Source organism: Agrococcus versicolor (assembly GCF_039531815.1).
Classification (GTDB): domain Bacteria; phylum Actinomycetota; class Actinomycetes; order Actinomycetales; family Microbacteriaceae; genus Agrococcus; species Agrococcus versicolor.
Genome location: NZ_BAAAQT010000005.1, coordinates 796,693 through 850,211, shown reverse-complemented (window position 1 = coordinate 850,211; position 53,519 = coordinate 796,693). Strand labels below are relative to the sequence as shown.

The window sequence follows — 53,519 nt, the reverse complement described above, 5'->3', positions numbered from 1 at the left end:
GACTCGGCACCGCCGATGAACGGCACGAACGGGGCCATGAGCAGCGACGCCGACTCGTAGAGCGCGAGGTAGCCGACCGCGAGGATGAGCGCCTTCCACCACCTCCCGCGATCCCAGAACTCCACCCACGACTTCCGCACGCTCGCCACCTGGACTCCACTCGATCGCATCGTTCCGCGCCACCGTATCGCGATGCCTGTACATCTGAGGCGTCAGTACCTCGCAGCCGCGGGCGGGCGCGTGAGGCCGCCGTTCCAGGCGCTGGGATCCGATGGTGGGGCGCGGTCCGTGAAGGTACGCGCGCTCGGATCGCCCACCACACTGGGCCAGAAGCACAGGATCCGGCTTGGTTCCCCGGCCGAGCGCCGTTGAGACCTCAGCAGCTCGGCGCCGCGGGAGTCAAGAGCCCGCTCCTCGCGCACCTCCCGGTATTGGCTGGCTCGAGCTTGCGGAACGCTGAGCGTGCTGCGCCAGGAACGGCAACTGTGGTCAGGTCGATCCCCTGCCTCGTCGGGCGGCACTCACGACCTACGTTGACATCCCAGATATCCAGTCGAAGTGCGTAGTACCCCTCTCTCGCTCGTTCGGTAACGGCTGAGCCGTCCGCCGTACGTCAGCCACAAGCGCGCGCTGACCGGTTCTTCTTCACGTCGACGAGCTCAACCTGCGCCGCAGTAAATGTCCTCGACGGTCACACGGGTTCGCACGCCTCGCAGTCGACGCACGCGTCGGGTCGATGTGCAGCATCCGCTCGCCGTCGGAGATGCAGTCGACGGGGCATTCGTCGATGCACGTGCGGTCTTTCACGTCGAAGCATGGGAGCGCGATCACGGAGGTCATGCCCGCGAGACTAGACATTGCACTCGACTTCAAGGTCTAGCCTTCGACCGTGCGGATCTCCGAGGTGTCACGGCTGAGCGGGGTGCCCGCGAGCACGTTGCGGTACTACGAACGGATCGGCCTGATCGCATCCGATCGCGAGCTCAACGGATACCGCGACTACGACGCCGAGGTCATCGATCGCCTCGCGCTCGTCGACGGCGCCAAGCAGCTGGATCTGTCGCTGCCGGAGATCGCAGAGCTGCTGCGCGCGGTCGACGGCGACACCTGCACGCAGGTGCGCGAGTCGCTCCGTCCTCGTCTGGCGAAGCGACTGAGCGAGGTCGACGATCGACTCGCGATCCTCCAACGTCTCCGAGACCGACTCCTCGCAGCCTCCCGCCGAGTCGATGCCTGCCCTGACAGTGGGGACCAGTGCCGAACGGAATGCATGCTGATGCGCGAACGACCGTGCGAACCGCGCCCCAGCCGGTCGGGCATCGGTCGATGACGGCCCGCATCGTCGAGGCATGGGACCGGCAGCAGGTGCCGCTCTACCTCGTCGCCATCGCGGCAGGAGCGATCGCCGGACTCAGCGCCCCGCAGATCGCGCCCACGCTCGAGCACGCGATCGAGCCCGTGCTGATGCTGTTGCTGTTCGCGACGTTCCTCGGCGTACCGCTCATCGAGGTCGGCCGATCGTTCAAGGACGGACGCTTCCTCATCACCGTGCTGCTGGCGAACTTCCTCATCGTGCCGGCGATCGCATGGGCACTGTCCCGATTCGTCGCAGACGATCGCGGGCTGATGCTCGGTGTGCTGCTGGTCCTCCTCACCCCGTGCATCGACTACGTCATCGTGTTCACCGGACTCGCCGGCGGCGCTCGCGCACGCCTGCTCGCCGCCGCACCTCTGCTGATGCTCGTCCAGATCCTGCTGCTCCCGCTCTACCTCCTGCTGTTCGCCGGCACCGACGTGCTCGACATCATCGACCTCGCCCCGTTCGCCGAAGCGTTCCTGCTGCTCATCGTCATCCCGCTCGGGGCCGCCGCGCTCGTGCAAGCGATCGCACGCCGTCACCGCGCAGGCCGAGCGATCGCAGTGGCCATGGCCGGCGCCATGGTGCCCCTCATGATGGCGACGCTCGCCGTCGTCATCGGCTCCCAGGTCGCTGCCGTCGGCGCGCAGATCGCCGCACTCGCACGAGTCGTGCCGCTCTACATCGCGTTCGTCGTCATCGCCGTTCTGGTAGGCATCCTCGCGGGCCGTGCCGGTCGGCTCGACGTGCCGGGCACCCGCGCCACGGTGTTCTCCGCCGCCACGCGCAACTCGCTCGTCGTGCTGCCGCTCGCGCTCGCACTGCCGCCGTCGCTCTCGATCGCTCCCCTGGCCGTCGTGACGCAAACGCTCGTCGAGCTCATCGCGGTGGTCGTACTCGTCCGCATCGTCCCTCGACTCGTGCCGACGCATCCAGCAGCTCACGACCTAGGTTGATATCCCCGTGAGCAACCGAAGCAGTGGCTGCAACCCAGAATTGGCGACGAAGCCGCAGATCGCGCCAGCGCCTACAGCCTCGTCGCCATAGCCTCTGCGACGTGCTGGCGAGGCGCCCCTCGGACTAGTCGACTTCACGTCGACGCCCGGCTCGTTGATGACAATGTGTTGTCATAGACTGGTGCTATGCGGACTCCCCAGCACGACGAGCACGGTCCACCGCTCCAGGACTTGATCTTGAGTGTGTTCCAGTTGAGCAACGTGCTGACGGCGTCGGGCGATCGACTCGTGGCCGACCTCGGATTGACGTCCGCGCGTTGGCAGGTCCTGGGGGCCGTCACCCTCGGTCCCCCGCAGTCGGTCGCCTCGCTCGCGCGCGACCTCGAGGTCTCACGCCAGAACGTGCAGCGCATCGTGAATGACCTCGTGCGCGACGGCTTCGTCACGTTCGAGTCGAACCCGAAGCACCGCCGCGCACAACTCGTGGTCATGACGACGCAAGGGGCCGGCGTCATGGCGGCCGCCGCGACGCGCGCACGCCCGTGGGCCGAGCATGCCGGAGCGGCGCTGACTCCCGGCGACATCGACACTGCCCGCCGGGTGCTGCACGCCATCGGCGCAGCCGTTCAGGGCTACGACCATCACGAACCTCACGAGGAGAGCGCATGAACCGCCGTCCTGACCTCCCGCCGATGCTGAAGTACGGCAACGCACTGGTCAAGCTCTTCAACCGCCTCGGCATCGCTGCTGGCCCACCGCGCATTCTCACCGTGCCGGGACGCAAGAGCGGAGAGCCCAGGTCCACGGCGGTGTCGCTCGTCGCGCTCGACGGTTCCCGCTACGTGGTCGCTGGCCGACGCATGGAATGGGTGAAGAACGTCCGCGCCGCCGGCGAGGGCGAGCTCAAGCACGGTCGTCGTCGTGAACGCGTGGCGTTCACCGAGCTCCCCGAGGAAGAGCGCGGGCCCATCTTGCGCGCCTATTGGCACCAGCACAGCCAGGGACGCAAGGTCGCCGCGCGCATCTTCGAGGTCGGCGAGAACGCCGGCCCGGACGACTTCGCAGCTGCAGCACCCCGCTGCGTCGCCTTCAGGGTCGAACCCGCGGGCTCCCAGATTCGATAGGGCTGCGCACTCCGCCGCGACCGGCCGGACGGTCACGACCTACGTTGATATCCCCTAGATCCAGTCGAAGTGATGTTGTGAAGTAGTTCGATTTGTCTTCGGGGCACTTGGCCGCTGGTTTCTCATGCGTTGATGCATGTGATGCACTATCGTTTCGAACTACTTCGCCGCGTGGTTGTCGTCGGGTCAAGGCTCAGTCTCCGCGAGTTCACGACGTCGACGGTGAACCCGTGCGCAAGGCCTGGAGCGATCCGCCGTCGACGGCTTGGCTGTGTCGATGGCTTCGACTCCCCCAGGTGCTGTCCACCGCGATGTCGCGACCACTCCGTTGACCGTGCTGGGCGTGCCGAACAGCGCGAGCGCGTACTGCGTGGGGGTCGAGAGGGCGCCAGCAGCGATGCGCGAGGCGGGGCTCGTGGAGGCGCTGCGCGCGACCGGCCTCGAGGTGGTCGATGCGGGCGATCTCACGATGCGGCGGTGGCGACCGGATCCGAGTCACCCGTTCGCGCAGAACGTCGATGAGGAGGCGCGTGCGACCGCCGAGCTGGCGGGGGCCGCCGGCAGGCTGCTCGGAGAGGGGCGTCGGCTGCTCGTGCTCGGCGGCAGCTGCGTCGTCGCGGTCGGCATGTGCGCGGGCATGCGGATCGCGGGCGCGCGTCCGCAGCTCGTCTACGTCGACCGTCACCTCGACCTGAACACGCCTTCTTCGACGGCAGAGGGGTCGCTGAGCTGGATGGGCATGGCGCACGCACTGGGTCTCGAGGGCGCGGCGCCCGAGCTCGTGGATGCGACGGGCCGCACGCCAGTCCTCTCTCCGCGCGACCTCGTCTACCTCGGGGCCGACCCGACGAACGAGACGACGCAATGGGAACGCGATCGGATCGACGAGCTCGGGATCGAGGTCGTCGACCAGGCGGCGATGTGCGCGGACCCGGCGCACGCCGCCGCGCGCGCAAGAGCGCACCTGACCGACGAGCCGTTCGTCGTGCATCTGGACGTCGACGTCCTCGACTTCCTCGACGCCCCGATCGCTGAGAACGTGAACGGCCGCAACAGCGGGCCGACAATCTCAGTGCTCGGGCGATCTCTCGCCGTGCTGATCGGAGATCCGCAGTGCTGGGGCCTCTCGATCGGCCAACTCGATCCGAACCACGCCATCTCGGACCCCACCGCGCTCCCCCGGCTGATCGCGACTCTCGGCGCCGCTCTCACGCCCGCCCCTTCGGCCGATGGCGAGCTCACGACCTAGGTTGATATCCCCGATATCCAGTCGAGGTGGGTAGAGGCGATGGCGACCTCTTGGCACGCCTCCCCGCGTGCCGAGGTCGCCCCTCAGCCAACCCCGCACGAGCAGCACGCGCGTCGCTCGGCCTACGCTCATCGGATGAGTCCGTATCTTCCTGGTTCGCGCGGCACGCAGCCCTGCCCGAACTGCGGCGGCGCGGTCGCCCAGTCCGACCGGTATCCCTCGTATCTGTGCCTCGAATGCGAGGCTCGCGCAGTCGATGCGAACGGCGCACGCGTGGCTGGATCGAACGCGTCGTTCGGCGGAGGGTTCGTGTTGCACTGGCCGGACGGCGAGCACGAACCGCTGCCCTGCATCTCGGCGCTGGTGTGGGTCGACGGACGCGAGTGGGACTACTCCGAGGCGCGGTTCGGCGGAGTGCTGATCACGCCAGCGCGCAAGCGCTGACCGACGTCACGTCTGTGGATCTCGTGCAGCTCGTCGAGGACGCAACCGTGCAGCTCCTTCGGACCGCGACGGCCCTCCTCTGCTCCGGCCGCCCGTGGTCGGGCGCGGCGGTCGCTCACCAGCTCGGCGATCGACGCTTGAGCGCTCAGAGCGCGCGCACGGATGCCGCGACGCGCTCGAGCGCGCCGTCGGCGATCGCGTAGTACGCCCACCTGCCGCGCTGCTCGCGCGTGACGAGGCCCGCGCTGCCGAGGATCTTCATGTGGTGCGACACGGTGCCTTGCGAGAGGCCGACCGGGTCGATGAGGTCGCAGATGCAGGCCTCCCCGCCGTCGCTCGACGCGATGAGCGAGAGCAGGCGCAGTCGCGTCGGATCGCCGAGCGCCTTGAACGCCATTGCCAGGTGCTCCGCCTGCTCGGGCGGCATCGCCGACGCCGTGGCAGGACTGCAGCACGCGGCGGCGATCGTCGTGGCGGATGCGCTCATGCATCCATCGTGACAGATGCATTGACATCCGTCGATGGATAGCGCACGGTTGACGCATCGACCTCCTTCGATCCGAGGAGTGGCATGTCGGACCTTCCCGTCCTGGTCGTCGGCGCCGGGCCGCAGGGCCTCGCCGCCGCCGCGCACCTGCTCGAGCGCGGCCTCGAGCCGATCGTGCTCGAGCGCTGCGACGCGGCAGGGTCCGCCGTCGCCGAATGGGGTCACGTGCGCCTGTTCTCGGCCTGGCCAGAGCTCGTCGACGCCGCAGCGGCCAGGCTGCTCGCGTCGACGGGGTGGCACTCCCCCGCGCACGCCCATCCCACGGGCGCCGAGTGGGTGCGGGACTACCTGCAGCCCCTGGCGGACGCGCTCGGACGCCACGTCCGCTACGGCAGCGAGGTCACGAGCATCACGCGTCGTGGCCGCGACAAGGTCGTCGAGAGCGGCCGCGCGCAGCAGCCGTTCGTGGTCCGCGTCCGCGCGACCGACGGTGTCGAGACCCGCATCGAGGCGCGGGCGGTCATCGACGCCAGCGGCACGTGGTCGACTCCGGCGCCTGCGGGCGCGGATGGGGTGCCCGCCATCGGCGAGCGTGCTGCCGCCGAGCGGATCTCGTACCGCATCCCCGACGGAGTCGACGCGCTCGCCGGACGGCACGTGGTCGTGGTGGGCGCCGGGCACTCGGCCACGCACGCCGTGCTGCGCCTGTGCGACCTCGCCCGCCGCGAGCCGACGACGCGCGTGACGTGGGTGCTGCGCCGTGCATCGGTCGGGACGGTCTTCGGCGGGGGCGCGGCCGATGACCTGCTGGAGCGAGCGGTGCTCGGCGGCAAGGCTCGTCGCGCCGTGCAGACCGGCCGTGTGGCGCTCGAGACCGGCTTCCGCGTCAGCGAGATCCGCGCCGACGGCGATGCCGTCACGGTCGTCGCCGACGACGGACGCGAGCTGACGGACGTGGCGCAGGTCTTCGCGCTCACCGGGTTCCGACCCGACGTGTCGATCCTGTCGGAGCTGCGGATCGCGCTCGACCCGGCGCTCGAGGCGGTTGCGGGCATCGCGGCCGAGATCGACCCCAACCTCCACTCGTGCGGCTCGGTCGGCGCGACGGGTGCCGCCGAGCTCGCCCAACCCGAGACGGGCCTGTTCATCGTGGGCGCGAAGTCGTACGGGCGCGCACCCACGTTCCTGGCGCTCACCGGCTACGAGCAGGTGCGCAGCGTCGTCGCGCACCTCGCCGGCGACGAGGAGGCGGCAGCCCGCAGCGAGCTCGTGCTGCCCGACACCGGCGTGTGCGGCGGTGCCGGCGACTTCGACGCGCCGACCGGCGGCGGCTGCTGCGCCTCGCCGGCGCTCATGCAGATCGTCAGCGCACCCGCGGGCACGTCCGCCTAGGCGGGCTCGAGCCGGCCGGCCGGGTCGTCGAGCTCGGCTGCGTGCTGTCGAGCCCGACGGTGGAGACCGTGCATCGAGTCCAGCCGGCGTCCGACGAGACGTGGGAAGGTCCCGTCATGACGACCGAGGACGGCACCCCCCGCTCGCTGCGACTCCCCCTCGTCGGGGCGTCCTTCTCGACGGCCATCGTGCGGTTCTTCCGCAAGTACGTCGACTTCGGTGGACGAGCGAGCCGATCCGAGTACTGGTGGGTCGTGCTGGCGCTGACGCTGGCGTCGTTCGCGGTGCAGATCGCTGCGGACGTCGCGGACGGACCGACCCCTCGAGGCAGCGAGAGCACGATCGACTTCGCGCTGCCGTTCGTCCCCGGCATCGGCGTGCCGGCCGTCGGCCTCGACTCGCCCTGGGGCGTCGTCGCCAGCCTGCTCGCCCTCGCCGTGCTGCTCCCCAGCCTGTCGCTCAGCTGGCGACGACTCCACGACACGGACAGATCCGGCTGGTGGTACCTCATCGTGCTGATCCCGGTCGTCGGCTGGATCGCGATGCTCATCTTCATGCTTCAGGCGCCGCGGCCCGAGGGCGCACGCTTCGATCGTCGCTCGGACGAGCGTCCCATCGCTCCGAGGTAGCCGGGCGGCAAGGAACGACGACGGGTCGCTCGACGGGTCGAGGGGCGCGGCTGCCCGCGGGCGGGGCCGGATGCCGAGCCGAGCGTCGCTCGTCAGACGAGGATGCGCAGAGCGAACGCCAGGACGCAGGCCGCCGAGAGCAGCAGCACGGCGAGGCGGTTGCGTCGCTGCGCCACCAGCAGTCGAGCCCCGTCGACCTCCATGCGCCGGCCGTCGTGGTCCCGAGGGTCCTTGGCTCGGCTCACTCGAACCTGCGTGACGATCCAGAGGACGAGCGTCGGGACGACGAGCAGGAGCACGATGAGCGTGTCGTAGGGGCCGTCGAACACTCGATCAACCTCGCAGGTCGGCCTGGGGTCGTGCTGTGGGCCGAGCCATCGCGGCGCGCACCGATCAGCCGGTCGCCTGCTCCTGATCGTCCGGTGACCACCGGGCCGCGTGCCACGGCCACGTCGAGGTGATGCCGCGATCGAGGTCGATGCCTCGCGGGCGAAGCAGCAGCACGCCGACGACCGCGAGGACGTGGCGCTCCCAGCCTCGCCTGCGAGGGTGGCAGCATGCGTCGTCTCCTCGGCTCCATCGGGGCGTTCCTCGCGTCCATCTCCGCGCTGCCGTTCTCCCATCCGGAGGTCTCGAGGCGGCTCGAGGAAGCGGACGACGAGCGGCACGAGACGCGGGATGACCAGGGAGACCGGCCGTCCACGACCCGCTGAGCGCAGGGAGGCGAGCACGCGGCGGCACCCATCGGCCGGGTGCGACGGTCGGCGCCCACTCCCCATCCGCGTGCGCGAACCGCCTCCGCGGGCGACCCGGATGCATGGACACGAGTCGCTGCGACGACAACCATGGGTGCATGAGCAGCAACACCCCTTCGACGCACGGTCTCCGCTCGGCGGCGCCGGTCCTGTCGACGGCCGACGTCGCCGCCTGGCTCGAGCACTACCTCGCGCTCGGCTTCGTCGTCGACGCGCACGACGAGACGTACGGCTTCGCGTCGCTCGGTCCGGTCGAGCTGCACGTCGCGCTGCACCCGGATCACGATCCTCGGACGACGGCGGCTGCCGTCTTCGTGCACGTCGACGATGCGGATGCGGTGTGGCGTCGATGGTCGACCGTGCCCGGCGGGCGCGAGGTGGCCCCGGTCGACACCGACTATGGCATCCGCGAAGGAGCGCACGTCGACCCCGACGGCAACCTGCTCCGCCACGGCTCGCGCATCTGACCTGGGGGTCGGCGGGAGCCGCCCCTGGGAGCGTCGGCACTGGTGAGGGCGCCCTCGTGCACCTTCGTGGGCAGCCGGCGCCGCTCCTCGATGCGCCGACCCCAGACGGTGCCGACGAGGATGAGCGCGATGCCGACGCAGCGCGGCGCCGTGATGGCGTCGCCCGCGAGCGTCAGCCCCACGACCGCCGCCCACACCGGCTCCGTGCCGAGCAGCAGGCTGACCCTGGAGGGCGAGGTGCGCCGGACCGCCCAGGTCTGCACCAGGAACGCGAAGACCGTGCATCCGACGACGAGGTAGGCGAGCAGCACCCATCCGCCGCCGTCGAGCGCCGAGACGTACGCGGGGATGGGCTGACCCACGATGGTCGACGCGACGACGAAGACGATCGCGCACGTGGCGAGCTGCACCGTGGTCATGCGGATGGAGTCCATCGCACGCCCTGCCGAGAGCCGATGCATCGACACCACGTGCACCGCACGGACGACGGCCGCTGCGAGCATGAGCAGATCGCCCGGCCCGGGCGGTCGCAGCGTGCCGCCGCCGGCGAGGAGCGCGACCCCGGCGACGGCGGTCGCGCAGGCGACGAGGAACCGCGGCTGCGGCCGGCGCCGCGCGAGCGCAGCCTCGAGCAGGGGCGTGCACACGAGCGTCAGGCTGATGATGAGCCCGGCGTTCGTGGCGGACGTGTGCGCGATGCCGAAGGTCTCGAGGGCGAAGATCGCGGACAGCAGCAGGCCGAGGATCGCGCCGACGCGCCACTCGGCCGCCGCCACGCCACCTCGACGCATCCAGACGACGACGAGCAGCAGGGCGGCGGCGATCGTCATGCGCACGCCGAGGAGGGCGAGGACGGAGTCCTCCGTCACGAGCTCCTTCGCGACGAGGTACGTCGAGCCCCACGCCATGGCGACGAGCAGCAGGGGAAGGTCCGTGCGGGCCTGGATCGTCGTGGGCACGCCTCATGCTCCCCCGCCGGAACACGTGCGACAAGACGCCGATGTCTGTCGCGACGATTAAGGTACGACTCATGGAACTGGGTCAGCTGCGGGCGATCCGCGAGCTCGGCGAGCGAGGGAGCATCGCCGCGGTGGCCGAGGCGATGCACGTGACGCCATCGTCGATCTCGCAGCAGATCGCCGCGCTGCAGCGCCACAGCCCCGTGCCGCTGACGCAGCGCGACGGCCGACGCACGGTGCTCACCGAGGCCGGGCGCACGCTGGCGGCAGCGGCGGTCGACGTCGAGGTCGCCCTGCAGCGCGCTCGACGGACCGTCGCCTCCCCCGACCTCGATGCAGGCCGCCCCGTGTCGATCGCGGCCTTCCACAGCGCGAGCCGGGCGCTGTTCGTCCCGCTGCTGCTGAGCACGGGTGCCGAGGACGCGCCGGCGGTCATGCTGCACGACTTCGACGTCGCCCAGGAGGACTTCCCACCGCTCGTCGCCGAGCACGACCTCGTGATCGCCCATCGACTCTCCGGCAGCCCCGCGTGGCCGTCGTGGGTGTCCACGCGGTCGCTGTTCCTCGAGCCGCTCGACGTCGCGATGCGCGTCGGGCACCCCCTGGCCGGAGACGGTCCGATCCAGCCGGCCGACCTCGCGGATGCGTCCTGGGTCGCGGTGCACGAGGGCTTCCCGCTGCTGCAGGCGGTCTCCGTCATCGCCACGCTGTCCGGCAGGAGCCCCCGCGTCGCGCATCGCATCAACGACCTGTCCGTCGCCACCGGCGTCGTCGCGGCGACCGACGCGATCGCGCTGATGCCGAGGTACACGGCCGCGCTCGAGCAGCATCGCGACGTGGTCCTGCGCCCGCTCGCCGTGCCCGGGTTCGGCCGCCATGTCGACTGCCTCGCTCGCCCCGAGCAGCTCGAGCGCCCCGACGTGCGCGCGACGCTCGACCGCATCCTCGCGATCGCGGCCGCCCTCAGGGCGGCGGGCACCGCCTGACCTGAGCCCGCGCACGCTGCGCGTGCCCGGCTCGCCGCGCGAAGCGGCATCGGATTGGCGATTCGACAACGTGTTGTCATATCCTGCCCTCATGCGAGCCCCGCAGCATCCCGAGCACGGCCCGCCGTTCCAGGACCTCCTCCTCAGCGTCTTCCAGCTCAGCAACGTGCTGTCGTCCTCGGGCGATCGGCTCGTGGCCGACCTCGGGCTGACGTCCGCCCGCTGGCAGGTGCTGGGTGCCGTCGCGATCGGCGCGCCTCGCCCCGTCTCCTGGCTCGCCCGCGACCTCGACGTCTCCCGCCAGAACGTGCAGCGCATCGTCAACGACCTGGTCCGCGACGGCTTCGTGACGCTCGAGCCGAACCCGAACCACCAGCGTGCGCAGCTGGTGACGATGTCGGAGGCAGGCGCGGAGGTCATGGCTGCGGCCGCGCTCCGCGCACGCCCCTGGGCGGAGCACGCCGCGAGCGGCATCAGCCCCGATGACATCGACACCGCCCGGCGCGTGCTGCACGCCATCGGTGCCGCGGTGCACCACCACGACCACCGCACGAACCAGGAGGAGCCCGCATGAGGCACCGCCCCGACCTGCCGCCGATGCTGAAGTACGGCAACGCGCTCGTGAAGCTCTTCCACCGCATCGGCCTCCCCATCGGGCCACCGCGCATCCTGACCGTCCGCGGACGGATCAGCGGACAGCCGCGATCCACCCCGGTGTCGCTCGTCGCGCTCGACGGCGACCGCTACGTCGTCGCCGGCAGGCGCATGGAGTGGGTCAAGAACGTGCGCGCCGCGGGCGAGGGCGAGCTGCAGCACGGCCGACGACGGGAGCAGGTCACGTTCACCGAGCTGCCCGAGCATGAGCGCGGCCCCGTGCTCCGCGCGTATTGGCATCAGCACAGCCAGGGACGGAAGGTCGCCGCGAGGATCTTCGAGGTCGAGGACGACGCCGGCCCCGACGACTTCGCCGCTGCCGCACCCCGCTGCGTCGCCTTCCGGCTCGAGGCGCCGCGCTCCGAGGCGTAGGCCTCGAGCGAGGCCCTGCGCGCTGCTCGAGCGGTACCGTCTCCGTGGGCACCGCCGGCGCCATGCGCGCCAGGTGCCCCCACCGGTGCGACGACGAAGGGGTTCGCGATGCAGGACACGGCATGGTCGGACGGTCGGTGGACGACGGCGCCGGCGGCCGTCGAGGAGAGCGCGGACGGGCTGCGCGTCACCGCGCGCGAGGGCAGCGACGCCTGGCGACTGACCTCCTACGGCTTCGTGCACGACACCGAGCACGCACTGCTCGCGCCGTTCCCCTCGGAGAGCGCAGTCGAGGTGACCTTCCTCCTCGACCTCCACGAGCAGTTCGACCAGGCGGGGCTCTTCGTGCGCCAGGACGAGGAGCACTGGGTCAAGGCCGGCGTCGAGCGCAGCGACGGGAGCGACAGCCTCGGCGCCGTCGTCACGCGGGGCGCGTCCGACTGGTCGCTGGCTCCCGTGCCGCACTGGAGCGGCCGACCGGTCACGATCCGAGCCAGCCGCTCGGGCGACGCCCTCACGATCCGTGCACGTGCCGACGACGGCCCCTGGCAGATGGTGCGCGTCGCTCCCCTCGCTCCTGACGCGTCCGTGAGCGCCGGCCCGTACTGCTGCGCACCGACGCGCGCCGGCCTGACGGTGCACTTCACCTCCTGGCGGACGGGCGCTGCCGACGCATCGCTGCACTGAGGCGACCGCCGCCGGCGCGGGTGGCCGGAGCCGTCTAGGTGCGCACCTCGTGCCGGGCCGGCTTCAGTCGCGCGGGGGCGTCGCTCGCGGGCACCCACTCGCAGGTGAACGAGCCGCGGTAGCCGAACAGGAAGCCGAAGCGGTCGTTGCGCACCTCGAGGTCGATCTCGAACCGCTCGGCCTCGGCATCCCACCGTTCGCGCAGGAGCGCTCGGCCGCTCGCGACCATCGGGAACGCGAACGAGACCGGCCCCTCGTGGAACCGCTGCGCGTGCGAGCGCAGCTCGAGGCCGCCCTCGTCGTCGACGCGCAGGTCGAGATCGACGGCGAGGTGCTGGTGCGTGCCGAGGTAGTCGACGATGCGACCGGCGTCGAGCACCATCGTCGCGTCGAAGCGACTCGGCGTGCGCCCGACGGCGTACTCGCGCACGAACGTCACCGTCTCCCGTCCGAACGGATCGCGGTACGGGTAGCACTCGATCGTGAACGGAACGTCCTCGCCCACGACGGGCACGAGGATGTTGCGCAGCCGGCCGATCTGCAGGAACGGCACGGTCCACCACGGGCCGCGGCGGATGCTCGTCATGACGCCTCGGCCGATGCACGCCTCCCCCGCGTCGAGCCCCACGCCGAAACGACGCTGCAGCATCGGATGCAGGCGGGCGAAGTCGTCGCCCAGGGCCTGCTCGAAGATCGACGTCATGCTGCTCCTTCGTGATCGTTCGGATCCGCCAGTCGCGCCAGCGACGCCGGGGCATCCCGCAGCTGGTCGTCGCTGCGGCGACCCCCAGCCGGCGCGCGGAGGCAGCGTCCCGCGCGCGGGCGGTCACGGCGCCAGATCCACAGCACGCTGCGCAGCGGCCACCGCTCGGGCTCCTCGCCGCGCTCGAGCCAGATGCGCAGCCGGTCGAAGCTCCATGCCGTCGCCCATCCCAGCAGCGGCCGGGCGACGACGTCGATGAGGCGGCCCATGCCGGGCTCGAAGTCGTAGCCGGTGATGAAGCGCACGCGATCGCCGTCGGGGACGTAGCGCCAGTAGCCGCGCCCCGAGCGGATCGGAGAGAGCGGATCGTCCGTCGCGAAGCGCAGCGCCGACGTGCGTGCGCCGTCGCTGCTCGAGCGCTCGCCGATCGAGATGCCGACGCCGTCGACCGTGTGGAACGGGATGCGCCGCGTGTAGGTGAAGCGCTGCCCGTCGCCGTCCGTCGCCGTCGGGGTGATCGACGAGAAGCGCACGTCCCATCGCGGATGATCGTCGGTGTCCTGCGTGCGCTCCCACACGTCGGCGATGGCCGCGCGGATGCTCGCCTCGACGTAGATGCCGCGTCCGCCCACGCTCCGACGCTAGCCGCACCGCCCGAACGTCTCCTCGACGCTGGGCGGACTCCAGCGCGTCGATGCTGCAGCGATGCGAGCAGCGTCGGGCTGGGCACGACGCGGTGAGCGGCTCGCCTTCCGACGGTAGGATCGGAGCAGATCGACGCCCATCGCGTCGCCGCACGTCCGAGGAGCTCCGGCATCGACGATCGCCACGCAGGTGCGCAGCCGGGCACGGGCGCGGACGGCGCCTGGTCGCGGCTCCGCCGCCTCGTCCACATCTCCCGGCCCGTGCTGTGGATCAACACCATCGGCACCGGCGCGCTCGGCATGTGGCTCACGGGCCAGCTGCTCGACGTCGCCGCGATCCCGATCATCCTGTGGCTGACGCTGCCGTTCAACCTGCTGATCTACGGCGTCAACGACATCTTCGACCAGGACACGGATGCCCTGAACCCTCGCAAGGGATCGATCGAGGGTGCGCGGATCGAGCCGCGGGAGGTCCGCCTCATCGTGTGGGGCGTCGTGGTGTCGAACCTGCCCTTCCTCGTCTACTTCCTCGTGGCGCTGCCGCCGCTCGCGATCGCCGCGATCGCGCTCTACACCGCCGTGTTCGTCTTCTACTCGGCTCCCCCGCTCCAGCTCAAGCGGCGACCGTTCCTCGACTCGATCAGCAACGCCGCCTACGGCCTGCCGCTGCTGATCATGCCGCTCGCGCTCGAGTCGACGCCCGTCTGGCCCGCGGTGGCGGGGCTCCTCGCCTGGAGCGTCGCGAAGCACGCGTTCGACGCCGTGCAGGACATCGAGGAGGATCGCGCCTCCGGCATCACGACCACCGCCGTGCTCCTCGGACCTCGTGGCACCGCCGTCTGGAGCGGCGCCTGGTGGATCGTCTCCACCGTGCTGTTCGCCGTCGTCAGCGTGCCGGTGGCCGTGGTCAACGCGCTGATCGCGGGCACGCTCGTGGTGTGGCTGCTGCTGCGCCCGACGACGGCGACCGGACACCGCCTCTACCCGCTGTCGGTGGCGTTCCCGTACGTCGCCGGCTCCGTCGCGAGCGGGATCCTGCTCGCCGCAATCGTCTTCGAGGTGTACCCATGAGTCGCATCGTCGTGGTCGGAGCAGGCATCGGTGGCCTCGCGGCATCCGCGCTCCTCGCGCACGCCGGCCACCGCGTGACGGTGCTCGAGTCGGCTCCGGAGGTGGGTGGCAAGAGCCGCAGGATCGAGCTCGACGGCGAGCGGATCGACACCGGGCCGTCCCTCGTCTCGTTCCCGCGCGTCTGGGACGAGCTGCTCCGTCGCCTCGACACGGGATCCCACGGCGTCGCAGGCATCGGCGAGATCGCGCTGACGCGACTGCCCGAGGTCGGCCGGTACTACCACGACGGTCGATCGACGACGCTGCCGGTCGAGCCCGGGCATCCCTGGCACGCCGCGTGGCAGAGGTTCAGCGAGCTCCACGCTCCGCTCGCCGACGACGTCACGACGCTGCTCGTGGCCGACCCGCTCGACCGGTCATCGCTGCCCGCGCTCCGTCGCATGCTCGCCGTGTACGGCCCGCGCCTCAGCACCCGCGCGTACCTCGACAGCCTGCCCTGGCTGCCCGACGGCCTGCGCGAGGTCATCGCCATCCACACCCTGAACGCGGGCGTCTCCCCCGCGCGAACCCCGGCGCTGTACGCGAGCATGCCGGCCATCATGGCCGAGACGGGCGTGTGGGTGCCCGAGGGCGGCATCGTGGAGATCCCGCTCGCGCTGCGACGGCTCGCCGAGGCCACGGGCGTGGAGGTGCGGACCGGCGAGGCCGTGCTGCGCGTCGAGCGTGGTCGGGTGCGCACCACGAAGGGCGTCCACGAGGCCGACCTCGTCGTCGGCGCGCTCGACGCCGACCGGATGGATGCGCTGCTCGGTCGCCGTCGCGCACGCGCGTCCTCCCGCACGCTCTCGTGCTCGGCCGTCGCGATCTACGGCGTGCTCGACGAGCCGTTGCCCGAGGGGATCGCCGCGCACAGCATCGTCCTCCCCACGCGGCCCGATGCGCTCCATCGCAGCCTCGCCGCGGGCGACGAGCCCGCCGACACGATGGCGTTCGTGAACCACTACCGCCCCGGCGAGATCTACCCGAACGACCGAAGCACCCTCGCCGTCCTCCTCACCACGCCGGCTGACGGCCGGGAGTACACGCTGGAGCACCCGTTCGTGCGCCGCGAGGTCGACCGCATCTCGGCGCTCATGGGGCTCGATGGGCCGCTGACCGATGCGATGGTCGAGAGCACCGTGCTCGATCCTCGGTACTTCGGATCCTTCGGGGAGCCCCACGGCGCCCTGTACGGCGCGTCTCGCCCGTTGTGGATGAGCGGTCCGTTCCATCGCCCGGCGCACCACGACGTGCGCACGCCGTGGCTCTGGCGGGTGGGCGCGTCCGTGCACCCTGGCGGCGGCATCCCCGCCGTGCTCGGCGGGGCGATGATGGTGGCCTCGAAGCTGCTCGCGAGGCATCCCGCCTGAGTCCGACGGCAGCCGGACGGCAGCCGAGCGGACCCTCGCTCAGAACGCGTCGACGGGGATGCCGTGTCGCTGCGCCTGCTGCACGACCGCTGCGAGCACCTGCTGCACGTCCGTCTCCGGCAGGGTGCCGAGATTGACGAGCGCGGAGGCGGTCAGCCCTGCGATCGGCCGGGTGAGGGTCGTCGCCATGGCCTTCGTCGTCGCGCGCGCCTCGATCGGCGGCCAGTCACGCAGCTCGAGGCTCATGGTGGTCCAGACGTCGGAGACGCCATCGGCACGCATCATCGCGCGCGTCGTGGCCCCGGCGATCCCACGCCCGCCACGTCGCACGCGGGTGACGAGCACCTTCGACACCTCGGTCCACGCGATGGGCAGGCCACCCTGCACGACGATCCCCTCGTCGAGCACGATCGCCACGATGAGGTCGTCGCCGCGCAGCCTCGCGATGCCGACCGCGTTGCCACGTTGGATGAGCGCGACGAGGCCGACGAAGAAGGTGACGATGACGACGATGAACACGCCCATCGCGGCGAGATCTTGGACGACGCCGGCGACGAGCAACACGACCCCGACGAGCGTCAGGATGCCGAACACGATGGAGACGACGCCGCGGCGAGCGATGTAGCCGGATCGGTCACGCACGGGCTGGCGCATGTCGAGTCGGCGGGTCCACGTGGCGGTGTCGAGCTGCATGTCTCGACGCTATGCGCGGCGACTCCCCGAGCCTGGGAGCCCGTCGCGCGAAGGCTGCCGATGCGCTCCACCCGTTCGGCTCGGACATCGCTCAGGGGCCATCACCGGTGTCGGCCTTCCGACGCAGGCACGACCGGCGTACCGTCGACGCATGATTCAGGACCTGGTCGACGGGCATGGCTCGAGGCCGCGCTCCACGTGCTCCCCCGCCGCCCGTGAGGAGAGGCGAACGCGATGAGGCCGCTGCGCTACGCCATCAACGTCACCCTCGACGGCTGCGTGCACCATGAGGCCGGCGTGGCGCCCGACGACGAGTCGATGCGCTTCTGGACCGCGGAGATGCAGCGGGCGGACGGCCTGCTCTACGGCCGCGTCACGTACGAGATGATGCAGGCCGCGTGGCGACGACCGTCGAGCGGCGCGTGGCCGGACTGGATGGATGCATCGGAGACGCCGTTCGCCGAGACGATCGACGGCATGCGGAAGCACGTCGTGTCGCGCACGCTGACCGAGGCCGACTGGAACGCCGAGCTCGTGAGCGGCGACCTCGAGGCGTCGGTGCGACGGCTCAAGGAGCAGCCTGGCGATGCGCTGCTGGTCGGCGGGGTGACGCTGCCCGCCGCGCTCGCCGACCTCGGGCTCGTCGACGAGTACGTCTTCCTCGTGCACCCGGTGCTCGCCGGCCACGGGCCGACGCTGCTGTCCGGTCTGCGCGAGCGCATCCGGCTCGACCTCGTCGATCGTCGGGAGCTCGGCTCGGGCGCGGTCGTCATGCGCTGGCGACCCGCGTCGTCGGACTGATCCGGCCGCCGCAGTCCCGATCCGGGACTACTCCCGGCCATCCTCGAGCGGGATGAGCATCGTCCGGAACTCGCCGGGCGTGGCGTGCAGATCCCAGATGCGGTCGGCGACGTCGTCGATGCCGCGCTCGAGGTCGAGCTTCGGGATCGCGCCGGGGATGACGAGCTGGGACACGCCGATGCCCTCCTCGGCCAGTGCCTCGTGCAGCATCTCGCCGTAGGCGCTCTCGGCCGGGAAGGCGACCGACGTGGCCGAGAAGCCGGCGCGAGCCTGCACCGAGGTGCCGCCGTTCACCAGGATGATGCTGCCGGAGCGGGTCTCGCGCATGGCGGGCAGCACGGCGCGGACGGCGTGGATGAGGCCGATCGCCGAGAAGCGCAGCGCCTCGCTCGCGAGCTCGGGCGTGAGGTCGAGGACCGGGTGCAGGTAGGTGCGCGCCGGCAGCGGGCTGTACTGCAGCACGGAGATGGTGCCGAGGTCGGCGGATGCGCGCGCCAGCGCATCCTCGAGGGCCTGCGGGTCGAGCACGCTCGCGGCGTAGCCGCGCGCCTCGAAGCCCTCGCTGCGCAGCTGCGCCGCCAGGTCCTCGAGCCTCGCGGCGTCACGGGCGATGAGCGCGATCGCGTGCCCCTCCCGCCCGAAGCGGCGAGCGACGGCCGCACCCAGTCCGGGGCCGGCCCCGACGATCGCGATGGTTGCCATGAAGCGCCTTCCTCGATGCGTACGTCCTCGTCTGCGAGCCTACGGGCCGAGGGGGCGTGTCACTCACGTCGACGGACGCGTCCGTGCTCGGCGAGGCGCGCACCGGTCGTCCGAGCGCCACCGTCGCCCCACCGCTCGGGCCGGCACGTCAGCCGAACGACACCGTGCCGTCGTCGGCCACGTGCCAGCCGGGGTTGTGCGCGATCTCCCAGACGACGCCGTTCGGATCGGCCACATGACCGTGGAAGATGCCGCCGAACGCGCCCTCCCGGGCGGGCTTCAGCACCGTCGCGCCCGCGGCCTCGAGCGCGGCGATCGCGTCGACGACCGCGTCGCGACTCGGCACGTTGTGCGACAGCGTGACGCCAGAGGTCCCCGTCGTCGTCGAAGCGCGCAGGAGGTCCTCGTCGTACCTGGCGGCATCGAACATCCCCAGCACGAGTCCCGGCGCGACCTGCAAGAAGAGCACCTCGCCCGGCTCGTCGTGCAACGGCTGCCAGCCGAGGCCGTCGCGGTAGAACCGGCGCGCGGCGTCGAGGTCGGGCGTCGCGAGGGTGACGAAGTGCAGCCGGGGTTCCATGTGGCAAGCGTGCCGTGCAGCGCTCGCCGGCGGAAGCCCCGGCTCGGCGAGCGGCGCCGCCGGGTCAGGGCAGGATCGCGTCCACGTAGCCGCCATCGACGCGCAGGGCGCCGCCCGTCGTGGCCGAGGCGAGCGGCGAGGCGAGGTAGACGACCATGTTCGCGATCTCCTCAGGCTCGATGAGCCGCTGGAGCAGCGACTGCGGGCGATGCAGCCGCATGAACTCGCGCTGCGCCTCCTCCCAGGGCAGGTCCGATCCCACGAGCTCGTGCACGAAGTCCTCGACGCCACCGGTGTGGGTCGGACCGGCGATGACGGAGTTCACCGTGACGCCCGTGCCCGCAGCGGCCTTCGCGAACCCGCGGGACGCGGCCACGAGGGCCGTCTTCGAGACCCCGTAGTGGATCATCTCGGCGGGGATGGCGACGGCGGAGTCGCTCGCGATGCTCAGCACGCGCCCCCAGCCGCGCTCGATCATCGCCGGCAGCGCCATGCGCGTCAGCCGGACCGCTGCGAGCACGTTGACGTCGAGCATGCGCCGCCACGCGTCGTCGTCGATCTCGAGCGGCTCGACGGCGCCGAAGATGCCGAGGTTGTTGACGAGCACGTCGACGACGCCCGCGGCCTCGAGCAGCGTCGCGGCCCCCTCGTCCGTCGTGACGTCGGCGGCGACGCCCAGCACCTCGGCGGTGGGATGCGCTGCACGCACGCGATCGACGGCGGCCGCGACCGATCCGTCCGAGCGTCCGTTCACGACGACCCGCGCACCCGCCGAGGCGAGGCCCATCGCGATCGCGAGGCCGATGCCGCTCGACGATCCGGTGACGACGGCGGTGCGTGCTGACAGGTCGATGCGCATGCCGACAGGCTGCCACCGGCGGGTCACGGCGCGTCGAGGAACGCGCGCAGCACGCACGCCCACGCGTCATGCGCGTCGAGGTGCGCGTCGTGCGAGGCGCCCGGCAGGTCGGCGCGCGCGACGTCCCGCCCATGAGCGACGAAGCGCGCCTGCTGCGCTGCCGTGAACATCCCGTGCTCCGCGAAGACGACGAGCGTCGGCGCCTGCACCGCAGCCCACTCCTCCCAGCGCGGCACCTCGACGTGCTCGAGGATCGCGACCATGACGTCGGCGTCGAACCGGGGTCGCAGGCCGCCGTCGCTCGCCTCGAGGTCGGCGGCCCAGGCCTCGGCGAGAGGTCCCCCTCCCAACGCAGCCGACGCCGCGTCGCGGGATGGGAACGGCACGCGCCAGGAGCGCAGGAACGCCCCGAGCTCCTCGCGCTCCTCGCGGGTGCCGCCGCCCTCGGTGCCCTCGAGCAGCACGAGCCGGCGCACGAGGTCGGGTCGGACCGCGGCGACGAGCATCGCGGTGTGCGCGCCCATCGAGTGCCCGACGAGATCCACCGGCGAGGTCGTCTCTGCCTCGATCACGCGGACGACGTCGGCGACGAAGGCCGCACGGCGCACGTCCGCGGGCCGCCGGGTGCTCTCGCCGTGGCCGCGCTGGTCGACGAGCACGGCACGCCTGCCGCCGAGGGCGCGTGCCGTCGGCAGGAGCTCGGTCGCGCTGCCGGCGAGTCCGTGCAGCAGCACGACCGCCGGGCTCGTCCCCGGCAGGTTCAGGACCGAGATCGTCGCGCCGTCCTCGACCGCGATCGACCGTCGCTGCGGCTGCATCCGCCCGCCGGCCTCGCGCAGCAGCGCACCGATCCGCGGGACGAGCAGCGGCCACGCCGTGCGGGGAGGCAGCCCGTGCCCGACGTCGTCGAGCAGCAGGAACGAGGCGCCGATCGTCGCGGCGAGCGCCTCGCCGTGCTGCGCGGGGAACACGGGGTCGGCCGCGCCGTGCACGACGAGCGCCGGGATGCCGCGCAGGGCGTCGAGCTCGACGGAGGGGCCGGATGCGGCGACGAGGAGGTGGTTGGCCGCAGCCGGCTCGAGGCTCGGGGTTCGCGCGACCGCTCGGCGCGCGATCGCTCGCACCATCGGCTCGTCGAGCGCGCCCGTCCCGGCGACGGCCCGCTCGGCGGCGACGATCCAGTCGACCACCTCGTCCGCATCGTCCCAGTCGGGCTCCGAGGGATCGACGACGCCGCCGACCGCGGCATCCAGCGGACGTCCGACGGGGCCTGCCGGAGCGCTCGAGAGCACGACGAGACCGGCGACGCGCTCCGGCGACCGGCCGGCGACGAGCTGCGCGAGCCCTCCGCCCATCGAGCACCCGAGCACCACGGCGCGATCGACGCCGCACGCGTCGAGCACCGCCACCGCGTCGTCGGCGAGATCCTCGGCGTCGTAGTCGGGCGCGCCCGGGGGCGAGGACGTCGACGCCCCGGTGTCGCGAGCGTCGAATCGCACGACACTCGCTCCCTGCGCGACGAGCGCCGCGCAGAGCTCGTCCGGCCACCAGTCGCGCGACCAGGTCGCACCGCCGAGCAGCAGCAGGGGCACGTCGCCCTCGCCCCCGTCCGTCGTCTGCGCGGCGAGGGTCGCTCCGCGCGCGTGCACGGCGACCTCCCGCCAGGCGATGCGCGTGCGCTCCTCCATGGTGACGACGCTACGGCTCGCTCGCGAGACATGGCAGGCACGAGCACGGTCTCGGCGCGTCGGCGCGATCGCGGTCGCGGCTAGCCTCGAGGCGTGCGGATGGGATCGGGGATGACGTCCGACGCTCCGCGCGCAGCAGGTCGCGGTCTCGTCGCCGCCTGGGATCGCCACCAGGTGCCGCTCTTCCTGGCCGCGCTCGTGCTCGGCGGCGTCGTCGGGCTGTCCGCGCCGCGTCTCGCGCCGTCCCTCGAGCATGCGATCGAGCCCGTGCTCATGCTGCTGCTCTTCGCGACCTTCCTCGCCGTGCCGCTCGGGGAGGTGGGTCGCGCCGTCCGGGATGGGCGCTTCCTCGCGACGGTCCTCGCGGCGAACTTCGTCGTGGTGCCCGTGCTCGCGTGGGCGCTGTCGCGTCTCGTCGTCGACGATCGCGGTCTCCTCCTCGGGGTGCTCCTCGTCCTGCTGACGCCATGCATCGACTACGTCGTGGTCTTCACAGGGCTCGCCGGAGGCGCGCGCGCCCGCCTCCTCGCCGCCGCTCCCCTGCTCATGCTGCTCCAGCTCCTGCTGCTGCCCGTGCTCCTCCTGCTCCTCGCCGGTGGGGACGTCCTCGAGGTCGTCGATCCCGCGCCCTTCGCGCGCGCGTTCGTCCTCCTGATCGTGGTGCCGCTCGTCGCGGCGGGGATCGTGCAGGCCCTCGCGCGTCGACGTCGCATCGGGCGTGCGATCCAGGCGGCGATGGCCGCTGCCATGGTGCCGTCGATGATGGCGACCCTCGCGGTCGTCGTCGCCTCGCAGATCGCCGCGGTCGGCGCGCAGGCGACGGTCCTCGTGCGCGTCCTGCCGCTGTACGTCGCGTTCGTCGTGGCCGCGCTCGGCGTCGGCGTGCTCGCCGGACGCGTCGCTCGGCTCGACGTGCCCGGGACGCGCGCCGTCATCCTCTCCACCTCGACGCGCAACTCGCTCGTGGTGCTGCCGCTGGCGCTCGCGCTGCCGCCGTCGCTGGGCATCGCGCCGCTCGCGGTCGTGGCCCAGACGCTGGTGGAGCTCGTCGCGCTGATCGTGCTCGTGCGGCTCGTGCCGCGACTCGTGCCCGAGCGCGGGACGGCTCCGACCTAGCGCCCGGCGGGCATGCACCGCTCGGTTCAGCGCACCGTGTACTGTTCATCGCATGCTGACCGATGCGTTGCCCGTCCGTGCCGACGCCGTCGACGTCATGGTGCGACTCGGGCGTGCGATGGGCGACGCGACGCGAGCGCGCATCCTGCTCGCGATCGTCGACGGCCCCCGCTACCCCGCCGACCTCGCCGACGCGCTCGGCCTCAGCCGCCCGAACGTCTCCAACCACCTCGCGTGCCTGCGCGGGTGCGGCCTCGTCGTGGCCGAGCCGCAGGGACGCCGCACGAGCTACGCGCTGGCCGACCGCCATCTCGCCGGTGCGCTCACCGCGCTCACCGACACGGTCCTCGCCGTGGACGCCGGCGCGACGTGCGACGACCCCGACTGCCTGCAGCGGGGGTGCTGCGCATGAGCACGGCCTCGATGCTGCCCACCGGCCGACGCCGCATCCTCGAACGCCGCGTGCGCCTCGTGGTCGCGATCACCATCACCTGGAACGTCGTCGAGGCGATCGTCGCGCTGTGGGCGGGCGCGGTCGCCTCGTCGGCGGCGCTCATCGGCTTCGGCCTCGACTCGATCGTCGAGGTGCTCTCCGCCGCGGCCGTCGCCTGGCAGTTCTCCGCGCGCGACCCGCTGCGCCGCGAGCGGGCGACGCTGCGGGTCGTCGCGATCGCCTTCTTCCTGCTCGCGGTCGTCGTGGGCAGCGACGCGCTGCTCGCGCTCGTGCAGCAGGAGCGGCCGGACGCGAGCCCCGTCGGCATCGCCATCGCTGCGCTCAGCCTCGCCGTCATGCCGTTCCTCAGCTGGTTCGAGCGGCGCACGGGGAGAGAGCTCGGGTCGGCGACGGCGATCGCCGACTCGAGGCAGACGCTGCTGTGCACGTACCTCTCCGCGGCCCTCCTCGTCGGGCTGCTCGCGAACGCCGTGCTCGGCTGGTGGTGGGCCGATGCCGTCGCCGCGCTCGTCATCGCCGTGATCGCGGTGCGCGAGGGCGTGCTGACGCTGCGCGGCGAGGGATGCTGCGCACCCAGCGCGCACGTGCACGCGCACGCGCGGGACTCGACCGACGCGCAGCAGCCGGACGCCGCCGCGATCGCCGCCCCGTCCTGCGAGTGCTGCGCACGCTGATCGCACCCGCTCGACGACGGCCCTACCAGGCCGACGGCCCGCCGCTGCCCGCCTCGTACGCCTCGAGCTCGCCATCGCCCGCGGCCCATGCGTCGAGCACGGGCGTCACGATGCGCCAGCACTGCTCGGCGACGTCGCCCGGCACCGACAGCAGCCGGTCGCCGGCCAGGAGGCCGAGCAGCACCTGCCCGTAGGCGCTCAGCGGCGCGGCCGCGGGGCGCGCCGTCGCGCCGAGCGGCGCGAGCACGTGGGCGTGGCCCGGGTCGTCGACGAGGAGCTCGACGTCGATCGCGGCGTCCTCGAGCGAGATGCGCAGCACGGACCCGGCACCGTCGGCGGGTACGGCGATGCCCTCGAGAGGCGTCGCGGCGCGCAGGTGGATCGCGATCTCGGCACGCGGATCCCCGATCGCCTTGCCCGAGCGCAGCACGAACGGCACCCCCTGCCAGCGCGGCACGTCGACCTGCAGCACGAGCTGCGCGAGGGTCTCGGCCCTCGCATCCGCGTCGACCCCCTCCTCGTCGACGTAGGACGGCAGCAGGCGACCCTCGACGCGTCCCTCCTCGTACCGCGCGCGGCGGGCGGCGCCGGGGTCGTCGCGCCACAGCCGCGTCGCGCCCAGCACCTCGGCCATGCGCACGTGGACGTCGGCCGCCGTCACGGCATCCGGCCGTTCCATCGCGACGGCGGCGAGCACCATGAGCAGGTGGCTCTGCAGCATGTCGCGCAGCGCGCCCGTGCCGTCGTAGAACGCCGCGCGCCCCTCGACGCCGAGGGTCTCGTCGTAGACGATCTCGACGCGCTCGACATGCTCGGCCGACCAGCTCGCCTCGAGCAGCGGATTGCCGAAGCGCAGGCCGAGCATGCCCACGACCGCCTGGTTGCCGAGGAAGTGGTCGATGCGCCAGAGGCGATCCTCGGGGAGGACGGCGGCGAACGCCTCGTTGAGCGCGCGCGCATCGGAGAGGTCCTCGCCGAAGGGCTTCTCGATCGCGACGACGAGGTCGTCGGGCAGGTCGATCTCGGCGAGCGACGCCGCGACGGCGTGGCCCATGGCAGGAGGCAGCGCCACGTAGAGCACGGGCGAGGTCGGACAGGCGTCGAGCAGGGCTCGCAGCTGCTCCGGGTCGGAGGCGTCGGTCGCGACGAAGCGCGCGCCCGACGTCAGGGCGTCGACGACGTGCGCGGCGATGCCTGCGGACTCGAGGCTGCCGCGCACGACGCCCTGCCACTCCTCGTCGGTCTGCGGCGTCCGCGCGGCACCGATCAGCGTGACGTCGTCGAGGCGGGCCAGCTGGGCGACCTCGCCGAGCCCGGGCAGCAGGAGCCGCTCGGTGAGGTCGCCGCCCGCGCCGAGGATCGCGATCGTGCGGCCTCGCTGCTCGAGGTCGTCCGCCGAGGGGATGCCGGGCCGAGCGCGCATGCGGTCTCCTTCGCTGCTGGGGATCGCGTGCGTGCGCGCGCGACCGTCCATGACGATGCCACCCGCCGGCCGTCGGTGCGTGCCGGTTGCGTCGGCGCCGAGCACGTGCTCGGGATCGAGGGCCGCTCGGTCGTGTCGACGTCCCCCGCGCCGAGCGGGGGTCTAGACTGACGACACCTCACTTTCTCATCGAAGGCATCTCGTGCAGATCCGCTCCGCCATCGTCGCCGAGGCGAGGCTGTGCGCCGGCATCGTCGCCGCTGCCCTGCTCGACGATCCCGTCGGCGCACGCGCCATCCCCGGCCGCGCCGATCGCCTCCGTCGACTGACGAGCCTGTACGAGGCCGAGCTCCGCGTGGGCTCGTTCGACCACGGGGCCGTCGACGTCGCGGTCGTGGACGGGGTGATCGTCGGCGTCGCCGCGTGGGAGTCGCCGCGCCTCTGCCGACGTCGGGCAGCCCTCCTGCGCCAGGCACCTCGCTACGCCTTCGCGATCGGCCCCGTCCATGCCGGCGTCGCCCTGCGCACGCTGGGCATCCGACGGCGCGCCCGACCCGAGGGCACGTTCGTGGTGCTCGCCGACATCGCCGTCGCCGCGTCGGCGCGCGGCCTGGGCGTCGGCACCGCGCTGCTCGAGCACGGGCTCGCGCGTGGCGACGACGGCGTCTACCTCGAGGCGACGACGCCCGCGAGCAGGCGGCTGTACGAGCGGCACGGCTTCGTCATGCGCAGCGAGATCGGCCTCGTCGCCGACGGGTATCCCGTCGCCATGTGGCGCGCGCCTCGGCTGCCCATGGAGCCCGCGCTCGCCTGACCCTCGGTCGACGCGCCGTCACCGTCGCGACTCGGGCCGCGGCCCCGGCGTGCGCCGCGGCGCGATGCGCGGTCGGACGACCGCCCCGCCGGCGTAGACGAGCCGGGCCACCCGGTAGCGGTGCCCGCGCCACGGCTCGAGGAACGCCACGAGCTCGGCATCGTCGAACGAGCGACCCGCGAGCGTCTGACCGACGACGGGGGCCAGATGCACGTCGCCGACCGACACGGCGTCGGCATCGCCCAGCACCCGCTGGCGCACCTCCGCCGACGTCCACGGGCCGATGCCCGGCATAGACAGCAGCACCCGGTCGATCGTCTCGAGGTCGCGACGCTCGTCGACGAGGCGTTGCATGCTGCGCTCGCGGGCCGCGACCCAGCGGATGGTCGCGGCGCGACGCAGGTCGACGCCCACCGCGCGCCACTCCCCCTGCTCGAGGCCGAGCCACGCCGCGCCGCTCGGGAAGATGCGCATGCCCGCAGGGGCAGGATGCGGCGCGGGCTCGCCGAGCCGCTGCACGAGCCGAGACCAGGAGGCGAGCGCCGCGACGGCCTCGACGCGCTGCTCGAGGATCGCGCCGACCAGGCCGTGCAGCATGTCGCCGCTGCCTGCGATGCGCATGCCGGGGTGCCTGCGATGCGCGGCCTCGAGGAAGGGATGCTGCGGCTCGAAGCCCGACGGATCGTCGCCATCGCCGAGCAGCCACGGCGCGCGCTCGACCGCCCACGCGGCGCCCGCACCCCACGCGCGACACAGGATCCGTGCACCACGCTGCTCGAACCGCACCACGGCCGGACCGTCCGGCGTGCGCATCGTGCGCCACACGGCCCCGTCCGGATCGCGCCGCTGCGTCGGGTCGCGCCTCCCCTGCTGCGCGCGCCCGATCGTCTGCGCGATCGACGTCGGGAGTCTCGGCGCCCATTCGCGCCAGGCGTCGGGCGCGGGCAGGCTCGGCGCGTCGTCTGCTGCTGCCATCGTCTCCGAGCGTAGGGCCGCCTCCTGCTCGGTCACCCGGCGGCTGCCTCGTCGAGCGCGACGAGGTCGCGCAGCGCGAAGCGCAGGTGCTCCCACTCCTCCTCGAGGATCACGTGGATGCACGAGCGCACCGTCTCCTCGCGCGCCGGCTCCCAGGGATTGCGTCGCGGCGCCGCGAGCCCGTCGGCGTCGATGCTCGCGAGCAGGTCGCGGACCATCCCGACGCGATCGGCGCGCACCGCGAGCACCGTGGACCACTCGGGCGACGTCTCGGAGAAGGTCGCCGCGTCGCCTCCCTGGGCGGCGTACGACCCGTCGGGCTGCCCGATGGGATGGAACGGCCGCTCGATGCCGAGGATCGCGCCGCGCAGCCAGGTGTCGGTGGCCATGACCAGATGCCGCAGCGTCTGGGCGAACGACCACTCGCCGTCGACCGAGACGTCGACCGCGCGCCCGGGCATCCCCTCCGCGCGCCGCACCGCTGCGGCCCAGGCGTCCTCGACCGCTCGCCACGCCTCGCGCAGCCCCTCGGGGTCCGGCGCCCGGCGCAGCGCGCGCCCCGGCATGCGCCGGCAGAGCTCGGCCTCGACGAGCGGTGCGACGTCGACGCCGTTGACGAGGAGGGTGCTCTCGCCGTCGAGGAGCCAGGGCGCGTCGAGGTCGCCGCCCGCCAGGTCGACGCCGCGCATGACGACGCCGCGGAGGTCGACCTCGACGAATCGCGCATCGCGCATGCTCGCGTGCTCGTATCGCACGCCGTGCAGGTCGCCGGTCGTGGTGCGCTCGGTCATGGCTCCCCCTCGTGCTCGCCACCATCATGCGCCGCACCTCCGACGGCCGGATAGCGTGGAGCGATGCCTTCTCCCTCGATCGCGCCACGCCTCCGCCGTCCGAGCCCGGTGGACGCGGCGTGACGCGCACGCTCGTCGTCGTCGCCCATCCCGACCCCGCCTCGCGGACCATGCGCGTGGCCGAGCGCCTCCGCGACCGGCTCGGCGGCGCGACGATCGCCGACCTGGCCGCCGAGGGCTTCGATCCGCGCTTCGGCGTCGCCGACCTCGCCGACTACCGCGCGCAGACGCGCACGGACGACGCCGTGCTCGCCGAGCAGGCGCGCGTCGACGCCCACGACCACCTCGTGCTCGTCTTCCCGGCGCACTGGTGGTCGATGCCCGCCCTGCTCAAGGGCTGGATCGACCGCGTGCTCGTGGGCGGCTGGGCGTTCGCGCTCGCGCACGACGGCAGCATCGTCCGCATGCTCGATCGGCTCACCGTCCACGCCATCCCCGTCGCGGGCACGGATGCCGCCCTCTGGGAGCGGCACGGCTACGCGGCGGCGCTCGAGACGCAGCTCATGCACGGCGTCGTCGACTACTGCGGTGCACGCCGCGGCGCGGTCGTGATCCTGCACGACTCCGAGCGACCCGACGACGCCGCGCTCGCCGCCGACCTCGAGTCGACGGTCGCGGCCGTCGCCGCCGCGATCCGGATGACGCCGACGCGCTGATGGCGGATGTCGGCGGCCCGGGCTAGCGTCGCGGCATGTCCGATGCCACCGAGGCCCCAGCAGCCAGCCCCGACGCCTCCCCCTGGGAGCCGCCGCTCGCCGGCAGCGAGGTCGAGCACGTGCTCGCCTCGCTCGACCGGCTCCGCACCACGTTCCGCTGGAAGGCGGACGACCTGACCCTCGAGGCGCTCCACGCACGCACCGGCGCCTCGGCGCTGTCGTTCGCGTCGCTGCTCAAGCACCTGGCGTGCGTCGAGGACGAGAAGACGGGCATGGCCCTCAGCGGCGCGTCCTACGGACCGCCGTGGGCGGGCATGGCCGGGTACGAGGGATCCCCGCAGGAGTACGCGTTCGATCCCGGGGCGCTCTCGGCGGCCGAGCTCTACGCCCTGTGGGACGACGCCGTCCGGCGCTCGCACGACCGGCTCGCCACGGCCCTCGCGGACGGCGGGCTCGACCAGCGCGTCGCGATGGGTGCCGACGACGGCCTGGTGGTCAGCCTGCGCCGCCTCCTCCACGACCTCATCGAGGAGTACGGCAGGCACACCGGCCACGCCGACCTGCTGCGCGAGGCGATCGACGGGCGCGTCGGCGAGGATCCGCCGGAGGGATGGCACGCGACCTCCGGCTCGTCCCCCGTCGGATGCCGCACGCCGGCGAGCATGGATCCCGCTCGTACCCCGACTTCGTAGGATCGGCACGATCCACCGCCTCGGGAGGCCATCCATGCAGCTGTCGTTCCTCTTCCAGCCCGTCGACGACCTCGCGGCAGCGGCCGCGCACTACGCGGCCCTCGGCTGGGAGGAGGCGTGGCGACAGGGCGACCACACCATCGCGCTGCAGTGCCCGGGCCTCGACACGCAGCTCATGCTCGACGACGAGCCGGGATGGGGTGGCCCCGGGCCGATGTACCTCGTCGACGACGTGCAGGCCTGGCTCGACGCGCATCCCGTCGCGCAGGTGGCCACGCGCATCGCCGACATCCCCGGCGGTCGCGTCGCCGACATCCAGGCGCCGGGGCACGTCTACTACGTGTTCTCCGTCGAGGACTGAGACGGTCGCTCGCCGCAGGGGCGCGAGGACTAGGCTGCGGGCACGCACCGTCGCGAGGAGGCACGGATGACCACGCACCCGAAGCTCGAGCAGCAGGTCGAGCCCGAGGAGGTCGGCGTCTCGAGTCGGCACCTCGCGCATCTCGACGAGCTGCAGCGGCGCAACATCGCCGACGACGCGTACCAGGGCTCCGTCATGCTCGTCGCTCGTCACGGCAAGGTCTGCTACCTCAAGGCCTTCGGCAAGGCCGACGAGGACGTGCCGATGGAGACCGACTCCATCTTCCGGTTCGCATCCATGTCGAAGACCGTCGCCGCCGCCTGCGTCCTGCAGCTGTTCGAGCGGGGCCTCATCGGGCTCCACGACCCGGTCGCGCAGTGGCTGCCCGAGCTCGCCGACCCCCGCGTCGCGGTCGTCGAGGACTGGGGCGTCACCCGCATGGCGAGCGCCGAGCGCCCCATCACGGTGCACCACCTGCTCACGATGACGGCCGGCTACACGAACACGTGGTGGCACCGCCTCTTCGAGCCGTCCGTCTACGGCGTCGTGCCGCAGCTGCTGAAGGACGCCGGCGTCATCGACACCTTCGAGGCCCCGGCGACGAACCTGGCCGAGGTCGTCGAGCGGCTCGCGACCGTGCCGCTCATCGCCCAGCCGGGCACGATGTTCGACTACTCGAACAACTCCGTCAACGTGCTCGCGCGCCTCGTCGAGGTCGTCTCGGGCCTCGACTTCGACACCTACCAGCGGCGCAACATCCTCGAGCCGCTCGGCATGGACGAGACGTGGTTCTTCGTGCCCGAGGCGGAGCAGCACCGCCTCGCCGCCGTCTACTGGGCCGGTCGCGACGAGCGCCAGCTCGAGGACGCACCGCTCGGCGCGGGCATGCTCGGGCCCGAGTACTCGTTCAGCGAGCATCGGACGCTCTTCAGCGGCGCCGGCGGCCTGCACGGCACGACCGGCGACTACCTGCGCTTCGCGCAGATGCTGCTGAACGGCGGCACGCTCGACGGCGTGCGGGTGCTCTCGCCCGCGTCGGTTCGGCTCATGACGACGAACCAGATCGGCGACAAGACGAACTGGCAGCTCACCCAGAATCGCTGGGGCTACATGGTCGACATCCAGGAGGGCGAGAACGCTCCCGCAGGGTCGGCCCACTACCTCGGGGCGCCCGGCGCCTACTCGTGGCAGGGCTTCTTCTCGACGAAGTTCGTCGTGAACCCGCGGGCGGACACCGTGATCCTCACGATGTCCACGCCCGGCTTCGACGGGGCGCTGCCGCACAACCTGCGGCTGCTCGCCGTGGCGAACGCGGCCGTCGACGACTGATCGTCGACGGCGCGGCGGCTGACGAGGTCAGTCGCCGCCGTTGTTGATGAGCTGGAGCCAGCGTCCGAAGGGCGCCTCGGCGACCTCGTCGGGCCATCCTGCCTGCGTGTCGTCGTCGCGGTCCATGGCGCGCTCCTCTCGATCCGCACGTGGGCTCGGATGCGAGCCGACGCGGTGCTGCGGCGAGGAGACGGTCGTCCCCCGCGTCCTCAGCATGCGTCGCGGCGACGGGCGATCCCAGGGGTCGCGGGAGGAAACTTCCCGCATTCTTTCCCTATGCGTGCAGGAATGCGAGAACCCGTGCGGCGCCGCACGCATGGACCGCATGTTCCTGCGCCGAGCCGGAGGGTCGCGCCGACCTTCTCGCGCAGCGTCGAGCGGCGTCGACCGGGCATGCTCAGCGGTTGACCGACATACCCCCTAGGGGTATCGTCGGGCACCGGGACGTCGATCGACGCCGCCGAGCGACGATGGGAGACGAGCACGTGGACGCCGGTCACGAGGGGCACGCAGGACACGTCGCGCAGCGGGAGTCCGAGGCACGCGCCGAGCACGCGGGCCACGGCGGGCACGCGGGCCACGGCGGGCATGCGGGCCACGGCGGGCATGGCGGTCACGCCGACCACGCGGCCCAGTTCCGCTCGCGCTTCTGGATCGTGCTCGCCCTCGCGGTGCCGACAGTTGCCTGCTCGAGCATGGTCGCGTCGCTCCTCGGGTACGCGCTCCCGGACGTGCCGGGCATCGCCTGGGTCTCCCCCGTGCTGGGCACGATCATCTACGCCTGGGGAGGATGGCCCTTCCTGCGCGGCGCGGTCGACGAGCTCCGTGCTCGGCAGCCCGGCATGATGCTGCTCGTCGCGCTCGCCATCACCGTCGCCCTCGTCGCCTCGTGGATGGCGAGCCTCGGCCTCGCGGCGCACCACCTCGACTTCTGGTGGGAGCTCGCGCTGCTCGTCGCGATCATGCTCCTCGGCCACTGGATCGAGATGCGCTCGCTCGCGCAGACGACCTCGGCGCTCGACGCGCTGGCCGCGCTCCTGCCGGACGAGGCGGAGCGGGTCACCGCCTCCGGCACCGAGCGCGTCGCGCCGGCCGAGCTGCAGGTCGGCGACGTCGTCGTCGTCCGCCCGGGTGCCGCGGTGCCCGCCGACGGACGCATCCTCGACGGCTCGGCAGCGCTCGACGAGTCGATGATCACGGGCGAGTCGAGCACGGTCGCGCGCAGCGTCGGCGACGCCGTCACCGCAGGCACCGTCGCCACCGACTCGAGCCTGCGCGTCGAGGTCGTCGCGACCGGCGAGGACACCGCGCTCGCCGGCATCCGCAGGCTCGTGGCGGACGCCCAGTCGTCGACCTCGCGCGCGCAGCGGCTCGCCGACCGCGCCGCGGCGCTGCTGTTCTGGTTCGCGCTCGGCGCCGCAGCCGTCACCGCGGTCGCGTGGCTGCTCGTCGGCACCCCCGAGGAGGCCGTGGTCCGCACCGTGACGGTGCTCGTCATCGCCTGTCCGCACGCCCTCGGCCTCGCGATCCCGCTCGTCGTCGCGATCGCGACCGAGCGCGCGGCGCGCGGCGGCGTGCTCGTGCGCGATCGGCTCGCGCTCGAGCGCATGCGCTCCGTCGACGTGGTCGTGCTCGACAAGACCGGCACGCTCACGCGCGGCGAGCCGGCCGTGCTCGCCGTCGAGCCGGCGGGCGGCCTGGATGCCGATGCGCTCCTCGCGCTCGCGGCGGCCGCCGAGTCCGACAGCGAGCATCCCCTCGCCCGGGCCATCGTGCGCGCCGCGCACGACCGTGCTCTGACCCTGCCGGTGGCGAGCGACGCCTCCTCCTCCCCCGCCGTCGGCGTGGTCGCGACGGTCGCGGGAGCCCGGGTGCACGTCGGCGGACCGCGCATGCTGCGCGACCGCGGCCTCGAGGCGCTCGACGTCGCGAGGCGGTGGGAGTCCGAGGGCTCGACGGTGCTGCACGTCGAGCGCGACGGCGCCGTCGTCGGCGCGATCCGCCTCGCGGACGAGATCCGTCCGGAGTCCTTCGACGCCGTCCGCGCGCTCCACGCGCTCGGCATGGAGGTCGTGCTGCTCACGGGCGACGCCGAGCCCGTCGCGCGCGCCGTCGGCGACGCGCTCGGCATCGACCGCGTCGTCGCCGGCGTGCGCCCCGAGGACAAGGCCGATCACGTGGCCGCCCTGCAGGCCGAGGGGCGCACCGTCGCCATGGTCGGCGACGGCGTCAACGACGCACCCGCGCTCGCGCGCGCCGACGTGGGCATCGCGATCGGCGCGGGCACCGACGTCGCGATCGGCTCGGCGGGCGTCATCCTCGCCGGCTCCGATCCTCGATCGGTCGTCTCGATCGTCGAGCTCTCGCGCGCCGGCTACGCCAAGATGCGGCAGAACCTCTGGTGGGCCGCCGGCTACAACCTGCTGTCCGTGCCGCTCGCCGCCGGCGTCCTCGCCCCCATCGGCTTCGTGCTGCCGATGTCGGTCGGCGCCCTGCTCATGTCGGCCTCGACCGTCGTCGTCGCCGCCAACGCGCAGCTGCTGCGCCGGCTCGACCTGCGACCCGAGCGCAGCGTCGCCCGCGTGCTCCACGACGCCTGATCCGATCCGTCCATCCATCCCGCTCCCCGAGAGGACCCCATGCCGAACCGCATCGCCACCACCGTCGCAGCCCTCGCCGCCGCCGCCATCGCGCTCTCCGGCTGCGCGTCGCCCGAGGTCGGCGGGGACCACGCGGGGCACGGCTCGTCGCAGGCGCCCTCCGGCGCGGCCGCCGACGTCGCGTTCGCGGCCGCGATGATCCCCCACCACGAGCAGGCCGTCGAGATGGCGGACATCGTGCTCGCGAAGCCCGACCTCGACCCTCGCGTCGCAGACCTCGCCGAGCGCATCCGAGCCGCGCAGGAGCCGGAGATCGCGACGATGCGGTCGTGGCTCGAGGCCTGGGGCGCCGAGGCCGACGCGCACGGGGGCATGGACCACGGCGACGACGGCATGCTCACCGAGGGGGAGCTCGCCGAGCTCGAGGCGGCCGACGGCGCCTCGGCGTCGACGCGCTTCCTCGAGGGCATGATCGCGCACCACGAGGGTGCCGTCGCGATGGCCGAGCAGGAGCTCGACGACGGCGAGGACCCGGACGCCCTCGCCCTCGCCGCGTCGATCGTCGACGCGCAGCAGCGGGAGATCGACGAGATGCGAGCGCTGCTCGACGCGCTGTGACGCGTCAGCCGATGCGCAGCCGCACGACGACGTGGTCGCCGATGCCGATGCCGTGCTCGGCGCGCACCGCCGCCTTGAGCGGCACGAGGTAGCCGCCCTCGCGGGGGAAGAGCGAGGTCGTGAACTCCGTGCCGAGCAGCCAGCCGCGCACGGGGATGACGCCCCAGCCGTACGAGACGTGCGCCGCGAGCTCTCGGATGGCCTCTGCCTCCGCCTCGGGGACGCGGACGAAGTGGTGGGGCGCAGGGCCGCGCCACTCGAGCACGTCGCCCTCGATCGTCACGTCCATGCGGACCTCCCGTCGAGCGGCATCCTCGCACGCACGTGCGACGTCGCGCGCGGGATCAGTCCTCGAGCGCAGCCTGGATGCCGGCCTCGATGTCGTCGACCGTCTGCAGCTCGAGGACCTCGCCGTCGATGAGGATCGTCGGGGTGCTCTGCACGCCGAGCGCGACGCCGGCCTCGTAGTCCAGCTCGACGCGGTCGCCCGTCGCGGGATCGGCCACGGCGGCGTCGTACGCCTCCATGTCGAGGCCGAGGTCCTCGGCGAAGGTGCGGAACGTCGCGTCGGCGTCCTCGGTGCCCGCCCAGTCGGTGTGCGTCTCGAACAGGCGCTGGTACATCGCCTCGAACTGCCCCTGCTGCGCCGCCGCCTCGGCCGCGATCGCGGCGGGGTAGGCGTTCTGGTGCGCCGCGAGCGGGAAGTAGCGCACCGCGAACGTGACCTCGCCGGCGTACTCGGCGCGCATCGTCTCCATCGTCGGGTAGACGAGCGCGCACGACGGGCACTCGAAGTCGAGGAACTCGACCACGACCGGCGCACCCTCGCCCGCGTCGTCGAGGACGTGCGTCGTCGCGTCGAGCGTGTCGGCGGCCGAGACGTCGCCGGCGGGAGCGGCGGTCGACGCCTGCTCCCACGGCCGCGTGACCGCGAGGACCGTCGCGACGACGATCACGAGGGCTGCGGCGACGATGCCGAGGATGTTCCAGGTCTTGGCGGTCATGCGCGGCCTCAGCAGGGGTCGTGGAGCAAGGGATCCCCTCGAGCCTAGGCGCGCGATCTATGCGGCACCCATGGCGATCGGCTCGCCCTGGGGAGACCCGCCGACGCCTGTCGGCGCTCGACCGTATGGTCGTCGCATGCACGGCATCGTCCCTCCCTTCCTGCTCGAGCGTCTCGGCGACCACCCGAGCGCAGCGGTGGCGCGCGGCGCCCAGCGCACGCTCACGCTCGACGAGGCGGTGCGCACGTCGCGCCGCTCGTCCCGGGCCGAGCCCGCCACCGGACGGCGCTCGCTCGTCCCCGACGCTCGCCCCGCGCCGCGTCGCACGATCGCCGACGCGCAGGGCACGATGCGGCTGCCGGGCACGACGGTGCGCCGCGAGGGCGACGAGCCGACGAGCGACGTCGCCGTCGACGAGGCGTACGACGGGCTCGGCATCACCTGGACGCTGCTGCACGAGGCATTCGGCCGCGACTCCCTCGACGGCGCAGGCATGCCGCTGCTCGCGACCGTGCACTACGGCGAGGCGTACGACAACGCGTTCTGGAACGGCGAGCGCATGGTGTTCGGCGACGGCGACGGCGAGGTGTTCCTCGGGTTCACCGGCGCGGTCGACGTCATCGGCCACGAGCTCGCCCACGGGCTCGTGCAGGCCACGACCGACCTCGTGTACCAGGGACAGCCCGGCGCGCTCAACGAGTCGGTCGCCGACGTCATCGGCTCGCTCGCCAAGCAGCACGCGCTCGGCCAGACCGCCGACGAGGCCGACTGGCTCGTGGGCGCGGGGCTCTTCGCGCCCGGCGTCCAGGGCGTCGCGCTGCGATCGCTGCGCGCCCCCGGCACGGCCTACGACGACGACGTGCTCGGCAGGGATCCGCAGCCGGCGACCATGGCCGACTACGTCGACACCACGAGCGACAACGGCGGCGTGCACATCAACTCGGGCATCCCGAACCATGCCTTCTACCTCGCGGCGACCGCGATCGGCGGCCGCGCGTGGGAGGGAGCCGGGCTCGTCTGGCTCGACGTGCTCACGAACGGCTCGATCGACGCGCACGCCGACTTCGCGGCGTTCGCAGCCGCGACGATCGCGGCCGCCGAGTCGCGCTTCGGCGCCGACTCGCGCGAGCGCACGGCCATCGGCGATGCGTGGGACGCCGTGGGCGTCACGGGTGGGGCTCCGGCAGCACCGCCCACGACCGACGATGCGGGCACGGTGCGCGTCGCGCGATCGGGCGGCATGCTCGGGCGCGAGCGCGTCGGCGAGCTGCCCGAGTCCGCACTCCCGAGCCGCGATCAGCGGGCGCTCGAGACCCTCATCGACTCGGGCGAGCTCGCCGACCTCGCCGGCGCCGACGACGACCGCGTCCGCGACGCCTACGTCTGGCGCGTCACCGTCGAGACGCGCATCGACGTCACGGTCGTCGAGCCCGCCCTGCCGGACGAGGTGCTCGTGCTGCTGCACCGCATCCTCGAGCTGGGCGAGCGCCGCTGACGTCGGGGCGTCGGCCGGCGGACCGCCGGATCCACGCGTGAGCGGAGGGTCAGGCGGAATGCGCAGCCGACCACCCGCTGACGCGTGGATGCGGCGGGCCCATGCGCACGTGGTCCCGTGCCGCTAGACGACCGCGACGATCGCGTCGATCGCCGCGCGGATCGCGGGCACGCGATCGGCGCCGGCACGGTGCCGAATGCTGAGGACGCGGCCCGAGCCGTCGGCGAGCGGGCGGGCGACGACGCCGACCCGCTGATGCGCCGCGAGGCCCATCGCAGGCAGCAGCGCGACCGCGCCGGTGCGCGAGACGAACGACTGCGCGGCGACGAGGTCGTCGGTGGAGTGCCGCACGTCGGGCTCGAAGCCCGCCCGGTCGGCGAGCGTCTCGAGGTGCAGGCGGCATCGGGGGCAGCCCGCGACCCAGCGCTCCCCCGCGAGGTCCTCGAGGTCGATCGCGCCGAGCGCCGCGAGGGCGTGGCCCTCGGGCACGACGACGAGGCTGGGGTCGTCGCCCAGCTCGACGCGCTCGAGGCCGACGTCGTCGTGCGACTCGGCGTACTCGAACACGACGGCGAGATCGACGTCGTTCGCGCCGACCGCCGCGAGCGCCTCGGGAGGCTCCGCCTCGACGACGCGCACCTGCACCTGGGGCGCCACCTCGAGCAGGCGCGCGATCGCTCGCGGCACGAGGTCGGCCATCGCCGACGGGAAGGCGGCGAGCGTCACCGTGCCGCCGCCGGCGGCGAGCTCGGTGAGCTCGGCCTCCGCCTGCCGCAGCGACGCCTCGATGGCATCCGCGCGTGCGAGCAGGCGCTGCCCCGCCTCCGTGAGCGTCACCCCGGTCGGGCCGCGCAGCAGCAGCGCCATGCCCAGCTCTCCCTCGAGGAGGCGCAGATGCTGGCTGACGGCCGGCTGCGTCCAGCCGAGCGTGCGCGCACCGCCCGACACGGAGCCCGCGCGGGCGACCGCACGGAAGATGAGCACGCGCCGCGGATCGATGTCCATGCCATAACCCTAGGTGATGGATCGCCCAAGAGATACAAGACTACCCGATGCCGTCCCCTGCTGGTCCCATGGAGGCATGGAGACCATCGGACTCATCGGCGGCATGAGCTGGCACTCGACCGTCGACTACTACCGTGCCATCAACGCCCGCGTCGCGGAAGCGCTCGGCGGGCATCGCTCCGCGCGCATCCTGCTGTCGAGCCTCGACTTCGCCGAGGTGCGCGACCTGCAGGTGCGCGAGGACTGGGACGCCGCCGGCGCCCTCCTCGCCGAGGAGGCGCTGCGCCTCCAGACCGCCGGAGCGCACCGCATCGCGATCTGCACGAACCTCATGCACAAGGTCGCCCCGGCCGTCGAGGCCGCCATCGACGTCCCGCTCGTGCACATCGCCGATGCCGTCGCCGCCCGCGCCACGACCCTCGGCGTCCGTCGGCTCGGCATCCTCGGCACCGACTGGGTCATGCGCGAGCCGTTCTACCGCGACCGCCTCGCCGCCCACGGCATGGAGGGCATGGCACCCGCCGCCGACGACCGCGCCGTCGTCGACGGGATCGTCTGGTCCGAGCTCACGCGCGGCATCGTCTCCCCCGCCTCGCGCGCCGCCTACCTCGGCGTCATCGACCGCCTCGTCGCCGACGGCGCGGAGGCCGTCGTCCTCGCGTGCACCGAGATCCAGCTGCTCGTGCGCCAGGAGGACGTCCCGGTGCCGATCGTCGACTCGATGGCCGCCCACGCCGACGCCATCGTCGACGCCGCGCTCGTCGGCGTCGCCGTCTGAGGGCTCACGGAGCGCGACCACTCGCCTCCGAGCCGCGTCGGGCATAGCGTGGCGGTCATGAGCGAGTCGATCGAGATCGTGGACGCACCCGAGCGCGGCAGGTTCGAGCTTCGGGTGGACGGGGTGCTCGCGAGCGTCGCCGACTACATGGACGCCGCGGACGGCCGTCGCATCTTCCCGCACACGCAGACGGCACCGGAGCACGGCGGTCGGGGACTCGGCACGCAGGTGGTGCGCGCAGCACTCGACGAGGCCGTCGCCTCGGGCCGCTCCATCGTGCCGGCGTGCCCCTTCGTGCTGGCGATCGTCGCGAAGGACGAGGACGCGTACGGAGCCCTCGTCGCCTGACGCCGCGCCGCGCGCGCCGGCCGACTTGCCGAGCGGGCCGCGCAGGAGGACGCTGACGCGAGTGACCACCTCCCGCTCCCGCTGGCTCGGCCTCGTCTGCATCAGCGTCGCCGTCGCGCTCATCATCGTCGACTCGACGATCGTGAACGTGGCGATCCCGTCGATCGTCGACGACCTCGGCATCACCTCGACGCAGGTGCAGTGGGTGCAGGAGAGCTACACGCTCGTGTTCGCCGCGCTCCTGCTCGTCTTCGGGGCGCTCGCCGATCGGCTCGGCCGCCGCCGCATGCTGCTGATCGGCGTCACGATCTTCTCCCTCGCCTCCGTGCTCGCTGCCCTGGCGCCCACGGGCGACCTCCTCATCGGCGCCCGCGTCATCCAGGGCGTCGGCGGGGCGATGATCCTGCCCACGACGCTGTCGATCATCAACGCGACGTTCCGGGGCAAGGATCGCGGGATCGCGTTCGCCGTGTGGGGCTCGACGATCGGTGGCATGGCGGCCGTCGGTCCGCTGCTCGGCGGTTGGCTCACGACGGCGTTCTCCTGGCGGTGGGCGTTCGGCATCAACGTGCCGCTCGGGGCGCTGATCGTCGTCGGCCTGCTCGTCTTCGTCGCGGAGTCGAGGGATGCGGATGCGCGCGACGGCATCGACGTCGTCGGCGCGCTGCTCGCCGTGCTGACGACGGGCGCCTTCGTCTTCGGGCTCATCGAGGGCCGCACCTACGGATGGTGGACCGCGACCGAGGACGTCCTGGCGTGGTGGCCGCTCGACCTCTCCCCCGTGCCGATCGCCTTCGGCGTCGCGCTCGTGGCCGGCATCGCCTTCGTGCGCTGGGGCCTGCGACGGGAGCGCGCCGGGCGCAGCACCATGCTCGCGTTCGGGCTGCTGCGCATCCCCTCGTTCCGCAATGGCAACGTCGCCGCGATGATCGTCTCGCTCGGCGAGTTCGGCATCATCCTGTCGCTGCCGCTGTGGCTGCAGGGCGTCCTCGGCTACGACGCGCTCCAGACGGGCCTCGTGATCCTCGCCCTCGCCGTCGGCTCGTTCGTCGCGAGCGGTGCAGCGGGCGCGTTCGGGTCGCGCGCGACCCCCGTCGGCATCGTGCGGGCGGGCCTCGTCGCGGAGGTCGTCGGCCTGCTCGCCGTCGCCCTCGCGATCCAGCCCGACAGCGCCTGGTACGCGATCGTGCCCGGGCTCTTCGTCTACGGCTTCGGCGTCGGTCTCGCGACGGCGCAGCTCACGAACGTCGTGCTGCAGGACGTGCCGGTGCAGCAGAGCGGGCAGGGCTCGGGCACGCAGAGCACGGCGCGGCAGATCGGCTCCGCGCTCGGCATCGCCGTGCTCGGCACCATCCTGTTCACGAGCGTCGGCGGCATCCTCGACGCACGGCTCGAGGCGCGCGACGTGCCGTCCGCGGCGCGCGAGCAGATCGTCGACGTCGTCGTCGACTCGAGCGGCACGGCGATCTCGGCGCTCGAGGCGCAGGATGCCGACGCGGCCGACGACGCGCGCGTCGCCTTCAGCGACGGCACGCGCTTCGCGGCGTTCGCGGCCGCCGGCTTCGTCTCCCTCGGACTCCTCGCGACGCTGCGGCTCGCGAGTCGCCGCGACGACGACGACGCGGCGACCGACGCGGCTGCGCCTCGGGAGGCGCCTGCCGCCTGAGCGGGCTCACGCCTGCAGGGTGCCCTCGCGCACGATCGGACGAGAGCCGCGCCCCATGCGCTCGGCGAGGGCGCGTCGCAGCGTCGAGTCGTGCGGCAGCGCGGACGCATCGAGCGTGGCGTCGCGCGTGCCGAAGACGAAGTACGCCACGTCCTCCCAGCCGTCGACGTCGGCGCCCGCGTGCGTCCACCGCGCGGCGAACGCGGCGAGCCGCGTCCCGGGCAGCGCGTCGACGAGCCACGGGTCGAGCATCCACGACCGGCAGTGCCAGGTCGTCGTGGCCCGTTCGGGGAACAGGCGCTCGCCGACGAGCGCCGAGGCCGCGAGCGACGCGTCGATCGCGTCCGGATCGAGCGAGGCACCTGCGGGGATGTGCACGGACCGCACCCAGCCGAGGCGCGGATGGCGCACGTGCGCGACCTGCAGCGCGCCATGCCGCAGCAGCGCGCCCGACCACGCGAGGGCGAGCCAGTCCTGCGTGTCGAGCCCGCCGACGCCCACGACGCGGCGATGCACGCGCAGCTGCGCGCCGAGGTCCGCGACGCCCGACGAGGCCGTCGCCTCGTCCGCACCGCGCGCACGCAGCCAGGCCACGACGTCGGCGGCCGTCGCGACGAGCGCGAGGATCGCGAGCCGTCCGGGAGCGCCAGGGCCCTCGGGCAGGGACGCGAAGGGATGCCGCGGCTCCTCGTCGCCGCAGCCGAGGCCGTCGACGAGCGCCGTCGCAGCCGCAGCGACCCCTCGTGCGTCCGCATCGTCGAGCGTCGCGATCGCGTCGGCGACGAGCGCGCGATCCTCCGGCGCGAGCGCGAGCAGCGCGATCGGCGCACGCTCGAGCCGGTCGCGCACGCCCGCCGCGTCGATCGTCACGACTCGTCGAATCCACGCTCCACGAGGTCCGCGACGGCGGCGACCGCCTCCTCCGCCTCCGGCCCCGTGGCCCGGATCGTGACGCTCGCGCCCCGGTCGAGCCCGAGCCCGAGGACCCGCAGCATGCTCCTCGCGTCGACGCCGTTCACCTGCACGCGTGCGTCGAAGGTCGCGGCGAGCTGCACGAGGTCGGCGGCGGGCCGGGCGTGGAGCCCGGAGTCGTTCACGAGCGTCAGCGTGCGCGTCGGGCCGTCGTCCGGGACCGTCCGCGCGTCGTCCACCGGCGAGGGGCCACCCGCCGCCGTGCGCGCCGCGGCGAGCACGCCATCGACGTCGTCGCCTGCGCTCGCGGCGACGGCCGCGGCGACGGCGCCCTCGACGATCGGCGCGTCCGCGATCCGCACGCGGGATGCCGCCGCCTCGTCGAGCAGCTCGAGCGCGGTCTCCGCCGTCAGCACGGCCGATCCGAGGTCGCACAGCACGACGACGCCCTCGCCCGAGTCGGCCGCCTGCATGCCCGCCGTCACGAGGTCGAAGCTCGTGCCGATCCCGCCGTCCTCTGCGCCGCCGGCGGCGACGATCGTCACGCCCTCGGCCATCTGGCCCGCGAGCTCGACGACGCCCTCCGCGATGCGCACGGAGTGCGAGACGATCAGCAGGCCCACGCTCACGCGTCGGCCGCCGCGCGGAGGATGAGCGCCGTCGACTCGCTGCCCGGGTCGCGATGCCCGATGGCGCGCTCCCCGAGGTAGGACGCGCGTCCCTTGCGCGCCACGAGGGGCTCGGTCGCCGCCGCGCCCGCCTCCGCCGCGGTCGCCGCCGCCTCGAGCGCCGAGCGCGCGTCCGTCGCCGCCGCGGCCGCCTCGACGGCGGGCGACCACGCGTCGACCATCGTCTTGTCGCCCGCCTCGGCCTTGCCGCGCGCCACGATCCCGTCGCGCGCGGCGCGCAGCACGTCGACGAGCACGTCGTCGAGCGTCTCGGCATCGCCCGCCGCGGTCGACGCCCGCAGGAAGGCCGTGCCGTAGAGCGGTCCGCTCGCTCCGCCGACGGTCGAGATCAGGGTCGTGGCGACGAGCTTGAGGATCGCGCCGGGCGTCGCCGCCGCGTCGAGGTCGTCGAGCCGCGCCCGCACGGCCGAGAAGCCGCGGTCGAGGTTCTCGCCGTGGTCGCCGTCGCCGATGTCGCGGTCGAGGTGCGTCAGCTCGGCCTTGCGCTCGGCGATGCGGTCGGCGACGAGCACGATCCACCGCCTGGTCCAGTCGGCGTCGAGGCTCATCACCGACCCCAGCGCAGCGCGGGCGTCTGCACGGGCGCGTCCCACAGCTCGACGAGGGCGTCGTCGAGGCGCAGGAGCGTGATCGAGCAGCCCTGCATGTCGAGGCTCGTGACGTAGCTGCCCACGAGCGTCCTCGCGACCTCGATGCCCTGCGCGGCGAGCACCTCGGCCGCACGACGGAAGACGACGTACAGCTCGACGAGCGGCGTGCTGCCCATGCCGTTGACGAACAGCAGCACGCGGTCGCCGGAGGCGAACGGCAGGTCCTCGACGATGGGAGCGAGCAGGCGGTCGACGATGCCGTCCGCGGGCTCCATCGCGATGCGCTCGCGACCGGGCTCGCCGTGGATGCCGATGCCGATCTCGATCTCGTCCTCGGCGAGGTCGAACGACGGCTCCCCCGCGTGCGGCACGGTGCAGGGCGTGAGCGCCATGCCCATCGACCGCACCTGCGCGTTCACGCGGCGCGCGATCGCGGCGACCTCGGCGAGCGAGTCGCCGCGCTCGGCGGCGGCGCCCGCGATCTTCTCGACGAGCAGCGTGCCCGCGACGCCGCGACGCCCGGCCGTGTACAGCGAGTCCTTCACGGCGACGTCGTCGTCGACGACGACCGACTCGACCTCGATGCCCTCGGCGAGCGCGAGCTCGGCAGCCGTCTCGAAGTTGAGGACGTCGCCGGTGTAGTTCTTCACGATGTGCAGGACGCCGGCGCCGCCGTCGACCGCCTTCGTCGCGGCGAGGATCGGGTCGGGCGTGGGCGAGGTGAAGACGGGCCCGGGCACCGCGGCGTCGAGCATGCCGTGGCCGACGAACCCGCCGTGCAGGGGCTCGTGGCCCGAGCCGCCGCCGGAGACGAGGGCGACCCTGCCCGGCCTCGGGGCGTCGCGACGGGCGATCACGTAGGGCGGGTCCTCGATGACGCGGAGCTCGGGGTGCGCGGCGGCGATGCCGGCGACCGCCTCGTCCACGACCTTCGAAGGATCGTTGATGAGCTTCTTCATGGTCTCCCACTTCGATCGGGGGTGCGACGTCGAGGCCAACCTACGCCCACCGACGCGGCGAGCGCGGGGTGACGACACGGTGCGAGGACGCGTGCCACGACGCATGGCGCAGGCATAGTCTTGCGCTGCCCCTCGCACCCGAGGGACCGGGCCGACGCCCGATGCCCACTCGGACAGCAGGTGCACATGGACAACCTCGGACTCGTCCTCCTCTCGGAGACGGTGGGCACGGCGCTGCTGCTGCTGCTCGGCACGGGCGTCGTCGCGAACGTCGTCCTCGCGAAGACGAAGGGCTTCGGCGGCGGCTTCCTCATGATCAACTTCGGCTGGGGCCTCGCGGTGTTCGCCGGCGTCCTGGTCTCGGGCTACTCGGGCGCGCAGCTGAACCCGGCGGTGACGATCGGCCTCGTCGTCAACGGCCTCGTGCAGGGCGACGAGGTGCCGTGGGCCGCCTACGGCGTGGCGGTCGTCGGCCAGCTGCTCGGTGCCTTCATCGGCGCCGTGCTCGCCTGGCTGACGTACAAGCAGCACTTCGACGCCGAGGAGGACCCGGCGGCGAAGCTCGGCACCTTCTCGACCGGCCCCGGCATCCGCTCCTACGGCTGGAACCTCGTCACCGAGATCATCGCGACCTTCGTGCTCGTCTTCGTCATCCTGTCCTTCGGCCTCAACGGCGCCGACGAGGCGCTCACCGGTCCGCTCAGCGCGCTCGCCGTCGGGTTCACCGTCGTCGTGATCGGCGCCTCGCTCGGTGGCCCGACCGGCTACGCCATCAACCCCGCCCGCGACCTCGCCCCCCGCATCGCGCACGCCGTCCTGCCCATCGCGGGCAAGGGCGACAGCGACTGGGGCTACGCGTGGGTGCCGGTCGTCGGCCCGCTCATCGGCGGTGCGCTCGCCGGCGCGCTCGCGCCCGTGCTGCTCGCCAGCGGCCTCGCCTGACCCGCACGCGGCCGCGCGTCGTCGCACCGACGGCGCACAGCCGCCTCCCCTAGCATCCGAATCGACCCCAACCACGAAGGAGTGACACGGTGAACGACTACGTCATCGCGATCGACCAGGGCACCACCTCGACGCGCGCGATCCTCTTCGACCACGCCGGGAGCATCGTCTCCACGGGGCAGCTCGAGCACGAGCAGATCTTCCCCCAGGCCGGATGGGTCGAGCACGACCCGAAGCAGATCTGGAACAACACGCGCGAGGTCATCGGCCAGGCGCTCTCGAAGGCCAACGTCACGCGCCACAACGTGAAGGCCATCGGCATCACGAACCAGCGCGAGACCGCGGTCGTCTGGAACAAGACGACGGGCGAGCCCGTCTACAACGCGATCGTCTGGCAGGACACGCGCACGCAGAAGATCGTCGACCGTCTCGCCGACGGCGACGTCGAGCGCTACAAGGCCAAGGTCGGCCTGCCGCTCGCGACGTACTTCTCGGGCACGAAGATCGTCTGGATCCTCGAGAACGTCGAGGGCGCACGCGAGGCCGCGGAGGCGGGCGACCTGCTCTTCGGCACCACCGACTCCTGGGTGCTGTGGAACCTCACCGGCGGCGTCGACGGCGGCCTGCACGCCACCGACGTGACGAATGCGTCGCGCACGCTCTTCATGGACCTCGAGACGCTCTCGTGGGACGAGTCGATCCTCGCCGACTTCGGCGTGCCGGCCTCGATGCTCCCCGAGATCCGCTCGTCGTCCGGCGACTTCGGCGTCGCGAGCGACGCGAGCCTCCTGCGCGAGACGCCCATCACGGGCATCCTCGGCGACCAGCAGGCGGCGACGTTCGGCCAGGCCGCGTTCGACAAGGGCGAGGCGAAGAACACCTACGGCACGGGCAACTTCCTCATCTTCAACACGGGCGAGGAGATCGTCCACTCGAAGAACGGCCTGCTCACGACCGTCGGCTACAAGATCGGCGACGAGCCCACGCACTACGCGCTCGAGGGATCGATCGCCGTGACGGGCTCGCTCATCCAGTGGCTGCGCGACAACCTCGGCCTCATCCCCGACGCGCCCGCGGTCGAGCAGCTCGCGACGTCGGTCGACGACAACGGCGGCGCCTACTTCGTGCCGGCGTTCTCCGGCCTGTTCGCGCCGTACTGGCGTCCCGACGCCCGCGGCGCCCTCGTGGGCCTCACGCGCTACGTGAACAAGGGCCACATCGCCCGCGCGGCGCTGGAGTCGACGGCGTTCCAGACGGCCGAGGTCGTCGACGCGGTCAACGCCGACTCGGGCGTCGACCTCACCGAGCTCAAGGTCGACGGCGGCATGGTCGCCAACGACCTGCTCATGCAGTTCCAGGCCGACATCCTGCGCGTCGCGGTCGTGCGCCCCGTCGTCGCCGAGACGACGGCGCTCGGCGCCGCCTACGCTGCCGGCCTCGCGGTCGGCTTCTGGGCGAACCTCGACGAGCTCCGTGCCAACTGGCAGGAGGACAGGCGTTGGGAGCCGCAGCTCGACGAGGCCGAGCGCGAGCGCACCTACCGCCTGTGGAAGAAGGCCGTGCAGAAGACGCTCGACTGGGTCGACGACGACGTCAGCTGATCGACGACGCACGACGAGGGGGGCCGGCATCGCCGGCCCCCCTCGTCGCGTCTACAGCCAGGCCGGATCGAGGAGCCAGATCGCGATCGTCGTGACGGCGACCCAGCAGATGGTGAGCTTCGCGTAGGCGACGACGAGCAGGGCCGTCGCGAACCAGTCCTCGTCGGGGTCGAGCCGCGACTGCGCCGTCGGCTGCTTCGCGAGGTGCAGCAGCACGATCGCGACGGGGTCGAGCATGCACGCGGTGAGGATGCCCGCGAGGCGGATGCGCTCGCGCTCGCTGCGCACCGGGAGGTCCGAGGACCGCGTGGACATCGGCAGCAGCACGCGCGCCCAGCCGTCGATCCACCACGCGAAGATGACGAGCGCGACGCCGACGCCGACGATGACGAGGCTCGCGATCGCGTCGTCGTCGACGATGAGCACGGCGGCCTGGCCGCCGGCCTGCGCCTCGAGGCGCTCGCGCATGAGCGGCAGCACGCGACCGAAGAACGCGAGCCCCGCGAGGCAGCCGCCCATGAGCGTCGTGAGCACGGTGACGGGGTGGCGCATCCGCAGCAGCAGCATGACGGCGACCCACGTGATGAAGCCCGCGAACTCGACGGCCGAGATCGCGCCGATGCGCAGCCGACCGAAGACGTCGGTCGAGACCATCACGGCGCCGGTGACCGCCACGAGGGCGTGCAGCACGAGCGCCCACGCCGCGATGAGCCGCGCGTCGCGCGACGAGGGTGCGAGCGCGATCGCGAGCACGAGCAGCATGACGCCCAGCACCCGCAGCGCGAGCAGGGCCTCGAACGCGGGCGGCTGCTCGAGCAGCAGCGTGATGCCGTAGGCGACGAGCACGGCGCCTGCCGTGAGCGCCATGACGACGAGCGAGCGCGTGCCGTGGTCGCCCCATCGCAGCGGCACGCGGCGCCACGGCTCGACCGTGTCGCGAGATCCGAGCCTCGCCTCGACCGTGCGGTCCTCGAGCAGCGTCGCCATCGGGCCGGCGCCGAGCGCCTGCTCGGCGACGCGCCGCTCCACGTCAGGCGCCCGTCGGGACGCGCGACGCCGCCCGGCGCCAGCGGTCGAGGGTGCCGCGCGCCGCACCGGAGTCGATCGCGGCGGCCGCGACGACGAGCTCGTCCGAGAGCCGCTCGCGCAGGGGACGGTCGCCCTGCCGAGGGTCGGCGTGCACGCGCCACGCGGCGAGCGCCGCGGCGGCGTTCAGCAGGACGATGTCGCGCACGGGGCCCTGCTCGCCGTCGACGATGCGGCGCACGGTGTCGGCGTTCGCGTGGGCGTCGCCGCCGACGAGGTCGCCCATGCTCGCGAGCGGGATGCCGAGCTCGCGCGGGTCGACGTCGTGCTCGACGACCTCGCCGCGCACGACCTCCCACAGCTCCGAGTGGCCCGTGGTCGTGAGCTCGTCGAGCCCGTCCTCGCCGCGGAAGACGAAGGCCGTCGCGCCGCGCGTCGCGAAGACGCCGACGAAGTTCTGGATGCGCGATCGGTCGGCGACGCCGCACGCGGTGACCTCGGGTCGCGCAGGGTGGACGAGCGGTCCGAGCTGGTTGAAGACGGTCGACACGCCGAGGGCCGCACGGACCGGGCCGGCGTGTCGGAATCCGGGATGGAATCGCATCGCCCAGGCGAACGAGATGCCGGCCTCCTCGAGGATGGCCCGCACGACCGCGGGGTCGTCGTCCTCGGGGATGACGCCGAGCTCGGTCAGCACGTCCGACGCGCCCGTGAGCGACGACACGGCGCGGTTGCCGTGCTTGAGCACCGGCACGCCCGAGGCGGCGCACACGATGCTCGCCATCGTCGACACGTTGACGGTGCCGTGGCGGTCGCCGCCCGTGCCCACGATGTCGAGCACGAGCGACTCGCCCGGGAGCGCGACGGCATGCTGCAGGATCGCGTCGCGGAAGCCCACGAGCTCGTCGACCGACTCGCGCTTCGCCCGCAGCGCCGCGAGGAACGCCCCGAGCTGCGCGGGCTCCGCGAGGCCCGTCACGACCTGCTCCATGGCCCACGACGCCTGTCCGATGGTGAGATCCTCGGGCGTCAGCAGCGTCTCGAGGACGCCTGGCCAGGACTTGGGCTCCATGTCGACAGCCTATCGACGCCACGCAGCGCAAGCGCTGCCGAGAGGACGCTCCGAATCGCCTAGGATGGGACTGTGACCAGCACCTCCCTCTCCCACCCCGGAGCGACGCAGCTCGTGCGTCGGCCCAACAGCGTCGCGGTCGGGACGATCGTGTGGCTCGGCAGCGAGGTCATGTTCTTCGCCGCCCTCTTCGCGATCTACTTCACGCTGCGCTCGACGACCGGCGATCTGTTCGCGACCGAGTCCTCGCTGCTGAACGTGCCCTTCGCGACGGTGAACACGACGATCCTCGTGCTCTCGTCCGTGACGTGCCAGTTCGGCGTGTTCGCCGCCGAGCGCCTGCAGGCCCGCCGCACCGGCCCGCTGCTGAGCGTGAAGTCCTGGGGCATGGTCGAGTGGTTCTTCCTCACCTACGCCATGGGCGCGGTCTTCATCATCCTCCAGGTGTTCGAGTACGCCGTCCTGGTCCACGAGAACGTGACGCTCGCCACGAGCGCCTACGGCTCGGCGTTCTACATCACCACGGGCTTCCACGGCCTCCACGTCACCGGCGGCCTCATCGCCTTCCTCTTCGTGATCGGCCGCGCGTACGCGGTCAAGAACTTCGGTCACAAGGAGGCGACGACCGCGATCGTCGTGTCGTACTACTGGCACTTCGTCGACGTGGTCTGGATCGCCCTGTACCTGATCATCTACTGGCTCCGCTAGGAAGGCGCTCCCTTGGCACACCGCAGCAAGAAGACCGGCCGGCGACACCCGCTCGCGAGCCTCGGTCTCCTGGTGCTCGGCCTCGTCGCCGCCGGCGGCGTCTCGACGGTCGTCGGACAGGTCGCATCGGCAGACGCCTCGTCGCAGCAGGCGACGCAGCTCACGGTCGACGACGGCGAGCAGCTCTTCCAGGCGAACTGCGCCTCCTGCCACGGCGTCAACGCCGAGGGCTCGTCGGAGGGTCCGAGCCTCATCGGCGTCGGCGCGGCGTCGGTCGACTTCCAGGTCATGACCGGACGCATGCCGCTCGCGTTCTCGGGCCCCCAGGGCGCCGCGCGCGAGCCGGTGTTCTCGCAGGAGCAGTCCGACGCGATGGGCGCGTACATCGCCGAGCTCGCACCCGGACCCGACGTCCCGAGCGAGGAGCTCCTCGACACGGCCGACGCCAACGTCGCCGAGGGCGCCGAGATCTTCCGCATCAACTGCGCCATGTGCCACAACGTGGCCGGCGCCGGCGGTGCGCTCACCGAGGGCAAGTTCGCCCCCGACCTGCACGACGTCGAGGCGTCGCACATCTACGAGGCCATGCTGACCGGCCCGCAGAACATGCCGGTCTTCAACGACGACAACATCTCGCCGGAGGAGAAGACCGACATCATCGCGTACCTCCACTTCCTCGACGAGAACCCGAGCGTCGGCGGCTTCGACCTGGGCTCGCTCGGCCCCGTGTCCGAGGGTCTGTTCATCTGGATCTTCGGTCTCGGCGGCATCGTGGCGATCACGGTCTGGCTGACGGCGAAGCCCAACTGATGACCGAGGAGAGCAAGATGGCGGAGGTCGAGGTCCACCGCGAGGCCGCGCTCCAGCGTGCCGACGACTTCGAGAACCCCGGCCTGCCGCCGCACAGGAAGCGTCAGACCGATCTCCACCCGGAGAAGGAGAAGCGCGCAGAGCGCGTCGTCTTCGGCTGGTTCCTGCTGTCGGCGCTGGGTTCGATCATCGCCGTGGCCGCGTACGTGGCCGTGCCGATCACGCCGGGCGACCTGACGACGACGAGGTTCAACAACCTGTTCCTCGGACTCGGCATCGCCCTCGCGATGCTCGCGATCGGCATCGGCGCCGTGCACTGGTCGAAGCAGCTCATGAGCGACGAGGAGCACGTCGAGCTCCGCCACAGCACGAAGGGCTCCGAGAAGACGCGCGCGAAGGCCGTCGAGGTCTTCACGCTCGGCGACAAGGAGTCGGGCTTCACGCGCCGCTCCCTCATCCGCAACTCCCTGATCGGTGCGCTGGCGTTCGCGCCGCTGCCGGCGGTCGTGCTGTTCCGCGACCTCGCCCCGGCCGACCAGGTCCCCACCGACGTCTTCGCGCACACCATGTGGGAGGCCGGCACGCGTCTGTGCCTCGACCCCACGGGAACGCCCATCCGCGCGTCCGACGTCTCCTACGGCTCCGCCTTCCACGTCATGCCCGAGGGCATCGACGAGGCGGAGCACCCGCTGGACGAGAAGGCGCTGGCAGCCGTGCTGGTGATGCGCCTCCCCGCCGATCAGCTCAACGAGGCACCCGACCGCGCAGGCTGGTCGTACGACGGCATCGTCGCGTACTCCAAGATCTGCACGCACGTGGGCTGCCCCGTCGCGCTGTACGAGCAGCAGACGCACCACCTGCTCTGCCCCTGCCATCAGTCGACGTTCGACGTCAAGAACCACTGCAAGGTCATCTTCGGCCCGGCCAACCGCCCGCTGCCGCAGCTGCCCATCGCCGTCGACTCCGAGGGCTACCTCATCGCGCAGCGCGACTTCACCGAGCCCATCGGTCCGTCGTACTTCGAGCGTCTCCATGACGTCGACGAGGATGAGCACATCCTCGTCGCCGGCACCACAGAGGACCGCGCATGACCACCACGCAAGCACCCCAGCAGCGCAGGACCGTCACGTCCTGGGCCGCCAACTACCTCGACGAGCGCACGAGCATCTCGGGCGTGACGGCCTACCTCGGCCGCAAGATCTTCCCCGACCACTGGTCGTTCATGCTGGGCGAGGTCGCGCTCTACTCGTTCGTCGTGATCCTGCTCTCGGGCACGTTCCTGACGTTCTTCTTCGACCCGTCGATGGGCCACACGGTCTACGAGGGCTCGTACGTGCCCCTCAAGGGCATCGAGATGTCGATCGCCTACGCATCGTCGCTCGACATCTCGTTCGACATCCGCGGCGGCCTCCTCATGCGCCAGGTGCACCACTGGGCGGCGCTGCTGTTCGTGGCATCGATCGGCCTGCACATGCTGCGCGTGTTCTTCACGGGTGCGTTCCGCAAGCCGCGCGAGCTCAACTGGGTCATCGGCTTCCTCCTCTTCATCCTCGCGATGGCAGAGGGCTTCACGGGCTACTCGCTCCCCGACGACCTGCTCTCGGGCAACGGCCTCGCGATCATCAACGGCATGGTCAAGGCCATCCCGCTCGTCGGCGGCTGGATCTCGTACCTGCTCTTCGGCGGCATGTTCCCGGGCGTCGACGTCATCCCCAGGCTCTTCGTGCTGCACATCATGCTGCTGCCGGCGATCCTCATCGTGCTGCTCGGCCTGCACATGGTCCTGCTCGTGCTCAACAAGCACACGCAGTTCGCGGGCCCCGGCAAGACGAACGACAACGTCGTGGGCGTGCCGATCATGCCCGTGTTCGCGGCGAAGGCCGGCGGCTTCTTCTTCCTGGTCTTCGGCGTCATCGTCGGCATCGCGGCCACGTTCACGATCAACCCGATCTGGAACTACGGGCCGTACGATCCGTCGCCGGTCTCGGCGGGCACCCAGCCCGACTGGTACATCGGCTTCGCCGACGGCGCGTTGCGACTCATGCCCGGATGGGAGTCGGAGCTCTTCGGGCTCACGTTCTCCTGGAACCTCCTCGTGGTGATGGCGGTCCTCGGACTGTTCATCGTGCTCGTGATGTTCTATCCGTTCATCGAGGCCTGGATCACGCAGGACAAGCGCGAGCACCACCTGCTCGACCGCCCGCGCAACGCGGCGACGCGCACGGCCATCGGTGCCGCCGGCGTCACGTTCTACGCGGTCCTGTGGGCCGGTGCCTCGTCCGACCTCATCGCGACGCACTTCCACCTCAACGTGTTCCAGGTCACCTGGGTGCTGCAGGCGCTCGTCATCCTGGGGCCGGTCATCGCCTTCTGGACGACGAAGCGCGTCGCCCTCGCGCTGCAGAAGAAGGATCGCGAGATCCTCCTCCACGGCTTCGAGTCGGGCCGCATCGTGCGTCGTCCGGGTGGCGAGTACGTCGAGGTGCACCAGGGCCTCGACGAGTACGAGTCGTGGCGCCTCAAGGCGTTCGAGTCGCCCGAGCCTGCGAAGGTCCGGCCGGACGAGCGCGGTCGCATCACGGCCGGCACGCACGTGCGCGCCGCGCTGTCGCGCTGGTTCTTCGAGGACCGCATCGAGCCGGTCTCGTCGACCGAGCTCGAGCGCACCTCGCAGCACTGATCCGCATGCTGGGCTTCGGGCTCCACACCTTCGGCGACGTCGTCGGTGCGGAGCCCGACGCGCATCCGCGGACGATCCGCGAGGTCGTCGCCGAGGGCGTGCTCGCGGACGCGCGCGGCGTCGACTTCCTCGGCCTCGGCGAGCACCACCGCGCCGACTTCTCGCTCTCGGCCCCCGAGATCGTCCTGGGTGCCCTCGCGGCCGCGACCGAGCGCATCCGCCTCGGCACCGCGGTGACGGTGCTGTCCTCCGCCGATCCCGTGCGCGTCTTCGAGCAGTTCGCGACGATCGACGGGCTGTCGGGCGGCCGCGCGGAGCTCATCGTCGGGCGCGGATCGTTCGTCGAGTCGTTCCCGCTGTTCGGCTTCCGGCTCGAGGACTACGAGGCGCTGTTCGAGGAGCGCCTCGAGCTGCTCGCGGCGCTCGTCGCCGAGCAGCCCGTCACGTGGAGCGGCAGGCTCCGGGCGTCCCTGACCGACCAGGAGGTCTGGCCGCGGTCGCAGGCGTCGGCGACCGGTGGACGCATGCCCGTGTGGGTGGGCGTCGGCGGCACGCCGCAGTCGGTCGTGCGCGCAGCCAGCCACGGCTTCGACCTCATGCTCGCCGTCATCGGCGGCAGCCCCAGGGGCTTCGCGCCGTTCTCGCGGCTCTACCGCGAGGCGATGACCCGCTTCGGGCACGAGGGCGGCAGGGTCGGCCTCCACTCCCCCGGCCTCATCGCCGAGACCGACGCCGAGGCGCGCGAGCTGCTGCGGCCGCACTGGATCACGCAGCGCAACCGCATCGGCGCCGAGCGCGGCTGGGGTCCGGCGAGCGTGCGGGAGTTCGACGACGCCGCGAGCGACGACGGCGCGCTCTTCGTCGGCTCGCCCGAGACCGTCGCCGCGAAGATCGTCCGTGCTGCGCGCGACCTCGGCCTCGACCGGTTCGACCTCAAGTACGCCTCCGGCACGCCCCACGCCGAGAACCTGCGCACGATCGAGCTCTACGGCACCGAGGTCAT

At 72.4% G+C, this 53,519-nt stretch carries 61 protein-coding genes and 1 pseudogene (2 of these 62 only partly in view); 38 read left to right on the top strand and 24 right to left on the bottom strand.

Features of this window, described 5'->3' with window-relative positions; all coding sequences use genetic code 11:
* Positions 1-140 carry the 5' end (the start) of a CPBP family intramembrane glutamic endopeptidase gene (locus tag ABD249_RS06990; RefSeq protein WP_344342027.1) on the bottom strand. The gene continues 673 nt to the left of window position 1, outside the view, so 140 of the gene's 813 nt are visible here — the first part of the coding sequence; its start codon is at positions 138-140; its stop codon lies beyond the left edge, outside the window.
* Between the two features lie 554 nt (positions 141-694).
* Positions 695-840 (bottom strand): annotated as a pseudogene (locus tag ABD249_RS06985) (ferredoxin family protein); the annotation flags it as partial.
* 49 nt (positions 841-889) lie between these two features.
* Here ABD249_RS06985 and ABD249_RS06980 point away from each other — a divergent pair.
* The 6 genes from ABD249_RS06980 to ABD249_RS06955 all read left to right on the top strand — a co-directional run bounded on the left by ABD249_RS06980 (position 890) and on the right by ABD249_RS06955 (position 5,130).
* The gene (locus ABD249_RS06980; RefSeq protein ID WP_344342024.1) at positions 890-1,330 is read left to right on the top strand and encodes a MerR family transcriptional regulator; all 441 of its coding nucleotides are present in this window, start codon (positions 890-892) and stop codon (positions 1,328-1,330) included.
* The gene (locus tag ABD249_RS06975) at positions 1,327-2,313 is read left to right on the top strand and encodes an arsenic resistance protein (protein ID WP_344342021.1); all 987 of its coding nucleotides are present in this window, start codon (positions 1,327-1,329) and stop codon (positions 2,311-2,313) included. Before ABD249_RS06980 ends, ABD249_RS06975 begins: the two co-directional genes overlap by 4 nt.
* Positions 2,314-2,499: 186 nt before the next feature.
* Positions 2,500-2,982: a MarR family winged helix-turn-helix transcriptional regulator gene (locus ABD249_RS06970; protein WP_344342018.1), complete on the top strand. Its 483-nt coding sequence runs from the start codon at positions 2,500-2,502 to the stop codon at positions 2,980-2,982.
* On the top strand, positions 2,979-3,437 hold the full coding sequence (locus ABD249_RS06965; protein ID WP_344342015.1) for a nitroreductase family deazaflavin-dependent oxidoreductase: 459 nt from the start codon (positions 2,979-2,981) through the stop codon (positions 3,435-3,437). Before ABD249_RS06970 ends, ABD249_RS06965 begins: the two co-directional genes overlap by 4 nt.
* 277 nt (positions 3,438-3,714) lie before the next feature.
* The gene (locus ABD249_RS06960) at positions 3,715-4,686 is read left to right on the top strand and encodes an arginase family protein (protein ID WP_344342012.1); all 972 of its coding nucleotides are present in this window, start codon (positions 3,715-3,717) and stop codon (positions 4,684-4,686) included.
* A gap of 135 nt (positions 4,687-4,821) precedes the next feature.
* Positions 4,822-5,130, top strand: coding sequence for a hypothetical protein (locus tag ABD249_RS06955; RefSeq protein WP_344342009.1), 309 nt, complete (start codon positions 4,822-4,824; stop codon positions 5,128-5,130).
* A gap of 145 nt (positions 5,131-5,275) precedes the next feature.
* Here ABD249_RS06955 and ABD249_RS06950 read toward each other — a convergent pair whose 3' ends face one another.
* Positions 5,276-5,617, bottom strand: coding sequence for an ArsR/SmtB family transcription factor (locus tag ABD249_RS06950; protein ID WP_344342006.1), 342 nt, complete (start codon positions 5,615-5,617; stop codon positions 5,276-5,278).
* An 84-nt stretch (positions 5,618-5,701) separates the two neighbouring features.
* On the opposite strand from ABD249_RS06950, the gene ABD249_RS06945 reads away from it, so the two are divergent.
* Both ABD249_RS06945 and ABD249_RS06940 read left to right on the top strand, forming a co-directional pair.
* Entirely contained in the window at positions 5,702-7,009 is a 1,308-nt protein-coding gene (locus ABD249_RS06945; protein WP_344342003.1) for an NAD(P)-binding domain-containing protein, read from the top strand.
* A 116-nt stretch (positions 7,010-7,125) separates the two neighbouring features.
* A complete protein-coding gene (locus ABD249_RS06940; protein WP_344342000.1) occupies positions 7,126-7,638 on the top strand; it encodes a DUF805 domain-containing protein in 513 nt (170 codons plus the stop codon).
* A gap of 92 nt (positions 7,639-7,730) precedes the next feature.
* Here ABD249_RS06940 and ABD249_RS06935 read toward each other — a convergent pair whose 3' ends face one another.
* Positions 7,731-7,967 carry a hypothetical protein gene (locus ABD249_RS06935; RefSeq protein ID WP_344341997.1) on the bottom strand — a complete coding sequence of 79 codons (237 nt, stop codon included), beginning with the start codon at positions 7,965-7,967 and terminating at the stop codon, positions 7,731-7,733.
* A gap of 228 nt (positions 7,968-8,195) precedes the next feature.
* Here ABD249_RS06935 and ABD249_RS06930 point away from each other — a divergent pair, with 228 nt between their 5' ends.
* Positions 8,196-8,351, top strand: coding sequence for a hypothetical protein (locus ABD249_RS06930; RefSeq protein WP_344341994.1), 156 nt, complete (start codon positions 8,196-8,198; stop codon positions 8,349-8,351).
* A gap of 140 nt (positions 8,352-8,491) precedes the next feature.
* Positions 8,492-8,860 (top strand): bleomycin resistance protein, encoded by a 369-nt coding sequence (locus tag ABD249_RS06925; RefSeq protein ID WP_344341990.1) that lies wholly within the window; start codon positions 8,492-8,494, stop codon positions 8,858-8,860.
* Here the strand turns inward: ABD249_RS06925 and ABD249_RS06920 are convergent.
* Entirely contained in the window at positions 8,791-9,819 is a 1,029-nt protein-coding gene (locus ABD249_RS06920; RefSeq protein ID WP_344341987.1) for a DMT family transporter, read from the bottom strand. The two genes, ABD249_RS06925 and ABD249_RS06920, sit on opposite strands and share 70 nt — an antisense overlap.
* A 71-nt stretch (positions 9,820-9,890) precedes the next feature.
* On the opposite strand from ABD249_RS06920, the gene ABD249_RS06915 reads away from it, so the two are divergent.
* The 4 genes from ABD249_RS06915 to ABD249_RS06900 all read left to right on the top strand — a co-directional run bounded on the left by ABD249_RS06915 (position 9,891) and on the right by ABD249_RS06900 (position 12,518).
* Positions 9,891-10,805, top strand: a complete 915-nt coding sequence (locus ABD249_RS06915; RefSeq protein WP_344341985.1) for a LysR family transcriptional regulator — start codon at positions 9,891-9,893, stop codon at positions 10,803-10,805.
* A gap of 91 nt (positions 10,806-10,896) precedes the next feature.
* A complete protein-coding gene (locus tag ABD249_RS06910; protein WP_344341983.1) occupies positions 10,897-11,379 on the top strand; it encodes a MarR family winged helix-turn-helix transcriptional regulator in 483 nt (160 codons plus the stop codon).
* Positions 11,376-11,831: a nitroreductase family deazaflavin-dependent oxidoreductase gene (locus tag ABD249_RS06905; protein ID WP_344341980.1), complete on the top strand. Its 456-nt coding sequence runs from the start codon at positions 11,376-11,378 to the stop codon at positions 11,829-11,831. Before ABD249_RS06910 ends, ABD249_RS06905 begins: the two co-directional genes overlap by 4 nt.
* Positions 11,832-11,939: 108 nt before the next feature.
* Positions 11,940-12,518 carry a DUF1349 domain-containing protein gene (locus ABD249_RS06900; RefSeq protein WP_344341978.1) on the top strand — a complete coding sequence of 193 codons (579 nt, stop codon included), beginning with the start codon at positions 11,940-11,942 and terminating at the stop codon, positions 12,516-12,518.
* A gap of 34 nt (positions 12,519-12,552) precedes the next feature.
* Here ABD249_RS06900 and ABD249_RS06895 read toward each other — a convergent pair whose 3' ends face one another.
* Positions 12,553-13,221 (bottom strand): DUF4166 domain-containing protein, encoded by a 669-nt coding sequence (locus ABD249_RS06895; protein WP_344341976.1) that lies wholly within the window; start codon positions 13,219-13,221, stop codon positions 12,553-12,555.
* Positions 13,218-13,853 carry an SRPBCC family protein gene (locus tag ABD249_RS06890; RefSeq protein ID WP_344341973.1) on the bottom strand — a complete coding sequence of 212 codons (636 nt, stop codon included), beginning with the start codon at positions 13,851-13,853 and terminating at the stop codon, positions 13,218-13,220. Before ABD249_RS06890 ends, ABD249_RS06895 begins: the two co-directional genes overlap by 4 nt.
* A gap of 273 nt (positions 13,854-14,126) precedes the next feature.
* Between ABD249_RS06890 and ABD249_RS06885 the strand changes: the two genes are divergently transcribed.
* Positions 14,127-14,936 carry a UbiA family prenyltransferase gene (locus ABD249_RS06885; protein ID WP_344341971.1) on the top strand — a complete coding sequence of 270 codons (810 nt, stop codon included), beginning with the start codon at positions 14,127-14,129 and terminating at the stop codon, positions 14,934-14,936.
* The gene (locus ABD249_RS06880; RefSeq protein ID WP_344341968.1) at positions 14,933-16,345 is read left to right on the top strand and encodes a phytoene desaturase family protein; all 1,413 of its coding nucleotides are present in this window, start codon (positions 14,933-14,935) and stop codon (positions 16,343-16,345) included. The genes ABD249_RS06885 and ABD249_RS06880 overlap by 4 nt, the downstream gene beginning before the upstream one ends.
* Positions 16,346-16,384: 39 nt before the next feature.
* On the opposite strand, the gene ABD249_RS06875 is transcribed toward ABD249_RS06880, so the two are convergent.
* A complete protein-coding gene (locus ABD249_RS06875) occupies positions 16,385-17,038 on the bottom strand; it encodes a hypothetical protein (protein WP_344341965.1) in 654 nt (217 codons plus the stop codon).
* 234 nt (positions 17,039-17,272) lie between these two features.
* On the opposite strand from ABD249_RS06875, the gene ABD249_RS06870 reads away from it, so the two are divergent.
* Positions 17,273-17,839 (top strand): dihydrofolate reductase family protein, encoded by a 567-nt coding sequence (locus ABD249_RS06870; protein WP_344341962.1) that lies wholly within the window; start codon positions 17,273-17,275, stop codon positions 17,837-17,839.
* 27 nt (positions 17,840-17,866) lie between these two features.
* Here the strand turns inward: ABD249_RS06870 and ABD249_RS06865 are convergent, their stop codons facing one another.
* The 4 genes from ABD249_RS06865 to ABD249_RS06850 all read right to left on the bottom strand — a co-directional run bounded on the left by ABD249_RS06865 (position 17,867) and on the right by ABD249_RS06850 (position 21,668).
* Positions 17,867-18,541: an SDR family NAD(P)-dependent oxidoreductase gene (locus ABD249_RS06865; protein WP_344341959.1), complete on the bottom strand. Its 675-nt coding sequence runs from the start codon at positions 18,539-18,541 to the stop codon at positions 17,867-17,869.
* A 148-nt stretch (positions 18,542-18,689) separates the two neighbouring features.
* Positions 18,690-19,121 carry a VOC family protein gene (locus ABD249_RS06860; protein WP_344341956.1) on the bottom strand — a complete coding sequence of 144 codons (432 nt, stop codon included), beginning with the start codon at positions 19,119-19,121 and terminating at the stop codon, positions 18,690-18,692.
* Positions 19,122-19,185: 64 nt separating this feature from the next.
* Complete coding sequence (locus ABD249_RS06855) at positions 19,186-19,980, bottom strand: SDR family NAD(P)-dependent oxidoreductase (RefSeq protein WP_344341953.1); 795 nt, start codon at positions 19,978-19,980, stop codon at positions 19,186-19,188.
* Between the two features lie 23 nt (positions 19,981-20,003).
* On the bottom strand, positions 20,004-21,668 hold the full coding sequence (locus ABD249_RS06850) for an alpha/beta fold hydrolase (RefSeq protein WP_344341950.1): 1,665 nt from the start codon (positions 21,666-21,668) through the stop codon (positions 20,004-20,006).
* 111 nt (positions 21,669-21,779) lie between these two features.
* Between ABD249_RS06850 and ABD249_RS06845 the strand changes: the two genes are divergently transcribed.
* The 3 genes from ABD249_RS06845 to ABD249_RS06835 are packed head-to-tail and all read left to right on the top strand — an operon-like array spanning position 21,780 to position 23,912.
* The gene (locus ABD249_RS06845) at positions 21,780-22,784 is read left to right on the top strand and encodes a bile acid:sodium symporter (protein WP_344341947.1); all 1,005 of its coding nucleotides are present in this window, start codon (positions 21,780-21,782) and stop codon (positions 22,782-22,784) included.
* A gap of 52 nt (positions 22,785-22,836) precedes the next feature.
* Complete coding sequence (locus tag ABD249_RS06840) at positions 22,837-23,196, top strand: ArsR/SmtB family transcription factor (RefSeq protein WP_344341944.1); 360 nt, start codon at positions 22,837-22,839, stop codon at positions 23,194-23,196.
* Positions 23,193-23,912: a cation diffusion facilitator family transporter gene (locus ABD249_RS06835; protein ID WP_344341942.1), complete on the top strand. Its 720-nt coding sequence runs from the start codon at positions 23,193-23,195 to the stop codon at positions 23,910-23,912. The genes ABD249_RS06840 and ABD249_RS06835 overlap by 4 nt, the downstream gene beginning before the upstream one ends.
* A gap of 22 nt (positions 23,913-23,934) precedes the next feature.
* Here ABD249_RS06835 and ABD249_RS06830 read toward each other — a convergent pair whose 3' ends face one another.
* Positions 23,935-25,335: a glucose-6-phosphate dehydrogenase gene (locus tag ABD249_RS06830; RefSeq protein WP_344341939.1), complete on the bottom strand. Its 1,401-nt coding sequence runs from the start codon at positions 25,333-25,335 to the stop codon at positions 23,935-23,937.
* 202 nt (positions 25,336-25,537) lie between these two features.
* Between ABD249_RS06830 and ABD249_RS06825 the strand changes: the two genes are divergently transcribed.
* On the top strand, positions 25,538-26,149 hold the full coding sequence (locus ABD249_RS06825; protein ID WP_344341937.1) for a GNAT family N-acetyltransferase: 612 nt from the start codon (positions 25,538-25,540) through the stop codon (positions 26,147-26,149).
* An 18-nt stretch (positions 26,150-26,167) separates the two neighbouring features.
* Here the strand turns inward: ABD249_RS06825 and ABD249_RS06820 are convergent, their stop codons facing one another.
* Entirely contained in the window at positions 26,168-27,124 is a 957-nt protein-coding gene (locus ABD249_RS06820; protein WP_344341935.1) for a DNA-3-methyladenine glycosylase family protein, read from the bottom strand.
* A 32-nt stretch (positions 27,125-27,156) separates the two neighbouring features.
* A complete protein-coding gene (locus ABD249_RS06815) occupies positions 27,157-27,915 on the bottom strand; it encodes a DinB family protein (protein ID WP_344341932.1) in 759 nt (252 codons plus the stop codon).
* Between the two features lie 119 nt (positions 27,916-28,034).
* Between ABD249_RS06815 and ABD249_RS06810 the strand changes: the two genes are divergently transcribed.
* The 6 genes from ABD249_RS06810 (at position 28,035) to ABD249_RS06785 (ending at position 34,231) form a co-directional block, all read left to right on the top strand.
* Positions 28,035-28,631 (top strand): NAD(P)H-dependent oxidoreductase, encoded by a 597-nt coding sequence (locus ABD249_RS06810; protein ID WP_344341930.1) that lies wholly within the window; start codon positions 28,035-28,037, stop codon positions 28,629-28,631.
* A gap of 35 nt (positions 28,632-28,666) precedes the next feature.
* A complete protein-coding gene (locus tag ABD249_RS06805) occupies positions 28,667-29,323 on the top strand; it encodes a mycothiol transferase (protein WP_344341928.1) in 657 nt (218 codons plus the stop codon).
* Between the two features lie 34 nt (positions 29,324-29,357).
* Positions 29,358-29,684 carry a hypothetical protein gene (locus ABD249_RS06800; protein WP_344341925.1) on the top strand — a complete coding sequence of 109 codons (327 nt, stop codon included), beginning with the start codon at positions 29,358-29,360 and terminating at the stop codon, positions 29,682-29,684.
* Between the two features lie 66 nt (positions 29,685-29,750).
* The gene (locus ABD249_RS06795) at positions 29,751-31,013 is read left to right on the top strand and encodes a serine hydrolase domain-containing protein (RefSeq protein ID WP_344341923.1); all 1,263 of its coding nucleotides are present in this window, start codon (positions 29,751-29,753) and stop codon (positions 31,011-31,013) included.
* Positions 31,014-31,483: 470 nt separating this feature from the next.
* Positions 31,484-33,613, top strand: a complete 2,130-nt coding sequence (locus ABD249_RS06790) for a heavy metal translocating P-type ATPase (RefSeq protein WP_425546293.1) — start codon at positions 31,484-31,486, stop codon at positions 33,611-33,613.
* Between the two features lie 39 nt (positions 33,614-33,652).
* A complete protein-coding gene (locus tag ABD249_RS06785) occupies positions 33,653-34,231 on the top strand; it encodes a DUF305 domain-containing protein (protein ID WP_344341918.1) in 579 nt (192 codons plus the stop codon).
* Between the two features lie 4 nt (positions 34,232-34,235).
* Here ABD249_RS06785 and ABD249_RS06780 read toward each other — a convergent pair whose 3' ends face one another.
* Entirely contained in the window at positions 34,236-34,520 is a 285-nt protein-coding gene (locus ABD249_RS06780; RefSeq protein WP_344341916.1) for a DUF1905 domain-containing protein, read from the bottom strand.
* A gap of 55 nt (positions 34,521-34,575) precedes the next feature.
* Entirely contained in the window at positions 34,576-35,235 is a 660-nt protein-coding gene (locus ABD249_RS06775) for a DsbA family protein (protein ID WP_344341913.1), read from the bottom strand.
* Positions 35,236-35,371: 136 nt separating this feature from the next.
* On the opposite strand from ABD249_RS06775, the gene ABD249_RS06770 reads away from it, so the two are divergent.
* On the top strand, positions 35,372-36,730 hold the full coding sequence (locus ABD249_RS06770) for a protealysin inhibitor emfourin (protein WP_344341911.1): 1,359 nt from the start codon (positions 35,372-35,374) through the stop codon (positions 36,728-36,730).
* Between the two features lie 123 nt (positions 36,731-36,853).
* On the opposite strand, the gene ABD249_RS06765 is transcribed toward ABD249_RS06770, so the two are convergent.
* The gene (locus tag ABD249_RS06765) at positions 36,854-37,735 is read right to left on the bottom strand and encodes a LysR family transcriptional regulator (protein ID WP_344341908.1); all 882 of its coding nucleotides are present in this window, start codon (positions 37,733-37,735) and stop codon (positions 36,854-36,856) included.
* Positions 37,736-37,811: 76 nt separating this feature from the next.
* On the opposite strand from ABD249_RS06765, the gene ABD249_RS06760 reads away from it, so the two are divergent.
* The 3 genes from ABD249_RS06760 to ABD249_RS06750 all read left to right on the top strand — a co-directional run bounded on the left by ABD249_RS06760 (position 37,812) and on the right by ABD249_RS06750 (position 40,527).
* Positions 37,812-38,513 carry an aspartate/glutamate racemase family protein gene (locus ABD249_RS06760; RefSeq protein ID WP_344341906.1) on the top strand — a complete coding sequence of 234 codons (702 nt, stop codon included), beginning with the start codon at positions 37,812-37,814 and terminating at the stop codon, positions 38,511-38,513.
* Positions 38,514-38,570: 57 nt separating this feature from the next.
* On the top strand, positions 38,571-38,861 hold the full coding sequence (locus tag ABD249_RS06755) for a GNAT family N-acetyltransferase (RefSeq protein ID WP_344341903.1): 291 nt from the start codon (positions 38,571-38,573) through the stop codon (positions 38,859-38,861).
* 61 nt (positions 38,862-38,922) lie between these two features.
* A complete protein-coding gene (locus ABD249_RS06750; protein ID WP_344341901.1) occupies positions 38,923-40,527 on the top strand; it encodes a DHA2 family efflux MFS transporter permease subunit in 1,605 nt (534 codons plus the stop codon).
* Between the two features lie 6 nt (positions 40,528-40,533).
* Here the strand turns inward: ABD249_RS06750 and ABD249_RS06745 are convergent, their stop codons facing one another.
* The 4 genes from ABD249_RS06745 to dhaK are packed head-to-tail and all read right to left on the bottom strand — an operon-like array spanning position 40,534 to position 43,677.
* Positions 40,534-41,397: an acyltransferase domain-containing protein gene (locus ABD249_RS06745; RefSeq protein WP_344341899.1), complete on the bottom strand. Its 864-nt coding sequence runs from the start codon at positions 41,395-41,397 to the stop codon at positions 40,534-40,536.
* On the bottom strand, positions 41,394-42,062 hold the full coding sequence (dhaM, locus tag ABD249_RS06740; RefSeq protein ID WP_344341896.1) for a dihydroxyacetone kinase phosphoryl donor subunit DhaM: 669 nt from the start codon (positions 42,060-42,062) through the stop codon (positions 41,394-41,396). Before dhaM ends, ABD249_RS06745 begins: the two co-directional genes overlap by 4 nt.
* A gap of 2 nt (positions 42,063-42,064) precedes the next feature.
* Positions 42,065-42,676, bottom strand: coding sequence for a dihydroxyacetone kinase subunit DhaL (dhaL, locus tag ABD249_RS06735; RefSeq protein WP_344341893.1), 612 nt, complete (start codon positions 42,674-42,676; stop codon positions 42,065-42,067).
* The gene (dhaK, locus tag ABD249_RS06730; RefSeq protein WP_344341890.1) at positions 42,676-43,677 is read right to left on the bottom strand and encodes a dihydroxyacetone kinase subunit DhaK; all 1,002 of its coding nucleotides are present in this window, start codon (positions 43,675-43,677) and stop codon (positions 42,676-42,678) included. The genes dhaL and dhaK overlap by 1 nt, the downstream gene beginning before the upstream one ends.
* Before the next feature lie 186 nt (positions 43,678-43,863).
* Between dhaK and ABD249_RS06725 the strand changes: the two genes are divergently transcribed.
* On the top strand, positions 43,864-44,619 hold the full coding sequence (locus tag ABD249_RS06725) for an MIP/aquaporin family protein (protein ID WP_344341887.1): 756 nt from the start codon (positions 43,864-43,866) through the stop codon (positions 44,617-44,619).
* A gap of 89 nt (positions 44,620-44,708) precedes the next feature.
* A complete protein-coding gene (gene glpK, locus ABD249_RS06720; RefSeq protein ID WP_344341884.1) occupies positions 44,709-46,220 on the top strand; it encodes a glycerol kinase GlpK in 1,512 nt (503 codons plus the stop codon).
* A 51-nt stretch (positions 46,221-46,271) separates the two neighbouring features.
* Here glpK and ABD249_RS06715 read toward each other — a convergent pair whose 3' ends face one another.
* Positions 46,272-47,249 (bottom strand): hypothetical protein, encoded by a 978-nt coding sequence (locus tag ABD249_RS06715; RefSeq protein WP_344341881.1) that lies wholly within the window; start codon positions 47,247-47,249, stop codon positions 46,272-46,274.
* 1 nt (position 47,250) lies between these two features.
* The gene (gene trpD / locus ABD249_RS06710) at positions 47,251-48,318 is read right to left on the bottom strand and encodes an anthranilate phosphoribosyltransferase (protein ID WP_344341878.1); all 1,068 of its coding nucleotides are present in this window, start codon (positions 48,316-48,318) and stop codon (positions 47,251-47,253) included.
* Positions 48,319-48,390: 72 nt separating this feature from the next.
* Here trpD and ctaE point away from each other — a divergent pair, with 72 nt between their 5' ends.
* The 5 genes in view from ctaE to ABD249_RS06685 are tightly spaced (at most 12 nt apart) and all read left to right on the top strand, a layout consistent with a single transcriptional unit that may run on beyond the window.
* Positions 48,391-49,026, top strand: coding sequence for an aa3-type cytochrome oxidase subunit III (ctaE, locus tag ABD249_RS06705; protein WP_344341875.1), 636 nt, complete (start codon positions 48,391-48,393; stop codon positions 49,024-49,026).
* Positions 49,027-49,038: 12 nt separating this feature from the next.
* A complete protein-coding gene (qcrC, locus tag ABD249_RS06700; RefSeq protein WP_344341872.1) occupies positions 49,039-49,836 on the top strand; it encodes a cytochrome bc1 complex diheme cytochrome c subunit in 798 nt (265 codons plus the stop codon).
* The gene (qcrA, locus tag ABD249_RS06695; RefSeq protein ID WP_425546292.1) at positions 49,836-50,927 is read left to right on the top strand and encodes a cytochrome bc1 complex Rieske iron-sulfur subunit; all 1,092 of its coding nucleotides are present in this window, start codon (positions 49,836-49,838) and stop codon (positions 50,925-50,927) included. The genes qcrC and qcrA overlap by 1 nt, the downstream gene beginning before the upstream one ends.
* Positions 50,924-52,516 carry a cytochrome bc1 complex cytochrome b subunit gene (qcrB, locus tag ABD249_RS06690; RefSeq protein ID WP_344341869.1) on the top strand — a complete coding sequence of 531 codons (1,593 nt, stop codon included), beginning with the start codon at positions 50,924-50,926 and terminating at the stop codon, positions 52,514-52,516. The genes qcrA and qcrB overlap by 4 nt, the downstream gene beginning before the upstream one ends.
* Before the next feature lie 5 nt (positions 52,517-52,521).
* Positions 52,522-53,519 carry the 5' portion of an LLM class flavin-dependent oxidoreductase gene (locus ABD249_RS06685; protein WP_344341866.1) on the top strand. It continues 34 nt past the right edge of the window, so the window shows 998 of its 1,032 coding nt (coding positions 1-998); it begins with the start codon at positions 52,522-52,524; its stop codon lies beyond the right edge, outside the window.

Bases quoted from the DNA above. Each gene is read 5' to 3' on its own strand.
- ABD249_RS06780 (WP_344341916.1), bottom strand. From the start codon at position 34,520: ATGGACGTGACGATCGAGGGCGACGTGCTCGAGTGGCGCGGCCCTGCG.
- ABD249_RS06790 (WP_425546293.1), top strand. From the start codon at position 31,484: ATGGGAGACGAGCACGTGGACGCCGGTCACGAGGGGCACGCAGGACAC.
- ABD249_RS06840 (WP_344341944.1), top strand. From the start codon at position 22,837: ATGCTGACCGATGCGTTGCCCGTCCGTGCCGACGCCGTCGACGTCATG.
- ABD249_RS06830 (WP_344341939.1), bottom strand. From the start codon at position 25,335: ATGCGCGCTCGGCCCGGCATCCCCTCGGCGGACGACCTCGAGCAGCGA.
- ABD249_RS06845 (WP_344341947.1), top strand. From the start codon at position 21,780: ATGACGTCCGACGCTCCGCGCGCAGCAGGTCGCGGTCTCGTCGCCGCC.
- ABD249_RS06875 (WP_344341965.1), bottom strand. From the start codon at position 17,038: ATGCAGCTCGACACCGCCACGTGGACCCGCCGACTCGACATGCGCCAG.
- ABD249_RS06930 (WP_344341994.1), top strand. From the start codon at position 8,196: ATGCGTCGTCTCCTCGGCTCCATCGGGGCGTTCCTCGCGTCCATCTCC.
- ABD249_RS06970 (WP_344342018.1), top strand. From the start codon at position 2,500: ATGCGGACTCCCCAGCACGACGAGCACGGTCCACCGCTCCAGGACTTG.
- ABD249_RS06910 (WP_344341983.1), top strand. From the start codon at position 10,897: ATGCGAGCCCCGCAGCATCCCGAGCACGGCCCGCCGTTCCAGGACCTC.
- ABD249_RS06900 (WP_344341978.1), top strand. From the start codon at position 11,940: ATGCAGGACACGGCATGGTCGGACGGTCGGTGGACGACGGCGCCGGCG.
- ABD249_RS06895 (WP_344341976.1), bottom strand. From the start codon at position 13,221: ATGACGTCGATCTTCGAGCAGGCCCTGGGCGACGACTTCGCCCGCCTG.
- ABD249_RS06955 (WP_344342009.1), top strand. From the start codon at position 4,822: ATGAGTCCGTATCTTCCTGGTTCGCGCGGCACGCAGCCCTGCCCGAAC.
- ABD249_RS06760 (WP_344341906.1), top strand. From the start codon at position 37,812: ATGGAGACCATCGGACTCATCGGCGGCATGAGCTGGCACTCGACCGTC.
- qcrA (WP_425546292.1), top strand. From the start codon at position 49,836: ATGACCGAGGAGAGCAAGATGGCGGAGGTCGAGGTCCACCGCGAGGCC.
- ABD249_RS06950 (WP_344342006.1), bottom strand. From the start codon at position 5,617: ATGAGCGCATCCGCCACGACGATCGCCGCCGCGTGCTGCAGTCCTGCC.
- ABD249_RS06855 (WP_344341953.1), bottom strand. From the start codon at position 19,980: ATGCGCATCGACCTGTCAGCACGCACCGCCGTCGTCACCGGATCGTCG.
- ABD249_RS06765 (WP_344341908.1), bottom strand. From the start codon at position 37,735: ATGGACATCGATCCGCGGCGCGTGCTCATCTTCCGTGCGGTCGCCCGC.
- ABD249_RS06880 (WP_344341968.1), top strand. From the start codon at position 14,933: ATGAGTCGCATCGTCGTGGTCGGAGCAGGCATCGGTGGCCTCGCGGCA.
- ABD249_RS06785 (WP_344341918.1), top strand. From the start codon at position 33,653: ATGCCGAACCGCATCGCCACCACCGTCGCAGCCCTCGCCGCCGCCGCC.
- ABD249_RS06975 (WP_344342021.1), top strand. From the start codon at position 1,327: ATGACGGCCCGCATCGTCGAGGCATGGGACCGGCAGCAGGTGCCGCTC.
- ABD249_RS06870 (WP_344341962.1), top strand. From the start codon at position 17,273: ATGAGGCCGCTGCGCTACGCCATCAACGTCACCCTCGACGGCTGCGTG.
- ABD249_RS06905 (WP_344341980.1), top strand. From the start codon at position 11,376: ATGAGGCACCGCCCCGACCTGCCGCCGATGCTGAAGTACGGCAACGCG.
- ABD249_RS06775 (WP_344341913.1), bottom strand. From the start codon at position 35,235: ATGACCGCCAAGACCTGGAACATCCTCGGCATCGTCGCCGCAGCCCTC.
- ABD249_RS06725 (WP_344341887.1), top strand. From the start codon at position 43,864: ATGGACAACCTCGGACTCGTCCTCCTCTCGGAGACGGTGGGCACGGCG.
- dhaK (WP_344341890.1), bottom strand. From the start codon at position 43,677: ATGAAGAAGCTCATCAACGATCCTTCGAAGGTCGTGGACGAGGCGGTC.
- ABD249_RS06940 (WP_344342000.1), top strand. From the start codon at position 7,126: ATGACGACCGAGGACGGCACCCCCCGCTCGCTGCGACTCCCCCTCGTC.
- ABD249_RS06800 (WP_344341925.1), top strand. From the start codon at position 29,358: ATGCAGCTGTCGTTCCTCTTCCAGCCCGTCGACGACCTCGCGGCAGCG.
- ABD249_RS06850 (WP_344341950.1), bottom strand. From the start codon at position 21,668: ATGGAGGAGCGCACGCGCATCGCCTGGCGGGAGGTCGCCGTGCACGCG.
- ABD249_RS06915 (WP_344341985.1), top strand. From the start codon at position 9,891: ATGGAACTGGGTCAGCTGCGGGCGATCCGCGAGCTCGGCGAGCGAGGG.
- ABD249_RS06770 (WP_344341911.1), top strand. From the start codon at position 35,372: ATGCACGGCATCGTCCCTCCCTTCCTGCTCGAGCGTCTCGGCGACCAC.
- ABD249_RS06835 (WP_344341942.1), top strand. From the start codon at position 23,193: ATGAGCACGGCCTCGATGCTGCCCACCGGCCGACGCCGCATCCTCGAA.
- dhaL (WP_344341893.1), bottom strand. From the start codon at position 42,676: ATGAGCCTCGACGCCGACTGGACCAGGCGGTGGATCGTGCTCGTCGCC.
- ABD249_RS06795 (WP_344341923.1), top strand. From the start codon at position 29,751: ATGACCACGCACCCGAAGCTCGAGCAGCAGGTCGAGCCCGAGGAGGTC.
- ABD249_RS06965 (WP_344342015.1), top strand. From the start codon at position 2,979: ATGAACCGCCGTCCTGACCTCCCGCCGATGCTGAAGTACGGCAACGCA.
- ABD249_RS06945 (WP_344342003.1), top strand. From the start codon at position 5,702: ATGTCGGACCTTCCCGTCCTGGTCGTCGGCGCCGGGCCGCAGGGCCTC.
- ABD249_RS06925 (WP_344341990.1), top strand. From the start codon at position 8,492: ATGAGCAGCAACACCCCTTCGACGCACGGTCTCCGCTCGGCGGCGCCG.
- ABD249_RS06820 (WP_344341935.1), bottom strand. From the start codon at position 27,124: ATGGCAGCAGCAGACGACGCGCCGAGCCTGCCCGCGCCCGACGCCTGG.
- ABD249_RS06860 (WP_344341956.1), bottom strand. From the start codon at position 19,121: ATGGAACCCCGGCTGCACTTCGTCACCCTCGCGACGCCCGACCTCGAC.
- ABD249_RS06805 (WP_344341928.1), top strand. From the start codon at position 28,667: ATGTCCGATGCCACCGAGGCCCCAGCAGCCAGCCCCGACGCCTCCCCC.
- ABD249_RS06815 (WP_344341932.1), bottom strand. From the start codon at position 27,915: ATGACCGAGCGCACCACGACCGGCGACCTGCACGGCGTGCGATACGAG.
- ABD249_RS06960 (WP_344342012.1), top strand. From the start codon at position 3,715: ATGGCTTCGACTCCCCCAGGTGCTGTCCACCGCGATGTCGCGACCACT.
- qcrB (WP_344341869.1), top strand. From the start codon at position 50,924: ATGACCACCACGCAAGCACCCCAGCAGCGCAGGACCGTCACGTCCTGG.
- ABD249_RS06865 (WP_344341959.1), bottom strand. From the start codon at position 18,541: ATGGCAACCATCGCGATCGTCGGGGCCGGCCCCGGACTGGGTGCGGCC.
- ABD249_RS06755 (WP_344341903.1), top strand. From the start codon at position 38,571: ATGAGCGAGTCGATCGAGATCGTGGACGCACCCGAGCGCGGCAGGTTC.
- trpD (WP_344341878.1), bottom strand. From the start codon at position 48,318: ATGGAGCCCAAGTCCTGGCCAGGCGTCCTCGAGACGCTGCTGACGCCC.